Consider the following 57,671-nt stretch of genomic DNA (forward strand, 5'->3'; position numbering starts at 1 on the left):
TCGCGACATTGCCGATCTCCGCCGAGGCGACATCGTCGGTCTTCAGCGCGTCGCCGATGTTGGCGTTTGACGGCGGCAGGCCGCAATAGAATGCGTGCGACAGCGGCGCGCCGCGCGGGGCGCCGGCCATATGCGCGAACAGCCAGGCCGCGCCGATCGGCACGCCGGGATCGCCGGGCACGGGCGGTATCCACATATGCAGCCGTGTCTTGCGCTGCTGCGCTTGTTCGAACCACGCCTCGTTGAAGTGCTCGAGCAGCCGCATGTTGCCGAGCGCATTCAGCGCCACGCCGCCGGTCAGCACCAGGCGATCGGTGCCGGTCGTGCGCAGGAGATGATCGATGACATGGACCATCGCATCCTCGAAAACCAGCTGCGTCGCGGCGGCCTTGTCGAGCCGATCCCTGGTATCGGGGCGGTGGTTGATGTCCTCGACGCGCAGCACGGCGTCGGGATTCCAGAGCTGGTCGGGCCGCAGCGGCGGCCCGATGATGTCGATCAGCGGCTGGTGATAGGGATTGTCGGCGGGATCGGCATACCAATTGGCCATCGCGCGATTGAGCTGTACGGTGCCGTTGGGGCCGAGCTGCAACACGTCCTTCAGGCGCGCATAATACGGATTGGTGGCGCGGTTCATGTCGCCCCAGGCGGCAGCGCCCATGTAGCGGCCTTCGCTGGAGAGCCAGGTCCAGCCGCCCTGACTGGACGAGATCACGGTGTAGAAGGCGCCGAGCGAATCGAACAGGCTCTCATTGCAGGAGAGCTGCTTCATCTCGCCATTCTCGGCGACATAGAGCGAGACCGAGCCGACATCGCCGGTGCCGTCGAGCACCGCGATCGCGACCGGCCCGCTCACATCGGCGAATGGCGAGGCCGTGTAGGAGTACCAGGCGTGGTTGTCGTGATGCGGCATGCAGATCAGCGGCAGCCCTTCAGGCAGTCCGTAGATCCGCGTCAGCTTGCGCGACAGCCGGCGCACCTGGTCCATCTGGCGCAAATTGATCGCGGGCGCGATCGGCGCGCGCAACAGTTTGAGACTATCAGGGGCCTCCTCGAACGAAGTGCGGATCAGCATCGCCAGCAGCGCCGGGTAATCCCAGGTCGTGACGAAGGCATCGATATCGCCGATGTCGCGGCCCATCCGCTGCAGCACGCGGCGCATGTCGTCGAGCGCGTGCTGCGGGAATTCGTTGGTGTGCTTGTTGCCGGAGAAGCGCTCTTCCTCGTTGTTGACGATCAGGCGCGGCCCGTCCTTCTGCGTCACCTCGACCAGCGCGACGCCGGTGTTGTGCGTGCCGGGGCAGGCGAGGCCTGCGATATAGACGGTCTCGCCGCGCTGCAGCCGATCGCGCACCTTCGCGATGGTGGCCTTGGCGACGTCGCCGTTCAGCTTGTGCAGGCCGCGACGCGCCAGCGCGGCCTCGCTCAGGCGGCGCGTAAGTTGATAGCCCCACGCCGCCAATCGCGGGTGACGCGGACCGATACGGATTTCCGGCTTGAGCAACAGAGCGCCTCTATTCGTGATCCAGTCCCCGGGATCATCAATCACAAATAACGTCAGGCAACAATGCCGTTTCGTGGAACGGAAAAATCCAGGCGCTTGCCAGCACGTCGGTGACTTGCGAGACTTAGTCCCAAAATCAGCGACAAAAATCGGGAGGAAACAATGCCGGCTCGTCACGGATATATTGGCGCGGTGGTGGCCTTCGCAAGTGCCGCACTGATCGCGAGCGCGGCCCACGCGCAGAAGAAGTATGATCCCGGCGCAACCGATACCGAGATCAAGATCGGCAACATCATGCCGTACAGCGGACCGGCGTCGTCCTATGGCGTGATCGGCAAGACGGAGGCCGCGTTCTTCCGGATGATCAACGATCAGGGCGGCATCAACGGCCGCAAGATCAACTTCATCTCCTACGACGACGCCTATTCGCCGCCGAAGGCGATCGAGCAGGCGCGCAAGCTGGTCGAGAGCGACGAGGTGCTGCTGATCTTCCAGCCGCTCGGCACGCCGTCGAATTCGGCGATCATGAAATACATGAACGCCAAGAAGGTGCCGCAATTGTTCGTCGCCTCCGGCGGCACCAAGTTCGGTGATCCCAAGAACTTTCCCTGGACGATGGGCTTTCAGCCCAACTACCAGAGCGAGGGGCGAATCTATGCCAAATACATTCTCGACAAGTTTCCGGGCAGCAAGATCGCGGTGTTCTGGCAGAACGACGACGCCGGCAAGGATCAGGTCAAGGGCCTGAAGGATGGCCTCGGCGACAAGGTCAACATGATCATCGCCGAGAAGTCCTACGAGGTCAGCGATCCCTCGATCGATTCCCAGATCGTCGCGCTGCACGATTCCGGCGCCGACATCTTCTTCTCCTGGGCCGCACCGAAGGGCTCGGCGCAGGCGATCCGCAAGGTCGGCGAGCTCGGCTGGAAGCCGAAATTCTTCCTCGCCAACACGGCGACCTCGGTCGCCTCGGTGCTGAAGCCGGCGGGGCTGGAGAATGCCAAAGGCATCATCTCGACTGCCTATCTGAAGGACCCGACCGACCCGACCTGGGACAAGGATCCCGCCGTCAACAATTGGCGCGCCTTCATGGACAAGTACTATCCCGACGGCGACAAGGGCAACGCCAACAATCTCTATGGCTATGTCCAGGCCGAGGCCATGGTACAGGTCTTGAAGCAGTGCGGCGACACGCTGACCCGCGAGAACGTGATGAAGCAAGCCGCCAATCTGAGAAATTTTCACTCCGACCTGATGCTGCCCGGCGTCATGGTCAACACCTCGCCGGACGACTATTTTCCGATCGAGCAGATGCAGCTGATGCGGTTCAACGGCGAAGCGTGGGAGCTGTTCGGCGACGTGATCACGGGCGAGGTGGGGCACGACGCGACGCGGTAACGGGGCAGGCGGTCAGGCGATCCGGACTTAGCCGTCGTCATTCCGGGGGCTTGCGCCAAGGGGCGCGCCCAATGACGGAGGGTTATGTTGCTTCGCTCATCCGGGCTACGCGCCGCTCGGCCAAAATCTTCTCCGGCTTCTGCGCGCGGAGCGCCATGCCGCCGGCGACGCCGATGCCGATCACATACATCCAGCCCTCGTGAAAATCCGACAGATGCGAGTTGAACAGCGAGCTCGTGACGTTCTGCACGACGATGGCGAGCCCGATCCAGCTCACGAGATCGCGGCCGGCGAACAGACGGATGTGGGCATACCACATGGCGTAGAGCAGGAAGATGCCGAGAAGTCCCCACTGGATCGCGACATTGAGCGTCTGGTTGTGCGGGTTGTTGACCACCTCGGCGGCGAGGCCGGTCTGTCCGATCGCATCCTGCGCGAACAGATGCCTGATCGTTCCGGTGCCGTGCCCGACGAGCGGCGCCTCGTGGATGAATTTCACCGACTTCCGCCAATAGGTCAGCCGCTGCGCGGTCGATGCGATGCCGGAGATATCCCGGGCGCGATATTCGACGCCGATATCGGCGATGCGATGGCGCAGATAGGGCGAGGTGGTCCAGACCACGAGGCTCGCCACTGCGACGCCGGCGAACAGCAGCCGCGTGGCGCCGCGACCGAGATGCAGTGCCGCGAACAGGATCAGCAGCACCGGCATATAGACCAGTGCGGTGCGTGCGGAGACGACATAGAGCATGTTGGCCGTGAACAGCAGGATCAGCGCAACGCAACCCGCTGCGACCGGCCAGCGTCGTTGGCGCAACGCCGCCAGCGCAGGCAGCGCCAGCGCGAAGGCGCACAGTGCGAACTCCTGGCTCTGGTCGAGATAGTTCTTCACCGGCACGCCGTCGGACGCGGTGTGGGCGAGCTTGAACTGCGGCCACGCCAGCACGATCCAGGACAGCACCATCAGCAGCGTACAGGAGATCAGGAACGCAGCGAACACCCAGAGCCCGCGCTGCGAGCGCTGGAAGTAGCCGAGCAGGAACGGCAGCAGCAGCAGCTTGCCGATCGGCTTAATGCCCTGCAGCCGTTCGGCCCAGTCTACCTCCGACCAGGTCATGCCGAGCAGCGCGAGGGCGACCAGCGCCAGAGGCAATGCGCAGGCCGGGTTCGCGAGATCGAGCACGAACTGTTCCCAGTCGACGGTCGGGATCACCGCGACCAGCCAAAGCAGCATGAAGACCGCGAGCGCCGTGGTCGACCACGGCAGCGACGCCGCGGCCAGCACGATCAGGACGTCGGTCGTTCGGGCATAGGCGGTCGAGCCGGGCCCGTAACGATCGCGCCACGGCGCTGCGGGCCTGATCGCGATATCGATGGCGCCGGGTTTGGCGATCATGAGCTGCATCACATGCCGTGGGCGGCGAGCCCGTCGAGGACCGGCGCAGCGGCCGAGGCGTGGTGGGCCGCCAGCGCGTTATCGACCGCGATGCGGTGGGCGAGGAGATCGCGTGCCTGGGTCTCGTGGCCGAAGCGCTCGGCGAGTTCGGACCGGCGTTCACGGATCTTGGCCCGCCATTCGCCCTGTCGTGCCAGCACGCGTGTGACCGAGGCGCAGATCGCGTCGATCGAGAACGGATCGAAATAGTCGGCGAGATCGCCGGCGACCTCGCGAAAGACGGCGATGTCGGAGCACAGCACCGGGGTGTTGACCGCGAATGCCTCGATGATCGGGACGCCAAAACCCTCGGCCAGGCTCGGCATGATCAGGCCGTCGGCCTGCGCGATCAGCGCGGTCTTCTCATGCTCGTCGACATAGCCGGAGAATTTGACGTTCTTCGGCAGGTTCCGCGTCTTGCTCATGCCGCCGGCATAGCCGATGACGATCAGATCGGCCTGCGGCAACTTGCGGAACGCGCGGATCACCGCGGCAAGGTTCTTGCGAGGCTCGTTCGACACGATGACGACAAAGCTTGGCCGCGCCCGACGCGCCGTCGGCATCGGCAGAGCCGGCACGGACGGCTCGTCAGCCACGTCGAAGCGGGTGCGCGGATAGACCACGCGCGCCGGAATGTCGACGAATTGCGGGAGAAGGGCGCGAAACCGGTTCAGGCTGTAGTTCGAGACGAAGGCCAGTTCGTCGGCCTGATGCACGCTAGTGAACAGGCGCGACAGGAACAACCGGGTGGCGACGTCATCGAGCTTGAGATCGGTGATCGGCAACAGGTCGTGGATCACGCAGATGACCTTGGCGCCGGGACGGCGCCGGATCGCAACCCGCGTCGGGGTGTCGACGAGGATGATGTCGTAGTCGCTGGCGTCGACCCGCGGCGGCGGCAGCCGGGTCAGCGCCGACGTATCCTGATAGGTGTAGAAGGCCGGCTCGAGCATGAATTCGCCGAACAGCCCGAGGTGACGCAGATCGGTCGGAACGTATTCGAGGCCCGCGGTGCTGTTCTCGATCAGCTCGACGCGGGTCGGCAGCAGATGAAGCGCACGCAGGAACGCGACGATGAATTCCCATGAGGTCGCGGCATTGTACTTGTGCTTGAACCAGTCGACGGTGCGGCGCAGGCCGCCGCGCATCAGCGGCGAATCCATGTTGGTTTCGTCGAGGAAGCGGTAGAGCGCGAGCAGCTCGATCAGCCGCGAATCCTCCGGCAATAGCCGGGTGCGCTGCTGGCGGCGGCGCAGCTTGCGGTAGCGGCGCGTGGTCTCCACCAATAACGTCAGCTGATGGCCGTCGGCCGACAGCGAGCGGATCAGTTCGCGCGTGAAGTGGAAGATGCCGCGCTTGTGGTTGGGCTCGCCGAGCGCCTCGCTGACGACCAGGATCTTCTTCATGCGCTGAGTTCTCTGAGCTCGAGATGGTGCGGGGCGGGCGGGTCCAGCGAGAGCGTGCTTGCGATCCGGCCGCGGTCGAGATTGATGATGCTGGTGCAGGTCCGGCGCAGCAGCGCGTGGTCGTGGGAGGCGATGATCACGATCGCCGCCGTCTCGACCATCTTGCGCAGCCGCTGCTCGGCCTTGGCGGAGAAATTCTCGTCGACCACGCTGAGCCATTCGTCGAGCAGCAGGATGTCGGCGGGAAACGCGGTGGCGGTCGCAAACAGCACGCGCATCAGCATGCCCGAGGAGAACATGCGCAGCGGCAGCTGCCGCATGCGTTCCTCGAGCTCGGTGAAGGCCCAGATCTCGTCGAGGATATCAGGCGTCGGCTTGCGTCCGCTGATCCGCAGCAGCAGGCTGATATTGTCGGCGGCGACGAAATCGAGATTGGCACCGGCACTGAGGCCAAGCAGCGGCACGATATTGCCTGATATCTCGCAGCGGCCGCTGCTCGGCGGGAACACGCCGGCGATCAGCCGCAGCAGGGTCGACTTGCCGGAGCCGTTGGGACCTGCGAGCCCGATGCGCGCGCCGGGCCTGGCGTCGATCGAGATGTTGTCGACGGCGCGGATGGTCCGCATCTCGCTGGTCTCGCGGAACAGGCGGCCGAGCAGGCGGCGCTTCAGCGAGAAGTCGTAGGCGCCGTACAGGGGGTAGTCGAGGCAGACGTCGCGGAGATGAATGCTGGCCATGTCAGATCCAGAACGCGGCCTTGCGCAGCTGCGCGACGGTGACGATCGATGCGACGACCAGCGCGGCGAGGCAGGCGAGCACATAGACCAGGCTGCTCATCGCGACATGGCCGGTCGACAACGGTTCGCGCCAGACCGCGAACAGATGGGTCAGCGGATTGAGCCGCATCACGGTGGAGCCGCGGTCGATCATCTCAGGCGTCCAGATGATCGGCGACGCCAGGAACGCCAGGGTCAGCGAGGATTCGATGATCGGCTTGATGTCGCGGTAGCGCGTCGCCAGCGCGCCGAGCACCAGGCTGAGCGCGAGCGTGCAGACGACGAACAGTGCGAGCCCGGGAATGGCGACGAGCGCACCGGAAAAATCCCGCGGCGTCAGCACCAGCCAGAGCAGCAGCGGGACGACCGCATTGTGGAGCGCGAACAGCGCCTGACGGAAGGTGCATTGCAGGAGGAAGATCAGCGGCGGCAGCGCGCGGTCCTTGATCAGGCTCGCCGAGCCCTGCAGCGCCGTGGTGGCGTCGAGCACGACGCTGTTGAGGAAGGTCCAGGCGGTGAGGCTCGCCGCCAGCATCGGCAGCCGCGCCATCGCGCTCGCATTGGAGAGATGGCCGATCACCGAGCCGAGCACCGCGACCATGATCGCCATCTGCAGCGACATCCAGAACGGTCCAAGCAGCGAGCGGACGTAGCGATGGCGCATGTCCGACCAGGCCAGCGCCGCCGCGATTTGCATCGCGACGGCGAGGCCGGCCGTGTGGGGACGCAGGCCTGGGGCTGGAAAGCCTGCATCCTCCGCGGCAGCATGTTCGGCAACGACCTTGCGGTACACCGTCTCGATTCCTTCCCTGAAGGCTGTGGTTGAGTATTTCGTCATGGCGCGATGGCGCGCGGCCTGGCCCATGCGGCGGCGCCGCTCGGGATCGTTGACCAGGGTCTCGATGGCGGAGGCGAGCGCTTCCGGATCGCCCGGCGGCACCGTGATCGCCTCGAGCCCGTCGCGCGCGACTTGCGGCACGCCGGTGTCGAGCGCGGTATTGATGACCGGGCGGCCGGCAGCCATCGCCTCGAGCTGCACCAGCCCGAAGGTCTCCGCTGACGTCACTGACGGCATCACGAAGACGTCGGCGATCCGCATCAGCTTGACGCGCTCGCTCTCGGCGACCGAGCCGAGCAGGCGGACGCGGTCCTGCAACCCATAATCGCGGATCAGCTGTTCGAGATGCTCGCGCTCGCGGCCTTCGCCGACGATCCAGACCTCGAAATTCCTGCTATGCGCAGCACGCACCAGCACGTCAAAACCCTTGTACGGCACCAGCCGGCCGCAGGCCAGCACGAGGCGGCCGCGGCTGTTGATTTCGGCCGGCTGCGCGGGCAACCGGTCATACTTCGCGACGTCGACGCCGAACGGAACGACGTGGCATTTGTCGGCAAATTCCTGCAGCAGCGGCGTGGTCTCGATCAGCGCCGGATTGGAAACGATGATCGCAGTGGTCCGCCGCAACGTCCGCCGCATCAGGGGCTCGACCAGGAAGCGCAGCGCGGCGTGCGAGACGATGTCGGCGTGCCAGTGCACCACCAGCGGACGATTGCCGCCCAGGCCGAGCGCGAACACGAGGTCGGCGAGCGGGAAGGGCGCATGCAGCGCCAACAGATCGTGCTCGCTGATGCGGCGCCACAGCCGCCACGGATAGCTCGGCGCGGCCGGCAGCGACAGCACGTCGCCGAACGAGTGCACGCGCTCGACCGTGACGTCGTTGACCACGATCCGGCGCGCGCCGCCGGACGGCGAGCACACCAGGATGGCGGCGGCGAACGACTCCTTCAGCCCCGCACAGATGTCGCGGATCACCGACAGCGTGCCGCCGAACAGGTCGGGATAGTAGACCTTGAAGATGTGCAGCACCGACGGACGGCGCGCCGGCTCGCTCTGAACAATCATGGGCGCCGCGCTCCGCATCACGCCGCAAACAGGGCGATGACGAACGGCGTCGCCAGTGCTGCGAAGAACACCACCGAGCGCAGCAGCGCCGGCAGCACCGGTTCGATCGGGCCGCAGGGGCCCTGCGGCGTGAAACGAAGTGGGGTCGCGACGAACCGATCGGATTCGCAACGCGGATCGGATACGCGGGCCGAACGAAGATACATTTGCGTCGGATTCCCTGCTCATGATTTCTGGATACGTGGGAAAATTTCACACGTCAATTGAGTGCGGAATAAAAAGTGGGATTATGTCCCACGTATGGCGGTCGTCGAATTTTTTGCGGAAGAGGGTGGAGGCAATGGCACGGCCGCGCGCCGCCCTGATGGGCGGGCGCGGCGCAGACGCCGGTCGGGCGCAGTGAGGCGTGTCAGGCCGGCTCGGCGGCCTGGCGTTCGGCGGATTGCAGCAGCAATTGCCTGATCGCGCCGATGTCGAACTGGATTCGCTCGGGCAGCAGCACTGCCGGTGCCAGCGGCGCATCCTGCTCGATCACGACGCGCTTGCCGCCGTTCGATGTCAGCGCGATCGAGATCGACCGGGCGCGCGGCTCGGCGGCGAGGCCGGCATGGGCACGGCAGGCATATTCGCCGGCGCGCAGCGCGCCGAAGCCGAATACCAACAGGCGGCCGTAGATGTAGAGCGCGACCAGGTCGGTCTCGGCGAATCGGCGCGGCGAGTCGGGCTCGACGCCCGGCAGACAGGGATAGCTGCCAGCCATCACCGTCGAGACGAAATCCTCGAACGGAACTTGTGCGGTCTTGCAGGCTTCCGCGATTTCGACGTCGAATCGGATGGATGTCATGTGATGTTCCATGGCCGGAGCGCCCCGTCGCGTGCGACCGCGGGAGCCGGGTCCCGCGCGCGCAAGCGCATTCTGTTTCCGGCAGTGACAATGTTTCCTATAAGTGGGAAAATTTCACACGTCAATCCGCGTTGCTGCAAAGGTGGGATTGTATCCCACGCCAGCCTTGGCTAAAATTTGGCCATGAATGCCAAAGTTCCGAAGTCGAAGCCGGCATCGCCCCCGCCGATCGCCGCGGCGAAGCTGCACGCGCCGCTGGCGCGGATGCTGCGCCCGCTGGTGCGGCTTTGCATTCGCGGCGGCATGACCTTTCCGGCGCTGACCGGGTTGTTGCGCGAGCTCTATGTCAACGTCGCCGAGCACGATTTCGCGCTCGAAGGCAAGGAGCAGACCGACAGCCGCGTCAGCCTGCTGACCGGCATTCACCGCAAGGAGGTGGCGCGGCTGCGCGGCGCAGGCGCGCCGGTCACCGAGGTGCCGGCGACGCTGTCGCGCACCAGCGCGATCATCGCGCGCTGGCTCGCCGATCCCGACTTCACCGACGCCAAGGGCGATCCGCTGCCGCTGCCGCGCACATCGGGCGGCGCAGCGCCGTCGTTCGAGGCGCTTGTCGAGACCATCACCAAGGACGTGCGGCCGCGCGCGGTGCTCGACGAATGGCTCGACCGCCAGCTCGTCACCATCAATGACGACGACGAGATCGTGCTGGTCGAGGAAGCCTTCGTGCCGCATGGCGACGACGATCGCAAATGGCACTATCTCGGCCGCAATCTGCACGACCACGTCGCCGCCGCCGAGCAGAACGTGTCGTCGGCGGCGCCGCGCTTCCTCGAACGTGCCGTGCATTATGACGGGCTATCGGCAAAGCTCGCCAAGCGGCTCGAAGGCCGCTCGCGCGAGCTTGCGATGGAGGCGTTGAAGGTCGCCAACCGCGAGGCCAACCGGGCGCTCGCCAAGGACAAGGGCGGCGACTACCGCTGGAATTTCGGCATCTACATCTACCGCGAGGGCCCCGACGGCCCCGCCGATGACGACACCGACGAGGGCGGCGCGTCATGAAGCGTGCTCCGGTGATCTCGCGTCGCGCGCTGCTCGTCGGATTCTGGCTCGCCGGGACCTCGCTCGCCGGCGCGCAGGTCAGGAAGCGCGGCACCGACCAGGGGATCGGCGGCACCGGGATCACCGGATCGGATCAGGGCATCGGCGGCACCGGCATCGTCGGCGTGATCCAGCGCTTCGGCTCGATCTTCGTCAATGGCGAGCGTATCGCCTATGGGACGGATGTGCCGGTGCGAATCGATGGCGAGGCGGCGAATACGAGGGCGTTGCGGATCGGGCAGGTCGCACGCGTCGTTGCGCAGCGTGGCGCCGACGGTACGCTGTCGACGAAGCGGATCGATGTCGCGAGCGAGGTGACGGGGCCGATCGAGCAGGCCAGATCCGGCGAGCTTACGGTGCTCGGCCAGAAAGTGGCATGGACCGGCAGCGAGAGCTGGCTGAAGCCCGGAGCTTCGGTTGCAGTGTTCGGGCTACGCCGCACCGACGGGGTGATCGTCGCGAGCCTGGTGCAGCAGCGTCACGACGCTGCGATGCGGGTCACCGGACCGCTCGACCGCGACAGCTCAGGAACGTTGCGGATCGGCCGGCTCAGGCTCACCGGCGTTGACGCTGCGCTCGCCGGGCAACGGGTGCAGGCCGAAGGCCACGCGATGGGCGGTGTGATGCAGGTCGCGCGTAGCCGTGCCGACGATTTCTCCGACCTCACCGGCGCCAAACGGCTGCTGATCGAAGCCTATGTCCGGAAGGACGGCAACGATCTCAGGCTCGGCTCCGGTCTCGTCGCGCGCGACAATTCACGCTACGCGCCGGCGGCCGACAGCCGCGTGGTGCTCAACGCCACGCGCGAAGGCGGCCTCGGGTTGCGGGTCGAATCGGTGCAATCGGTCGGCCGCTTCCCGGGCTCGTCGGTGCGTAGCCCCGGCAGTGGTGGCGGAGGCGGCAGCTCGGGACATCGGCCCGGCGGAGGGGCCGGACCCGGCGGCCGTGGTGGGCCCGGTGGCAGCGGTCCCGCCAACGCGCCGATGAGTCATGGACCCGGTTCTGGACCCGGTTCTGGACCTGGATCTGGGCCCGGACCTGACTCCGGCGGCGGCCCGTCGGGCCCCGGCGGCCTCGGCCCTCCCGGCGGTGGCGGGCCGTTTGGTCCCGGCGGCGGCGGTGGTCCGTTCGGACCCGGCGGTGGCTTCGGCGGTCCCGGGGGCGGCGGCTTTGGTGGTGGCGGCGGCCGTCGCTAGCGACGCGCAAACGTTCGGCGCAGGCGGAAGCTTGCGCCGATGGTTTGGAGTCGTCGTTGTGAGAGCTAGCCCGCCGTGAGGCGGACGCCAGCGCGCAAGAATTTCTGCGGATCGACCGCCTCGCCGTCGATGCGGGTTTCGTAGTGCAGATGCGGGCCGGTGGAGCGGCCGGTCGAGCCGACCGCACCGATCACCTGGCCGATCTTCACGGTTTCGCCGACCTTGACGCCGATTTCCGACAGATGGCCGTAGCGGGTGGAGAGGCCGTTGCCATGGTCGACCTCGATCATGCGGCCGTAACCGCCGGCCCAGCCGGCCGACACCACCTTGCCGTTGGCGGTGACGCGCACCGGATCGCCCATCGAGGCGCGGAAGTCGAGGCCGGTATGCATCGCGGGGCGGCCGAGGAACGGATCGCTGCGGATGCCGAAGCCGCTGGTGAATTCGACCTCGCCGATCACGGGCTTGCGGTAGGGCACCAGCGCCAGCGTCTGGTTCAGCCGCTGCATCTGCGCGCGGCTGATATTGATACGGTAGAGCTGGCGCTCGAACGGACCGGCATCGGCCGGCAGCTTGACCGGAACGAACGGGCCGCCCATGCCGGCGCGCGGGGTTGCCGCCTCGAGCTGGGCCATGTTGAGGCCGAGATCCGAGATCACGCCGCGCATCCGGCGTAATCGCGAATCGATGCTCTCCTCGGCGGAGGACAGCGCGGCGATCTGACGCCGCTCGACGCCATCGAGCGAGGTCTGCAGGTGGACCAGGACGTTGTCGACACCCTGCGCCTTGGCGAACTGGCTCGGCTGCGCCTTGGCGGCCACCGGCGCGCGCGATTCCAGCCGCGCCTCGCGGTCAGGGGGGGCCACGAAGATCACGGTGTCGCTGATCGGGGAGGGCTTAGGCGTGCCGGAGGACGGCGCGGTCTCGGCGCGGCCCTGCGGCTTGATCGAGCCGGTGACGGCGGCATCGGGCATCGCGCCGAGCGCGGTGGCGCGGGATTCCAGCGCCGACTGGCGCTTCATGATCTGGTCGAGCTTCTGGTCGAACTGCTCCTGGTCGAGCAGCTGCCGGCTGGTGGTGCGATCGACCTTGGAGCGCAGATCGGCGATGCGGTCCTCATAGGCGTATTGCATCTCGGCCTGGCGGGCGATCAACCGGGTCAGGACGTCGTCGCGGAACGCGAAATAGGTCGCGGTCGCGGCAGACCACATGCCGAGCATGACCACGGTGCCGACCGCGATCCAGAACACGACCGGCCCGAACCGGACCTGCTTGCCAGCATGCATGATGGTGTAGCCGGCGCCTGAAGCTGCCACCGCGGCAGTTGCCGAAGGTGCTGCGGTATGAGCGGCCGGACGCCGCGACGAGGTCCGGCCATGGTCCTGGGGATGATGGTGCGACTGGTATTCCTGGTGGTGACCGGACCGGCTTGACATCGGTACTCCCGCGGCCGGTCGGACCAAGCTCCGTACGGCTTAATTGCGGGCCGATTTGAGCCGGCCATGGTTAATTTTCAGGAAACGGAACTGGTCCGATTAGAGCGACCGGGCGGCCTCCAATACCTTTTCGGCGTGACCGTCGACCTTCACGTGCCGCCAGATCCGGGCCACCTTGCCGGCGGAGTTGAGCAGAACCGTCGTGCGAATAATCCCCATGAAGGTCCTGCCATACAATGATTTTTCGCCCCAGGCGCCATATGCTTGCAGGATCTGATGCTGCTCGTCCGAGATCAGCGGAACCGTAAGCTGATGCTTGTCCCGGAAGGAGTCCTGGGCCTTAACCGTATCGGCGGAAATGCCCAATACCTCGGTACCGGCGGCGGCGAACTCGCCTTTCAGCCGGGTGAAGTCGATCGCCTCCTTGGTGCAGCCGGGAGTGTTGGCGCGGGGATAGAAGAACAGTACCAGCTTCTTACCCGCGAAATCCCTGAGCGAGATGCTGCCGCCGCCATCGCGCGGCAGGTTGAATGCCGGCGCGCCGGCGCCCTCGCTGAGAGCCGAGGATGCGGCGGCGGAAGATTTGGCGGCGGTGGCCGGCTTCGGCTTTAACGGTTTCGATGCGGCCTTGTGCGAGGCTTTGCTCGAAGCAGCCGCGGCGGACTTCGTCTTGCTTGCTGTTTTGGCCTTTGTTTCGGTCCTGGTTTTTGCAGCCGCCGTGCGTGTTTTCGCCGCGGATTTCCTCGCGCTGGCGCTAGCGCCGCGCGCAACCTTTGTTGCGACCCGCTTTCCGGTTGTGTTGGAGGATTTCTTGCGCGTTTTCTTGGACATACGCCTTCCTTTCGTCGCTTTCGGAAGTTCAATCATTGGGCTATTGCGGCTCTCGCTTGCGGCGCACGGATTCGCATCCTGCGCTGGGCAAGTTTGATGGCCACGGGGTATGGTGACAAGGAATTCGACGCGTTACCCGTCCGCTCGTTGAATTGGCGTTTGATTGGCTGCTTTCGTCCTGTTTTTGCGTCCATCTTGGGTCCATCAGCGAGTAACATTAATAGTCGAGGATTGGCAGCGATGCCGGCACTGGAGCGCTCGAAACCGTTTGACGGGCGCCCCGATGGCGGCGATCAACTTCACCGCCAGCACCGAGAGGCAATGGCAAGGAACACGTCGCCGCAGGGGCCACATCCACGCGCCCAGGCCGATCTCTCGCAATGGGAAGATCAGCCCGCGTGGGACGAGCAGGATGAGGCGGCGGGTCACCGCGCGCGGCAATTGCTGTCGCGTTCCAACAACAATCTGCATCGCTTCGCCGATTTCTGCTCGGGGATGCAGCGCTGGCTGAACGGCGAACGCTGGATCCGGCGCATCGCGCTCGTGCTTGCCGTGCTCGTCGTGATCTTCGCGGCCTGCTTCGGCGCATTGTGGTGGCGGCTCGGCGCGGGTCCGATCAATCTCGACATGGCAACGCCGTGGCTTGCCGCCGCGATCGAGGAGAATATCGGCCACGGCAATACGGTGGAGGTCGGCGGCACGCAGATCGAGCGTGCCGGGCGCATCAGGATCGCAGTGCGCATCCGCGACATCGTGGTCCGCGACCGCGACCACGCAATCGTCGCCAGCGCACCGAAGGCCGAGGTGCGGCTGTCCGGAACGGCGCTGCTGATGGGGCAATTGCGGGCGGAAAGCCTCAACCTCGTCGATGCCGTGCTGTCGGTGCGCATCACGCCCGACGGCAATGTGATGGTGTCGGCTGGCGATACCGCAAAGCCGCTCGCGACCGGCGTCGCCTCGAAGAAGGATGCGGGCCTGGCACCCACATTCCCGCGCCCGGTGCCCGCATCGCCAGGGTCCGGCTCCGCTGGATCCGGCGCCCCACCAGCTGTGCCGCCGGCCGCGTCCGACCCGTCGACGGCCGTGCAGATGCCCGAATCGGCGCAGAGTGGCCTGCTCGCCGGTCTCGACTGGCTCGACAGCCTCAGCATGACCGGCCTCGACGGCCAGAACCTCAACGAGATCGGCCTGAAGAACGGCAATCTCGTCGTCGACGACCAGCAGCGCGGCAACAAATGGAGCTTTGAGAACATCAGCTTGAGCCTGCGGCGCCCGAGCGGCGGCGGCGTGGCACTGAGTTTTGGCGAGGACGGCGCCAAGCCGTGGGCGGTGCGCATGCTGGTCGGTCCGCAGCAGAATGGCGTGCGCTCGGTCGACATCAAGGCCGACAAGGTCTCGACCCGCAACATCCTGCTGGCGATGCGGACCAAGGATCTGACCTATACCGCCGACCTGCCGCTGTCGGGCGAGCTGAAGGGCCAGCTGGGTCGCGACGGCCTGCCGACCTATTTCAGTGGCAAGGTCACCGTCGGTGCCGGCACCATCGTCGACACCGATACGCCCGACTATCCGATGGCGATCGATTCGGCCGAGATGGGCGTCGAATGGGACGCAGGACGGCGGGTGCTGCTGGCGCCGATCAAGATCGTCTCCGGCGCCAACCGGATCACGCTGCTCGGGCACCTCGAGCCACCGAACGACAACGTTACCGACTGGCAGGCCGGGCTCTCCGGCGGCACCATCGTGCTGGCCGGCATCGACAAGACCGAACCGCCGCTGATCTTCAACCGCATCAATATCGGCTTCCGCTTCGATACCGAGCGGAAGCGGGTGCTGCTGACCCAGGCCGACATCTCCAATGGCGAGATCGGTGTCGCCGGCACCGGCAGCATCGACTATTCCGGCGAGCCGCGGCTGCAGCTCGGCTTCGCCGGCACGCCGATGTCCGCCTCCGCTTTGAAGCGGGTGTGGCCGGCCATCATCGTGCCCGAGGTACGCGAATGGGTGATCGAGCGGATCGATCGCGGCATGCTCCAGCGCATCGATGTCGGCGTCAACTCGCCGGTGCACAATCTGTCGCGCAAGGGGCCGCCGATTCCGGACGACGGTCTGTCGGTCAACATCGTCGCCTCCGGCGTTACGGTGCGCCCGGTCGACCAGATGCCCGCGGTCCATGACGCCGACCTGAAGGCCCGGGTGACCGGCCGCACCGCGACCGTGACCATCGGGCAGGGCGTCGCGGACACGCCGGCCGGCCGCAAGATCAATTTCTCGGACTTCACCTTCGAGGTCCCGGACATGGCGCCGAAACCGTCGCCGGCGAAGGTCAAGTTCCGGGTCGATTGTCCGGTGCCGGCCGCCGCCGAAATCCTCGCCTCCGACCGGCTCAGCGATCTGTCCGGTCCGCCGATCGATCCCAATGCCTCGAAGGGCAACGTCACGGCGACGATCAATCTCGGCATGCCCGTGAAGGGCGAATTGACCAAGGCCGACACGATGTATTCGGTCACCGCCGACGTCTCCGGCGTCGCGGTCGACAAGCTCGTGATGAACCAGAAGCTCGAGGCCAACACGCTGAAGGTGATCGCCAGCAATGCCGGCTTCCAGGTCAAGGGCGACGTCAAGATCAACGGCCAGCCGGCCTCGCTCGACTATCGCAAGCCGGCTGACGGCGATGCCGACGTCAAGCTGCAGGCGACGCTGGATGACGCGGGCCGGGCCCGGCTCGGGCTCGATCTCGGACCCGCGGTCTCGGGCCCGATCCCGCTCAAGCTCAGCGGCAAGATCGGCAGCGGCGACAATCCCACCACCAAGATGGGCATCGAGGCAGACCTCACTCAGCTCAAGCTCGACAACATCCTGCCGGGCTGGGTGAAGACACAAGGCAAGGCGAGCAAGGCGACCTTCAACGTGGTGCCGAAGGGGCAGTCGACGCGGTTCGAGGACATCGTGGTCGACGGCGGCGGCGTTTCGATCAAGGGCTCGCTCGAGGTCGACCAGAACGGCGACCTCCTCAACGCGAACTTCCCGACCTACGCGCCCTCGGAAGGCGACAAGACCTCGCTCAGGGCCGATCGCGGTCCTGACGGCGTGATGAAAGTGACGATGCGCGGCGACGTGTTCGATGGCCGCGGCTTCCTGAAGTCGGCGATCTCGGGCCGTGATGCCGATCCCAAGAGCAAGAGCAAGACGATCGATTTCGACGCCGACCTGAAGCTCGGCGCGGTCGCGGGCTTCAACGGCGAGGCAGTGCGCGGCGTCGACGCCAAGATCTCGCGCCGCAACGGTGTCTTCAAGACATTCACGCTGAACGGCAAAGTCGGGCGCGACACGCCCGTCACGGCGGATTTGCGACGTCAGCAGGGACGTGAGGGGATCTATCTGCAAACCTCCGACGCCGGTGCGTTCCTGCGCTTCACCGACACCTATTCAAAGGTGATCGGCGGCCAGCTAACGCTCGCGATGGAGCCGCCGACGCCCGACCAGAGCCCCAAGGAAGGCTTCATCAACATCAGCGATTTCTCGGTGAAGGGCGAGACCCAGCTCGACCGCGCTGTCGCCGGCGGTCCGATCAACACGCAGAACGGCATCGCGTTCTCGGCGCTGGGCGCCCAATTCATCCGCCAGAGCGGCCAGCTCACGGTCCGCAAGGGCGTCGTCAAGGGACCCAGCATCGGCGCCACCATCGAAGGCAACATCGATTACGTCGGCAACTCCGTGCGGATGAGCGGCACCTTCATTCCGATGTACGGGCTCAACAACGTGTTCGGCCAGATCCCGTTCTTCGGCATCTTCCTTGGTGCCGGCAGCGACGAAGGCCTGATCGGTGTCACCTATGAGATCGTCGGCACGCCGAACGCGCCGGTGCTGCGCGTCAATCCGATCTCGGCGCTGGCGCCCGGGCTGAGCCGCAAGATTTTTGACTTCAAGCCGTACAACGCGACCGAGCTGCCGCCGACCAACAATTAGGCGGCGATGATCCACCATGTCGGCGATGGCTGGGGTGAGGCATGCCGGACGAAGCCAACCAGATCGTCGATCATTACGAGCGTCACGCGCTTGCGTGGGACGCCGATCGACGTTCGGCCGGGTGGAACGACAAATCCTGGCACGACCGTTTCATCGCCGCTTTGCCGCATGCGGCGCAGGTGTTGGATCTCGGTTGCGGCGCAGGCGCTCCAGTCGCGCAATACATGGCCGAATGCGGGCTCCGCGTCGCGGGCGTGGATTCGTCGCCGACTTTCATTTCGCTGTGCCGACAAAGGCTGCCCGGCCACGATTTCCTGGTCGGCGACATGCGGTCACTCAATCTCTCCCGCCAATTCAACGGCGTGCTCGCCTGGGACAGCTTTTTCCATCTTGCGCCGGATGACCAGCGGGCGATGTTCGAGGTGTTCGCGCGGCATGCAGGCCCATCGGCCGTGCTGATGTTCAACAGCGGGCCGAGCGCCGGCGAGATCGTCGGCCAGTATCGCGGTGATCCGCTCTATCATGCGAGCCTCGGCGCGGCCGAATACACCGCGTTGCTCGACGGCATCGGGTTCGACGTCATCGCGCATGTGGTCGAGGACCGGACGGGCGGCGGCCGCACCGTCTGGCTCGCGCGCAGGCGATAGCTCGAGTCAGCCGCAGACTTGCCGTCAGTCACATCACGCCACGAGACAGCCATAGATATGCCGTGCCATCCCTGAGCCGTTCAAGCGCGCGGTCAGCGGCGACGTAGTCGATGTCACTGGGCGTCAGGCCGATATCCATCAGCTGTCTCTCGCTGAGTTCGTGCAAACTTATTCGCAACCTCTCGCGTTGGCGCCGTCTTCGAAACGCACGCCAATATCCCCGGAGCACACTCCACACGCTCCGCTTCGAAGCGACGGGGGGTCCAGCCGCTTCCCTTACCGAGAAGGCGTCCCTCAGGGCTGCGATGGAGACATTGGGGCACGCCTCGGCCAAAGCTTCGTCCGTGGCATCTCTCAGCAAATCGAGAGCGCGGCGAAGCCCTGCGGCATCACGCATGGTCTCGGATGCGACGTTCATCTGTCGGGGTGGCATCGGATGCTCCTGCTGTTGCGTCGGCAGGGAGCATGGCCAAACAAAAGGCCCCGTCCGATGCCGGCGGGGCCTGGTGAAAGATCACGTCGTCGAATTCCTAGCGCACGACTCCTTCCACGGCCCAGCGAGAGCGGGTCATGTTTTTACGGTTCGCGGTGCGCACGACGTTAATCATGGCGTCGTAGGTACCACAGGGGTCGCGCAAAATCAAGACGGGCCGCGCGAGCCGATCATGCCGCCGAAGCTGACGATAAAGCCGGTGAGCAGCCAATAGTTCGGATACCAATGCAGCAGCCGCGGCAGGATGACGCCGACGATCGAAATGCCGTAGCTGAACAGCGCCGACGGCCGGCGGCCGATGATGCCGTCGAGCGTCGAGACGCCGGGCATACAATGGCGCAAGACATCGGCGCCCGAATGGATCGGGCGCCGTCGATTTGAGGTCCTCTGTTCGCAGTGGTCCGACCTCAGCGGTCGAAACCGGGCAGGGCAGTGGTGTGCTCCGCGCGGGCGCCCTTCAGCTTGTCGGCGTCGAGGCCGAGCGCGTGCAGGATCGTCGGCGCGACCTGCTTGTTCTCGACCTTCTGATCAACGGCGCCCCCTTCGAAGGCCGGGTTGGCCATGATCAGGAGGACGTGGGTGTCGTCGTCGGTGAAGCCGCCATGCTCGGAGACCTTCGCTGAGCTGCCGCTATAGATCGTGCCGTGGAGCGGCTGGACGATGATGTCGGGCGTGCGGCCCTGGGCCGGGTCGCCGAATTTGTCCCTCAACTCGTCGCCGGCATAGATCTTCTCGATCCGGGCCTGGTTCAGCAGAACCTTGTCGTTCTCGAGGATGCCGACGGCTTTCCTGGCCTGGGTCTGATCGGCCAGCCAGATCAGCGAGACATCGTCGGCCGTTTCCTGCGCCACCTTGACGCCGCCGGCGGTCAGCAGGTCGACCGGGTCGACGACGTCGGCATGGCCCGGTAGCAGCCTTGGATTGCTGCTGCCCTTCAGCATATGAAGCTGGTTCACGTCGATCGGCGACTGGCCGTGCTTCGCGCCGACGACGATCAAGGTCTTCTTGATGAGATGCTGGTTGTCCAGCTGGTCGATCATCTGGTCAAGCGAACTGTCGACGAAGTCGAGCGACAATTCGAGTTGCGCGCTCGGTGTGCCCTTCGCATCGGTGTAGCCGTCGGCCGTGACCTTTTGCCCGACGCTGACGGCCTGGAAGTTCATGCCGAAGATCGCCGGCACGCCAACCCTCGTCGTCCCCGTGTGGTCAAGACCCTTGATCCAGTTCAGCACCGCGGTGACTTTCAGATTGTCATAATAGCGCGTGTAGACCGGATTCACTGTCCAGTCGTCGCTCGGCTGAGGGGTCGGGATCAACTGGGGTGCGGTGGCAAGCACGCTCGTGGAATTGATCTCGGGCGCATAGAGTTCGTCGAGACCCTTGCCGGAGGGGCCGCTGATGATCTCATAGGCCGGGTGCTTGTCCGACCAGGCGGTGCGCTTGCCGGCCTCGTGGATGACTTCCATGATCGTCGTGGTGTCGTTCTTCAGGTATGCGTGCGGATAAACCGGCTCGCAAGCGGTGCCGACCTTGCGCAGCGGCAAGTTCGCCGGATTGATGTGGTCGGAATTCGCCGGGCCGCCGCCATCGAGCTTGGTCAGGTCGTAATCGAGCGCCTCGAAATATGTGGCTTCGGTGCCCGGCTTGCCCTGGCAGTTGCTTCCGGGCGGATACAGCGTCCGATCATAGGTGTCGTCGTAGAAGACGCCGTGCGTCTTCGGCGACGCGCCGGTCATGAACGCAAGCAGCCCCGGAAAGGAATCCGAGGGGTGGGAGGTGTGCGCATTGGTGTAGTGCACACCGTGCTTCAGCAGCCTTGCGAAGGTCGATGTCGGGTGACCTTTGATGTAATTCTGCAGGTCGATCTCGTGCATGCCGTCGACGCTGATCAGAAGCACATGCTCGATGGCGCGATGGTCGTCATCGTCGGCACGCGCGCCCGAGCTGAGTGCGCTCGAGCCGAGCAACACTGCGATCGCGAGCTTTCCAATTCTTTTCATTGCTGACACCTCCCTTGAGAAACAGGGGTTCTTCAATACCGCCGTGAGCAAGACGGCGATGTGAAGCCGGAATGATCGTGTCGTGACCATCCCGAGTTCCCCGGACGTCGGCGGCGGAAGGCACGCGTTGCTTCCCCTTTTCGGCTTCGCTTCTTGCGCTGACCGGTTGTATTTCGATATGTCTACAATCGTCGCTTCTCATTCGCACGGCTGTAATAGTCCGCCCGCAGATTGCGTGTTCCGACCGCCGACATAGCGGGCGGTGATACGGCCCCGCCTTGAAAAAAACCTACATTGGGAGACTAGCAATGATCGCCAGAGGATCGCGCCCGCTTGCGCCGCTTCCGTTGTCTCGGCCCGTTCTTGCGCTCACGCTACTCGCCTCCACTGCGCTGGCCAGCAGTGTTGCGCGCGCAGATGGCGACGACGTTCATTTCCGGCCGGCTCATCTGTTGTTAAGCCGCGCGGTGTTCGTCAACAACGCTGTCACGATCACGCCCGGCGTCACCCAGCTGCCGCCGAACTGCGTGTCACCCAATTGCGTGACCGCCATCGCGGACGGCAGCTATCCCACGGTGTTCAACAATGACGGGGTCGACGGCTCGTTCGGCGTGACCGCGAAGATCCTGCTCGACGAACTGCGTCTTGACGGCAGGCAGGTGCAGTCGCTCGAGGTGCCGAACAGCGCCCAGCGCGGCGTGTCGCAGGGCAAGGACCAGATGGTTACGAGCTTCTCGTCAAAATCCGAGCTCGCACTCAATCTGTCGCTCGATCACCGCACGGTGACCTTCATGGGCTACCTCGCTCCGATCGGCGCCATCGACGTCTCGAACTCCAACACGCCTGACGTTGTCGATCCGACCAATCCGGTGCCCAACACCAATTTCCGCCTGGTCGCTGAAGTCGACGAGAACGGCCACTTCCACTTCACCAAGATGAATGCGTACAGCGGCAACAACGGCCGCGCCGCGATCTTCAACGACCGGCACGGCGCCGGCGTGTTCTACACCTCCGGCAACGCCGGCAATGGCGGCAACCCGCAGCCCGCAGGCGTTATCACCGGCGCCGGCATGCAGATCGCGACCGAGTCCGACGCGGCGCTCAGCCGGCAGCCGGATCCGGGCGGGCCGTTCCCGCTCGGCAGCTTCAATATCACCGAGCTCGGCCAGAAGGCCGACAAGATCGGCAAGGACACCAATTTCCGCGGTCTGACCGTGTTCAACAACGTGATCTACACGACCAAGGGCAGCGGCGGTAATGGCATCAACACGGTGTATTTCATCGACACCACCGGCAATGCCGCCAACGGCAATCCGAAGGCGTGCCCGAACGGCGTCGGCGTGCCGGCGCCATCGGCGTCGCTGCCGACGACCCAGCTCTTCTACGATGGCTCGAAGCTGGCGACGCAGGGTGTCACGCCCTACAACATGTGCGTACTGAGCGGTTTTCCCACCACGCTGAAGAGCACGACCTCGTTCCCGTTCGGCATCTGGTTCGCCGACGCGAACACGCTCTACGTCGCCGACGAGGGCAACGGCACCGCGACGTTTGATCCGAACTCGAACACCTATTCCGCCGCCAAGGCGCAGACGTCAGCGGGACTGCAGAAGTGGGTGTTCAACAGCACGGCCGGCGTTTGGAAGCAGGTCTACACTCTGCAGGCGGGACTTGACCTGGGTGTGCCCTACACCGTGCAGGGCTATCCGACCGGCAACAATGCCGCGACCGGCCTGCCGTGGTCGCCTGCGACCGACGGCTTGCGCAACATCACGGGCCGCGTCCATCGTGACGGCACGGTATCGATCTGGGCGATCACCTCGACGGTGAGCGGCAACGGCGACCAAGGTGCCGATCCGAATAAGCTCGTGATGATCTCCGACACACTTTCCGCCGTGACGGTGCCGGCCGGTGAGCGCTTTGTCACGCTGCGCACCGCGAGCTCCGGCGAGGCGCTGCGTGGCGTATCGTTCACGCCGGGCACTGGCGATGGCCGCGAGGAGGCCCATGACCGCGGCTCCTGCGGCCGTGATCACCGCGGCGAGGATTGCCGCGACGCCGATTGAACGACAGGCAATGCGGCCTTCGGCCTTTTCCCCCGGGCGTCTGTCGTCCCAGGCGCCCGGCCTGACGCGGATAATCTTCGCGTTTAATCGGCGCAACCCGACCGATCTGCTGCCGACCAAAATCACCGCCGCAGCGCGGGCACCACCAAAAACGGGATCAAGCCGAGCACGACGTTGACCAGCGCGAATGCGATCAACGGATTGTAGCTGTGGGTCCAGTCGTGCAGCAGACCCCCGCTCCAGGAGCCGAGCGCCGAGCCGAGTCCGCTGCCGATCGAGATCGTGCCGAAGATGGTGCCGACGCGCTCGCCGCGAAAGATCTTTAGTGCGGTCGCTGATATCAGCGGGCCGCGCGAGCCGATCATGCTGCCGAAAGAGACGATGAAACCGGTGAGCAGCCAGTAGTTCGGATACCATTGCAACAGCCACAGCAGGATGATGCCGACGATCGAGATGCCGTAGCTGAACAGCACCGATGGCCGGCGTCCGATGATGCCGTCCAGCGTCGACACGCCGAGCATGCCGACGAACAGCGCGACGCCGGAAAATCCCCAGGCGGTCGCCGCCTGCAACGGCGGGAAGCCGACATCGATCAGATAGGCGACGATCTGCGCGGTGAGCGCATACATCGCAACCGCGGTGAAGAAGAAGGTGGAGAACAGGGCCCAGAAGGCGTGGTGACGGATCGCACTGAACAGCGTCCAGCCCTGATCGTCGACGTGGCTCCCGGCCTTCCTCACGACATGCGGCGACCCGCCCGCAAGCAGCCGCCACGGCAGGAAGAACAGCGGCAGTACCAGGCAAAGCGCCGCGCTGCCGAACAGCTGATACGTCTCGCGCCAGCCGATCCGGTCGATCAGCACTTGCGACAGCGGCAGCAGGACGAGCACGCCGGCGCCCATCGCCGAATAGACCACCGCCATGGCGGTCGGCAGCCGCGGTCCGAACCAGCGGCCGAGCAGGATCGAGTTCGGCACGTTGCCGATCAGCGCGGTGCCGAGACCGACGCAGACGCCGACGCTGAGCTGGAATTGCCAGAGATGCTGTGCATGGGCCGCGACCAGAAACGCGCCGCCGAGCAACAATACGCCGAGCGAATAGACGATGCGCGGTCCCGAGCGGTCGAACAGGCGTCCGACCAGCGGCGCGGTCAGGCCGCCGGTGAGCCAGGCCAGCGAATAGACCGAAACCACGTCGGCGCGATCCCAGCCGAAATTTTCCGAGATCGGTTTCAGGAAAACGGTGAAACTGTCACTGAAGCCGCGGCCGAGCAGCGCCAGCACGAAGCACAGCGCCAGCACGTTCAACGCGACGCCGACCGGCTTGGTCGGCTTTGCAAGCTTCTCGTCGCGTGGCGTGTCCTGTTCCATCGCGGGCAGGGAGCGCGCTTTCGTGACTCCCCACAACCGATAAATGCGAATGCGCCTATGCAGGCTTGAGCAAAACGTGCCGCTTCTTGCCGAGCGACAGTTTCACCACGCCTTCCGGCGTGAGGCTGGCGTTCGTCAACAACATCTTCTCGTCGGTGACGGCGGCGTCGTTGACGCGCAGGCCGCCGCCCTTGATCTGCCGGCGCGCTTCGCCGTTCGAGGCGACGAGCTCGGCCTTGACGAAGGCAGCGAGCACGCCGAGGCCGGCGTCAAATTCGCCGCGCGGAATTTCCACTGTCGGCAAGGTCTCGGCCAGCGCGCCTTCCTCGAAAGTGCGGCGCGCGGTTTCGGCAGCCTCGTTGGCCGCGTCACGGCCGTGGAGCAGGGCGGTGGCCTCGGTCGCCAGCACCTTCTTGGCCTCGTTGATCTCGCTGCCACCGAGCGCCGCAAGCTTGTTGATCTCGCTCGTTGGCAGGATGGTGAAGAGCTTGAGGAACTTGACGACGTCGGCGTCCTCGACATTGCGCCAGTATTGCCAGAAGTCGTACGGCGAGAACTGGTCGGCATTGAGCCACACCGCGCCCTTGGCGGTCTTGCCCATCTTGTCGCCGGAGGCGGTGGTCAGCAGCGGCGTGGTCAGCGCGAACAGTTGCGGCGTGCCCATGCGGCGGCCGAGATCGACGCCGTTGACGATGTTGCCCCATTGGTCGGATCCGCCCATCTGCAAGCGGCAGCCGGTGCGGCGCGACAGCTCGACGAAATCGTAGGCCTGGCAGACCATGTAGTTGAACTCGATGAAGCTCATCTCCTGCTCGCGCTCGAGCCGGAGCCGCACCGAATCCATCGTCAGCATGCGGTTGACCGAGAAATGCCGGCCGATGTCGCGCAGCATCTCGATCCAGTTCAGCTTCGTCAGCCACTCCGCATTGTCGAGCATGATCGCGTCGGCATGGCCGTCGCCATAGCGCAGCACTTTCGCAAACACGCCGCGGATCGAGGCCTTGTTGGCTTCGATCTCCGCGACGGTGCGGATCGCGCGGGTCTCGTCCTTGCCGGAGGGATCGCCGACCATGGTGGTGCCACCGCCCATCAAGGTGATCGGCTTGTTGCCGCTCTGCTGCAGCCAGTACAGCATCATCATCGAGAGGAAGTTGCCGATGTGCAGCGACGGCGCGGTGCAGTCATAGCCGACATAGGCGGTCGCTTCGCCCTTCGCGGCAAGCGCGTCCAGCCCCTCGAAATCCGAGCATTGATGGATGAAGCCGCGTTCCTGTAAAGTGTTCAGGAAATCCGATTTAAATGCCGTCATTTGTCTGCGACCGAGATCATTCTTGTTTTACGGTTTTTGCATCAATTTGCGGAACCTTGGCAGTGAGGCTGCCGCAGCCTGACGCGCTGTGGCATTATAGGATGTACTTGTTTGAGACAAGCCGGCGGTTCCGGCCGGAGCGCGACCACCCATGATGTTGACGGCACTTGGACTCATGAGTGGCACCTCGCTCGACGGGGTCGACGTCGCCTTGATCGAGACCGACGGCCGCCAGATCAAGTCCTTCGGGCCGCTCGGCTATCGGCGCTACAGCGACGGCGAACGCAGCCTGCTGCGGCAGGCGCTGAGCGAAGCCGTGCATCTGCCGCAGCGCGACGCCCGGCCGGGCATTTTGCGGCAGGCCGAGCAGGCCGTCACCATCGCCCATGCCGAGGCGGTCGCGGCCTTCACGGCGCAGCACCGGATCACAGCCCAGGATGTCGACATCGTCGGGTTCCACGGTCAGACCGTGCTGCACCGGCCCGAGCGCCGGCTGACCGTGCAGATCGGCGATGCCGCAGCGCTCGCCAGGGCGATCCATATCCCCGTGATGCACGACTTCCGCGCCGCCGATGTCGAAGCCGGCGGGCAAGGCGCGCCGTTCGTGCCGGTCTATCACCGCGCGCTGGCGCAATCGCTCAACCGCGAAGGCCCGATCGTCGTGGTCAATATCGGCGGCGTCTCCAACATCACCTATATCGACGGGTTAGACACGCTGATCGCCTGCGATACCGGGCCAGGCAACGCGCTGCTCGACGACTTCATGTACCGCGAGATGCACCAGCCGTTCGACAACGCCGGCCGTTTTGCGGCGCAGGGCCGGCCGGACGAGGCCTGGATCGCGCAGGCCTTGCGGCTGCCGTTCTTCGCGCTGCCGCCGCCGAAATCGCTCGACCGCAACGATTTCGCCAGCCTCAAGCTCGGCGCCGTGCAGCCTGCCGATGGTGCTGCGACGCTGACCGCCTTCACTGCGGCGGCGATCGCCCGCGTGGTGCCGCTGCTGCCGAAGGTGCCGAAGAGCTGGATCGTCTCCGGCGGCGGCGCCTCCAACCTGACGATGCTGCGGATGCTGCGCGAGCGGCTGGCGCCGGCAAGCGTCGAGGCCGCCGAGGCGCTCGGCTGGGCCGCCGACGGGATCGAGGCGCAGGCCTTCGGCTTCCTTGCCGCGCGCGGCCTGAAAGGCTTGCCGCTGAGCTATCCCGCCACCACCGGCGTGCCGATCCCGATGACCGGGGGCATCATCGCGCGGCCGTGATTTAGATGCAAATGCATCTACCTTGACAGTTCCATGCGATTGCATTTAGTTAGATGCAGATGCATTGAACGCGAGGGTTCGTCATGGCCGGCCTAAAACTGATCAGCCACAAGCTCTGTCCCTATGTGCAGCGCGCGGTGATCGCGCTCGCCGAGAAGGGCGTTGCGTTCGAGCGGATCGACATCGATCTCGCCAACAAGCCGGACTGGTTTCTCAAACTCTCGCCGCTCGGCAAGGTGCCCGTGCTGGTCGTGACCCGTGATGACGGACGTGAAGTCGCGCTGTTCGAGAGCAACGTGATCTGCGAGTACATCGAGGAGACGCAAGACGGCTCCAAGCTGCATCCGCAGGACGCGCTCGTCCGCGCCCAGCATCGCGGCTGGATGGAATTCGGCTCGGCGATATTAGGCGATCTGTGGGGGGTCGAGACGTCAACCGATGCCGCGACCTTCGAAAGCAAGCGGCAGGCGGTCGCCGCAAAATTCGCCCGCGTCGAGGCGGCGCTCGGGGCAGGGCCGTTCTTCGCCGGGGAGAAGTTCAGCCTGGTGGATGCGGTGTTCGCGCCGGTGTTCCGCTATTTCGACCTGTTCGACCAGCTGACCGATCTTCGCGTGTTCACCGATACGCCAAAAGTTCGCGCATGGCGCGGCGCGCTGGCGCAGCGGGAAAGCGTCCGCGGCGCGGTGTCGTCGGATTATCCGGCGTTGTTGCACGCGTTCCTGGTCAGACACCAGGCGCATATGCTGAAGCTCGCGGCGTAACCGATCATGTCGCATTCGCTCGCCTGGATCGCGCTCGTCGTCGCCGGCCTGCTCGATGGCGGCTGGGCTATCTCGATGAAATATGCCGAAGGCTATACGCGGTTCGGCTGGAGCCTGGTTTCGCTCGTGCTGCTCGTCGCCTTTGTCCTCCTGCTCGGACGCGCGCTGCAGGTGCTCGGCGTCGGCGTCGCCCATACGGTGTGAACCGGGATCGGCGCGGCCGGCACGCTGACCTTGGGCGTGCTGCTGTTCAACGAAGCCTTGAACTCGATGAAGGTCACGGGGATCGCGCTGGTGCTGATCGGGATCGCCGCGCTGAAGTTCGCGCCGGAATAGGCGGAACGCGGCGTCACCGCACGTTGGCAAGCCGCATGTCGAGATAGCCGGTGACCGTTTCCATCAGCGGCTCGAGCTTGCCGTCGAAGAAGTGGTTGGCTCCGGGGATGACCTGCTGGTCGATCACGATGCCCTTCTGGGTCTTCAGCTTCTCGACCAGCGTGTTGACGTCCTTGGGCGGCACCACGGCATCCTTGTCGCCATGCACGATCAGGCCCGAGGACGGGCAGGGCGCGAGGAACGAGAAGTCATAGAGATTGGCGGGCGGCGCGATCGAGATGAAGCCCTCGACCTCGGGGCGGCGCATCAGAAGCTGCATGCCGATCCAGGCGCCGAACGAGAAGCCCGCGACCCAGCACGCGCGCGCCTCCGGATTGATCGCTTGCGCCCAGTCGAGCGCGCTGGCAGCGTCCGACAACTCGCCGGTGCCGTGGTCGAACGAGCCCTGGCTGCGGCCGACGCCGCGGAAATTGAAGCGCAGCACCGAGAAGCCGCGATGCGCGAAGGCGTAGTAGCACTGGTAGACGATCTGGTGATTCATCGTGCCGTGGAACTGCGGATGCGGGTGCAGGATCATCGCGATCGGCGCGTTCTTCTGCTTGGCCGGATGGTAACGGCCCTCGAGGCGGCCAGCAGGGCCGGTGAAAATGACTTCAGGCATTGTGATCTCTTGCTTGATCCCTCGATTGATCCGTTGGCATCAATCGATCATGGGCTGACTTCATCGCGCTCGGCAGATAAAGCGCCTCACTCGAAAGGGTGATTGGCGTCGCTGGCGCCGGCACAGACGACGCATTCGTGAACTTTTGAGGCCCGCTTCTAGCATGAGGCAAGGGGCAAAAAGCAAGCATCTTGAGCATTGGAACGCAGCCTTCGCGCGCGAGAGGCGTGATTGCGCGGGACGTTGCGATCGCCACCTGCCATAAGGCGTGTAGGGCCGGCCCCAAACCGCAATGCGAATCACGGGTTTCGCTCAAGAGGTAATATCGTAGGCATGTTCGAGCGCGTCTATCTCGACTGGAATGCCACCACGCCGCTTCGTCCCGAGGCGAAGGCGGCGATGGCTGCCGCGTGGGAGCTCAGCGGCAACCCGTCGTCGGTGCATAGAGAGGGTCGCAAGGCGCGGCGGCTGGTCGAGGACGCCCGCGCCGCCGTCGCCAAGGCGGTCGGCGGCCGGGCGCAGGACACCGTATTCGCATCCGGCGGTACCGAGGCCAATGCGCTGGCGCTGACGCCCGGCTTGCGGCGCGGCGCCGGCGCGCCGGCGATGCGGCTCCTCGTCTCGGCGATCGAGCATGCCTCCGTGCTGGCCGGCGGACGTTTTGCCGCTGATGCGACCAGGACGATCCGGGTCACACGTGGTGGGATCGTCGATCTCGATGATTTGCGCGCGCATCTCGCCGACGGCCCGCCGACGCTGGTGTCGGTGATGTTGGCCAACAACGAGACCGGGGCGATCCAGCCGGTGGCTGATGTTGCCGAGATCGTCCATGCCGCGGGCGGACTGCTGCATGTCGATGCCATCCAGGCCTTCGGCAAGATCCCGTTCGATCTGGCCTCGACGCAGGCCGATCTCGTGACGCTGTCGGCGCACAAGATCGGCGGCCCCAAGGGGGTCGGCGCGCTGGTGCTGGCCGAGGGCGTCGAGGGGCTCGAGCCATTGCTGCGCGGCGGCGGTCAGGAGCTCGGGCGGCGGGCCGGCACCGAAGACGTCGGGGGCATTGCTGGGTTCGGCGCGGCCACCAAGGCGGCGATGACCGGGTTGAAGGCCGATGCCGCGCGGGTACGGGAGCTCCGGGACCGCCTGGAGCATGGATTGCGCCAGACGCCAGAGCTTTTGGTGTTCTCCGACGAGGTCAAACGTCTGCCGAATACCGTGCTGTTCACGGCGCCCGGGATGAAGGCCGAGACCGCGGTGATCGCGTTCGATTTGGCAGGGGTGGCGGTGTCCTCGGGTTCCGCCTGCTCGTCGGGCAAGGTCCAGCCATCGCATGTTTTGGAGGCAATGGGGTACCGCTCCGAGCTGGCGCAGGGAGCGGTGCGGCTTAGTCTTGGCTGGTCTACCACGGCAACAGACGTCGATTTGGCCCTGAAGGCTTGGCGAAAGCTCGCCGATACCCTAGTTAAAGGAGTGCGACGAAACACAGCTTGAACAGTTCTAAGTGAGTGATTTCGTCCCCGAAGCATCGTAAAGAGACTTTCGGAACTTTGAGATCCACCGCGGTCCTTGAAACCGCGAGCGGAGGATATGGATGCCTGCAGTACAAGAGACGGTCGAGCGCGTCCGGCGCATCGACGTCGACCAGTATCGGTATGGGTTCGAGACGTTGATCGAATCCGACAAAGCTCCCAAGGGGCTGTCGGAAGACACCGTCCGCTTCATCTCCGCAAAGAAGGACGAGCCGGCCTGGATGCTGGAGTGGCGCCTGGAGGCGTTCCGCCGCTGGCTGACCATGACCGAGCCGACCTGGGCGCGCGTCGACTATCCGAAGATCGACTATCAGGACCTCTATTACTACGCGGCGCCGAAGGCGAAGAAGAAGCTGTCGTCGATCGACGAGATTGATCCGGAAATCCTCAAGACCTACGAGAAGCTTGGCATTCCCCTGCGCGAGGTCGCGATCCTGGAAGGCGTCGAGCCGGCCCCCGGCGGCGCGCCGTCGCCGAGCCGCAAGATCGCGGTCGATGCTGTGTTCGACTCGGTTTCGGTGGCGACCACCTTCCAGAAGGAATTGAAGGCTGCCGGCGTGATCTTCATGCCGATCTCGGAGGCGATCCGCGAGCATCCTGAGCTGGTGCGGAAATATCTCGGCACGGTGGTGCCGACCTCGGACAATTATTTCGCGACGCTGAACTCGGCTGTGTTCTCCGACGGCTCGTTCGTCTACGTGCCACCGGGCGTGCGCTGCCCGATGGAGCTGTCGACCTATTTCCGCATCAACGAGCGCAACACCGGCCAGTTCGAGCGCACGTTGATCATCGCCGACAAGGGCTCCTATGTGTCCTACCTCGAGGGCTGCACCGCGCCGCAGCGCGACGAGAACCAGCTGCATGCCGCAGTGGTCGAGCTGGTCACGCTCGACGACGCCGAGATCAAGTATTCGACGGTGCAGAACTGGTACCCCGGCAATTCCGAGGGCAAGGGCGGCATCTACAATTTCGTCACCAAGCGTGGCGACTGCCGCGGCAGGAATTCCAAAATCTCCTGGACCCAGGTCGAGACCGGTTCGGCGATCACCTGGAAATATCCGAGCTGCATCCTGCGTGGCGATAATTCGAGCGGCGAGTTCTATTCGATCGCGATCTCGAACGGCTTCCAGCAGGTCGATAGCGGCACTAAGATGATCCATCTCGGCAAGAACACGTCGAGCCGCATCATCTCCAAGGGCATCGCCGCCGGCAAGTCGCAGAACACCTATCGCGGCCTGGTCAGCGCCCATCGCAAGGCGACCGGCGCGCGCAACTACACCGCCTGCGACTCGCTTTTGATCGGCGACAAATGCGGCGCGCACACCGTGCCCTATGTAGAGGCCAAGAACTCGTCGGCGACGTTCGAGCACGAGGCGACGACGTCGAAGATCTCCGAGGATGTGCTGTTCTACTGCATCCAGCGCGGGCTCAGCCAAGAGGAAGCTGTCGGCCTGGTCGTCAACGGCTTCGTCAAGGACGTGCTGCAGCAACTGCCGATGGAGTTCGCGGTGGAAGCGCAGAAGTTGATCTCGATCAGCCTCGAAGGTTCGGTCGGCTAATCCATCCCGTTACAGGACGCGGCTGACGCGCCTCGGGATGATCTCAGGATGAAAATGATGTCTCTGCTTGAAGTGAAAGATCTGCAGGTTCGTGTCGAGGAGCGTGAGATCCTCCACGGGCTGTCGCTGACGGTGAACCCGGGCGAGGTGCATGCGATCATGGGGCCGAACGGCTCCGGCAAGTCGACGCTCTCCCACGTCATCGCCGGCAAGCCCGGCTATGAAGTGACCGGCGGCCAGATCCTGTTCAAGGGCGAAGACCTGCTGGAGATGGCGCCTAACGATCGCGCCGCCAAGGGCGTGTTCCTGGCGTTCCAGTATCCGGTCGAGATTCCCGGCGTCACCACCTGGAACTTCCTGCACGCGGCGCTCAACGCGCAGCGCAAGGCGCGCGGCGAGGACGAGATATCGTCGCCGGCCTTCCTCAAGAAGGTCCGCGAGGTCGCCAAATCGCTCAACATCCCGCAGGACATGCTCAAGCGCGGCGTCAATGTCGGTTTCTCCGGCGGCGAGAAGAAGCGCAACGAGATCCTGCAGATGGCGCTGTTCGAGCCGGCGGTCTGCATCCTCGACGAAATGGATTCCGGCCTCGACATCGACGCGCTCAGGATCGCGGCCGACGGCGTCAACGCGCTGCGCTCGCCGGAGCGCGCGATGGTCGTGATCACCCACTATCAGCGGCTGCTCAATTACATCGTGCCCGACGTCGTGCACGTGATGTCGAAGGGCAGGGTCGTGAAGAGCGGCGGCAAGGAACTGGCGCTGGAACTGGAAGAGTCCGGCTATGCGCAGTTCGAGGACGCCGCCTGAGGTTTGCGAGTTTTGAAATGAACGTTGTTGCAAAGACCGAGACCGGACGTGCGCTGGGCGAAGCTTTCGCCGTCGCGCGCGACCGTCTGCCGGGCAAGGGCAAGATCGCCGACGAGCGGCGCCAGGCTTTCGATGCCTATGAGCGCGCAGGGTTGCCGCATCGCCGGATCGAGGACTGGAAATACACCGATCTCCGCGCGCTGATGCGCGAGGTCCTGCCGCTCGCACCGGCGCCGGATGCCGCCGCGCTCAAGCGTGCTGCTGCCGCCGTCAAGGCGCATGCAATCGCGGGCGTGCGCCTTCTGGTGCTGGTCGACGGCATGCTCGCGCCCGATCTCTCCGATCTCGACAACCTCGACAAGGGGCTGACGATCCGCCCGCTGCGCGAGGTGCTGGATGCCGGCGATGGCGCGCTGTCTGTGCAGGCCTTCGCCTCCGACACCACCAATCCGATGATCGCGCTGAACGGTGCGATGGCGACCGACGGTGTCGTCATCGAGGTCGGCAACGGCACGGTACTGAGCAGACCGCTGCACGTCGTTCATGTTGCCGCAAGCGCAACACCTGTTGCGATGTTTACCCGCTCGCTGCTACGGCTCGGCCGCGACACCGGCGCGACGCTGGTAGAGAGCTATCTCGCCGCCGAGGGGGCCAAGGCCTACCAGGCGCATGACGGGCTGGTGGTGGCGATCGGCGACAATGCGCGGCTCGACCACGTCAGGCTGGTCGAGGACGCGATCGACGCCTTCAACATCTCGTCCGCAACCATCACGCTCGGCGCGCATGCGCATTTCAACACCTTCGGGATGACCACGGGCGGCCATGTCAGCCGCTACCAGCTCACGGTGGCGTGCGCCGGCGAGCATTCCAAGGTCGAGACCAACGGCGTCAATCTGATCAACGGCAAGCAGCACGCCGACACCACGTTGTTCATGGATCACGCGGTACCGAACTGCGCCAGCCGTGAGCTGTTCCGTGCGGTGGTCGACGATCGCGCTCATTCCGTGTTCCAGGGCCGCATCATCGTCCGTCCCGACGCGCAGAAGACCGACGCCAAGATGATGACACGAGCGCTGCTGCTGTCTGACGATGCCGAAGCCGACAACAAGCCGGAGCTCGAGATTTTCGCGGACGACGTCACGTGCGGCCATGGCGCGACCACCGGCGCGCTCGACGAGAGCCTGCTGTTCTATATGCGCGCTCGCGGTCTGCCGGAGAAGGAGGCGCAGGCGCTTCTGATCCAGGCCTTCGTCGGCGAGGCGATCGAAACCATTGCCAGCGACGATCTGCGCGAGGTCGCGATCGCGACCGCGCGGCGCTGGCTGGAGGCAAGGGCATGAGCACGCACCCGGCTGTCTCCAACGGTGCCTACGACGTCGCGCGCGTGCGGCAGGATTTCCCGGCGCTGGCCATGCAGGTCTATGGCAAGCCGCTGGTCTATCTCGACAACGCTGCGTCGGCGCAAAAGCCCAATGCGGTGCTCGACCGCATGACGGAAGCCTACAAGAGCGAATACGCCAACGTGCATCGCGGCCTGCATTACCTCGCCAACGCCGCGACCGAAGCTTACGAAGGCGCGCGCGGCAAAGTGGCGAAATTCATCAACGCCCGCCGCAATGAAGAGATCGTCTTCACCCGCAACGTCACCGAGGCGATCAACCTGGTGGCGTCGTCATGGGGTGCGCCCAACATTGGGGAGGGCGACGAGATCGTCCTCTCGATCATGGAGCACCACTCCAACATCGTGCCGTGGCATTTCCTGCGCGAACGCCAAGGCGCGGTGATCAAATGGGCACCCGTCGACGACGAGGGCAACTTCCTGATCGAGGAGTTCGAAAAACTCCTGACGCCCAGAACCAAGATCGTCGCGATCACCCAGATGTCGAACGCGCTGGGCACCCTGGTGCCGGTCAGGGAGGTGATCCGGATCGCGCACGCCCGCGGCATTCCCGTGCTGGTCGACGGCGCGCAGGGCGCGGTGCACTTGCCGATCGACGTGCAGGACCTCGATTGCGATTTCTATGCCTTCACCGGCCACAAGGTGTACGGGCCGACAGGGATCGGTGCGCTCTATGCCAAGCACGAGCATCTCGTCGCGATGCGGCCGTTCAACGGCGGCGGCGAGATGATCCGCGAGGTTGCCAAGGACTGGGTCACCTACGGCGATCCGCCGCACAAGTTCGAAGCCGGCACTCCGCCGATCGTCGAGGCGATCGGGCTCGGTGCTGCGATCGACTACGTCAATTCGATCGGCAAGGAGCGAATCGCGGCGCATGAGCACGATTTGCTCAGCTATGCGCAGGAGCGGCTACGCGAGATCAACTCGCTGCGGCTGATCGGCACCGCTCGCAACAAGGGCCCGGTGATCTCCTTCGAGATGAAGGGCGCGCATCCCCACGACGTCGCCACCGTGATCGACCGCCAGGGCATCGCGGTGCGCGCTGGCACCCATTGCGTGATGCCGCTTTTAGAGCGGTTCAACGTCACGGCCACCTGCCGTGCCTCGTTCGGGATGTATAATACCAAGGAAGAAGTCGACCATCTGGCGCAGGCGCTGATCAAGGCGCGGGAATTGTTCGCATGACCGATACAGCCGAAATGAAGGCAGCCACCGTCGAGACCACCTCGGCGCTGCCGCCTGAGGAAACCGAGCGCCTGAGCGGCGAGATCGTCGCGGCGCTGAAGACGGTGTTCGATCCGGAGATTCCGGCCGACATCTACGAGCTCGGCCTGATCTACAAGGTCGACCTCAAGGACGACCGCGCCGTCGACATCCTGATGACCCTGACCACGCCGAACTGCCCGGCCGCGGGCGAGCTGCCGACCATGGTGGAGAACGCGGTCGCCAGCGTTCCCGGCGTCGGCGTCGTCAGCGTCAATCTGGTCTGGGATCCGGCCTGGTCGCCGGACCGGATGTCGGACGAGGCACGCCTCGTCCTCAATATGTGGTGATGTGTTAGGGAACGGGATCTAGGCTTCGGGAAAGATCGGCAATTGATTTGCTGCTGGGACGGACCACATGACTGACATGACACACGCTTCACCAATGCCCGCCAAGCCGAAGCGACCGCGCCCGCAGGTCATGAAACTGACCGATGCCGCGGCCGAGCGCATCTCCGAGCTGACCCAGCGCGCCGACTCCGAAATCGTCGGCCTGCGCGTCGGCATCAAGAACGGCGGCTGCGCCGGCCAGTCCTATACCGTCGAATATGCCCACGAGATCCGCCCGACCGACGAAGTGGTCGAGGACAAGGGCGTCAAGATCCTGGTCGATCCCAAGGCCGTGCTGTTCTTGCTCGGCACCGAGATGGACTACAAGGCCGACAAGATGCAGGCCCAGTTCGTGTTCAACAACCCGAACCAGATCTCCGCCTGCGGCTGCGGCGAGTCAGTGCAGCTCAAGCCGGCGACGGTCTAATTGCTGTCGTCCCGGCGGAGTCCGGGACCATAACCACCACTGTTGATTATTGACCGGGTCGTCACCCATCTTGCCTCATCGATAGGTCTCGGCGTATGGGTCCCGGCCTTCGCCGGGACGACGGTGGACAGATGGACCGCGAATTCCTGACCGACCTGTTCGCCGATTTTGGCCCGGTAACCCTGCGCCGGATGTTTTCCGGCTACGGCATCTCAGCCGACGGCACCAATTTCGCGCTCGCGCTGCGCGCCGGGCTCTACTTCCGCGCCGACGACCAGACCATTCCGCAATTCGAGGCGGAGGGTTCGAAGCCGTTCCAGTATCAGACAAGCTCGAAGACGGTGACGGTCAATTCGTACTGGCAACTGCCGGCGCGGCTGTTCGACGACACCGAGGAGCTTGCAGTGTGGGCGCGCTCGGCGCTTGGCGCCGCCCAGCGCGCGGCGTTGCGCAAGCGGCCGCGGAAGGCGAAGGCGCCGGTGAAGGCGGTGAGCAAGGCCAAGAAGCCTGCCGCGAAGAAGAACCGTAGGGTGGGCAAAGCGAAGCGTGCCCACCATGTCCGATCGCGCTAGAATGGTGGGCACGGCGCCACGCGCCTTTGCCCACCCTACAGATCTGCCGTGAGCTCACGCCACACGGGTCTGCGTCTCGGCGTTGTATTCGGGATCGGCTTCGCAGATCACGCGGTTGCGGCCGGCGCGTTTGGCGGCGTAGAGGCAGGCGTCGGCGCGTTCGATCAGCGAATCCGTGTCGTCGCCTTGCTTCAGCATGGAGACGCCGACCGAGATCGTGACGCGGCCGAGGATTTCGCCGGTCGACTTCTTCTTCAATTCCTTGGCCATCACCGCGCGGCGGATATGGTCGGCGACCGTCAGCGCCTGGCGCAGTGCGGTGTTGGGCAGCACCACCGCGAATTCCTCGCCGCCATAGCGCGCCGTGATGTCCTGGCCCTTGATGGTCTGCTTCAGCGACTGCGCCACCAGCCGCAGCACCTGGTCGCCGGTGAGGTGGCCGTAGGAATCGTTGAACGACTTGAAATGGTCGATGTCGAACATCAACAGCGATAGCGGTTCGCCGGAGGCGAGCGCGGTCTGCACCGCCATGTCGATCGAGCGGTCGAAATATTTGCGGTTGCCGAGGCCGGTGAGCGGATCGGTCAGGCTCTCGGCGCGGATCGCCTCGAGGCTGTGCTGGAGATCGCTGATCTCGGATTTCGACAGCGCCAGCCGGTTCTCCAGCGCCTGGTTGGTCTCGCGCATTTCGCGGGTCGATTTCGCCAGGCTCTCGACGATGGCCTTGATCTGATCGCGGCTCGTCGCGGTCGCCAGCTTGTCGCTGGCGCCGACCAGGCTCGCGTCATAATTCGCTGACACGCCGAGTGCGTCGGTGATCAGCCGCATCACGGCGTCGATCTCTCCGATGACGCGGGCGCCGACCTTGTCGATCCGGTCGGATGTCTTGATGTGCGAAAGATAGGTCTCGTAGATCTGCTCGAGATCGGCTTCGGTGAGCTTGCCGCTGCGCGCCAGCGTCTCGTTGATGATCTTGTTGAGCGGCGCGTTGTATCCGGTCGCGTAGACGTACCAGATTTCATAGTTGCGGGGGACGGCGGTCTGGCGAAGCGAGCGGATCTGGCCAAGCGCGACTTCCGCGAAGGCCAATGTACGTTCGTGTTCGTCCAGCAGTTTGACCACTGTTACGTCCCCAATGCGCAGCAAGTACCGGTTGATGCCCGGCAGTAATGACTAAATTATCGGCGCAAGGGTACGGGACGAGAATGAAGGCAAGGTAAACAGTAAAAGTACGGGAAGCCGGTCGCGGGGGTGCCGGCGTGCAGCACGACACAGGCTTTCGCCTGGCGTACATTGTTCGGACAATTCGGCGTTCACTCACATCAAACGCGCCAGAAAGCGCGCTTCGATGGCCGGCGGAAAGAGCCGATCTTAGCGGCACCGGACGTCGCCTGAAACTCGTCAGGCCAAAGCTTGCCCAGAGCCCAAAGGGTTGCCCGGAGCTCTAAGCCTTACGCGCGTGCGCGCACCGGTCGCAGCAGGAAGGCGGGCAGATGCGAATGATCGGCCGGCTCGTGATCGACCTCGCGCTGCTGCCGCCGTGGCTCCGCACGTCCGATCGACGGCACGTGCGAGGCGGGGGCCTGCGGGGCACTGTTGCGGGCGTGGCGCGGTTCGCGCTGCGGTTCGCGTTCCTGGCGCGGCTCCCGCTCTTGCCGCGGCTCCTTCTCGTGACGCGGCTCGCGTTCGCCGTGACGCGGCTCGCGTTCACGCCGCGGCTTGCGACCGCCGCGGGCGCCTTCGCGCGATCCGTCGCGGCTACGCGAACGGCGCGGCGCCTCGCCATCATCGGAGGCTTCGCTGTGTGCGGCATAATCGCCTTCGGCGCGCGGGATCTGTTGGCCGATCAGCTTCTCGATCGCGACCATCGACTTGTTGTCGAGCGACGTGACGATGGAGATCGCGGTGCCGGTGCGCCCGGCGCGGCCGGTGCGGCCGATCCGGTGCACATAGTCGTCGGGATGATGCGGGACGTCGAAATTGAAGACGTGGCTGACGGCGGGGATATCGAGGCCGCGGGCCGCGACGTCGGAGGCCACCAGCAGCGGAATCTCGCCCTTGCGGAACTGATCGAGCGCGGCGGTGCGGGCCGACTGATCCATGTCGCCATGAAGCGCGCCGACGCTGAAGCCGTGCTTCTGCAGCGATTTGTGCAGCACGGCGACTTCGCGCTTGCGGTTGCAGAAGATGATCGCGTTGTTGAGATCCTTGGCGTCGCGCAACAGGCGGCGCAGGATCTCGCGCTTGTCATGGGCCTCGCGACCGGACGGGACCTGCAGTTGCGTCACGGTGACGGCTGTCGTCGCGGGCTTGGAGACCTCGATCCGCGCAGGATTATGCAAGAAGGCCTCGGTGATGCGGCTGATTTCCGGCGGCATCGTCGCCGTGAAGAACAGGGTCTGCCGCGTGAAGGGGACGAGTTTGCAGATGCGTTCGATATCGGGGATGAAACCCATGTCGAGCATGCGATCGGCTTCGTCGATCACCAGCAGCTCGACGCCGGTCAGCAGCAACCCGCCGCGTTCGGTATGGTCGAGCAGGCGGCCGGGCGTTGCGATCAGGACGTCGACGCCCCGCATCAGCTTGGAGTCCTGGTCGCCGAACGAGACGCCGCCGATCAGCAGCGCAACGTTGAGCTTCTGACCTGCGCCATATTTGTCGAATTGTTCCTTGACCTGGGCGGCGAGCTCACGGGTCGGCTCGAGGATCAGGGTGCGCGGCATCCGTGCCCGGGCGCGGCCCTTTTCTAGGATGGTGAGCATCGGGAGAACGAAGGCGGCGGTCTTGCCGGTGCCGGTCTGGGCGATGCCGAGGACGTCGCGGCGGGCGAGAACGTGCGGGATCGCCTGTTCCTGGATCGGGGTGGGGGAGGTGTAACCTGTGGCCGCAACTGCGGCGAGAACCTTGTCGGACAGGCCTAGATTGGAAAAGGACATTGAGCCTCTGGTCGATACCGCCGTTCGGAATCGAAAGTAAAAGGCTGTCGCGTTCGGCCCCGAAACGGCTCGCTTCTCAAAAAAGCTCGGGGGCTGCCAAAGGACGCTGACGGGCGGCAAACCTGACGAATCGCGTTTCGATCCGAGGCCGCGTTGCCTCGCAACATAGGGTCGCAACCGGCAAAGTCAATCGCTGACCCCGCCGGTTAGCCGAAAAAGCTTAATGTTTTCGCACAAATAAGGGCCTTTTCGTCATTTTCCGGTCAAATGACTCAACACTCAGCGTCGCTGCTGCGGGCCCTGAACTCGCCTGGCGTCGAGCCTTCGGACGCGGTGAAGATCCGGTAGAAGGTCGCCAAGCTGCCGAACCCGCAGGCGAAGGCGATCTCGGCAATCGGCCGCGGCGGTGTCGCGGCGAGCAGCCGGCGGCTCTCGGCCAGGCGCTGGTCGGTGACGGTGTGCGAGAAGCTCTTGCCGGTCGTCTCAAACAGCACATGCAAATAGCGGACGGATACACCGAGCAGCTCGGCGATCATCGTCGGTGACAGCGCCGGCTCCGGCAAATGGCGCGTGACCAAGCGCCGCGCCAGGCTGAGCCGGCCGATGCGAAGCGCCTGCTGGGCGCGCCGGCTGCCTGGCCTGATTGCGCCGCGCTCGAGCAGCGCGAACTCCGCCACCGCCTTGACCAGCGGCGGAACGCTCGCCGCACTGCCTGTCTGCATCGCTTCCTTGAGGTCGGCGGTGCAGGCCTCGAGCAACGGTGCCCAGCCGCGACGGCTCGGCGCGGCCGGCATGCCCCCGGGTGCAAGCGCAGGCGTCTGATCCCGGCTGACGTGCAGATCGAAGCTCGCAGGCGCCGTAGCCGAGGCGACGCTGCCGGATCCCTGACGATGGTCGAGATCGACTTCACCGCGCATGGCGCACCACCTTCCTGCAACTGGGAGGGATGGGCCGAGCCTCCGAGTCGGGCCATGCGCTGCGCCCTGTGTCCTGCCTGCCGCCGATCCTCGCCATGAGTCTGCCCCTGCATGTCGTTGTCGCCAGTGCAGTTTTGGCCGAGCCGTGGCCGGGCGTCTTCTCGTTGCGCGCACGCTGATCGTTTCGGCTGAACCTCCGCCGGTACGCGTGGCGGCGTGTCCAGTCGGCCCGTGACCCCATCCCAATCATTCGCGGTACCCTGAAAAGCCTTGTGAGAGCAATGCGTGTATTTCACATAATATTGTAAAATGTGAAACAGGAAAATTGCGGCCGGACGTCCGGGCATGGCTCCGCCCCGGGCCGTGTAGGTCGGTTTTCAAAAGAAATTTTTGGGTGAGGATGACGCTCGGACGCCGCCGGCTATTTCCGCTTCGGCATCACGGCGCAGCCGTACAGCACCATCGCGCACATCTGGCGATAGCGGCCGGAGAAGTCGTCACGGGCGATCGGCGGCAGCGCCTGATTGACGGCGCGTCCGCCGTCGGCGAGCGCCTGTGCGATCTGCGCCGGCGTGAAGGCGCCGTTCAGCCTCAAAAACCGACCGGCCTGAAGGTCGATGACCAGCTTCTCCAGATCGGCCTGGAACGACACCGCCGACTTGATCATCAGGTCGCGGCAGCGCTTGAAGGCTTCGGCGTTGAGTTCGACGGTGTGCGGCGAGCGCGTCAGCCGTCGCCGCGTCTCGCCGTAGCGGACGTCGAGGATCTTCGCGAAGATGTCGAGCGCGCTGCCGCCATTCGCCCGCACGGACCGGCCGGCCTGCAAAGCAAGCTCGACGTCGTCGACATGGCGAAAGCTGATCACCGCGCGGAAGGCGTCTTCCTTGTTGCTGAAATAATAATACAGCGCGCGCTGCGTGAAGCCGCAGGCCCGTGCCAGCACCACCATCGATAGCCCACTATAGCCGTAGTCGAGAAAGGCCCGGTCGACCTGCATCAGCAGGTCGGGTCCGGGCTTGATCATCTTCTTCGACATCGGGATTCCAAGGGCGCGGCGCGGCAGCACGCCTGCCGCCACGAACCCGGCTTACGGGCGTGGCCGCGCTTTAGCAACCCGCAAGTGCGCAGCCTGCCGATTCCCGGCATTGCATTCCTGGCATTGGATGATCTCGATGCACTCAGGCCGGCCGTGCCCGATAATCGCCCGGCGTCATCGACTCAGACGCATTGAACAGCCGATAGAACGTCGCGAGGCTCTCGAAGCCGCAGGCAAAGGCGACATCGGCGACCGACCGCTCCGGCCGTTCGCGCAGCAGGCGGCGGCTGCGCTCGAGCCGCAGCGCGGCGACGGTCTGCGAGAAGCTCATTTCCGTGGTCTCGAACAGCACGTGGAGATGGCGGACCGAAATGCCGAGCATGTCTGCGATCAGGGTCGGCGACAGCGTTGTCTTCGCGAGATGCCGTACCAGCAGGCGGCGCGCCAGCGACAGACGTCCGGTCCGCAGCGCCTGCTGCGCGAGCCGGCCTGCCGGCACCATCACGCCGCGCTCGATCAGGGCGATATGCGCGAGGGCCTGCACCAACGGGCCCGTCACCGCCGTCGCGGTCGCATCGCTGCTCTCGACGAGGTCGCGGAAGCAGGATTCCAGCAGTGGCCGCAGCATGGACCGGTCCTGCACCGGCCTCGGGACAAGCTGCTCCAATCCGGCGCGCGCATGGGGGAGATCGGTGGCTGGCACCTTGAGGATGCGCAGGTTGAATCCATCGCGGCCGAGCGGCGCAGTGCGATAGGGCAGGTCGGCATAGCTGGTGGCGAACATGCCATTGTGAACCGAGAAGTCCTCGAGCCGCACGCCCCCGAACCAGCCGCCGCCGCCAAGCTGCTGGTAGATGCACAGGCTGTCGCTGCGCGCGTCTGCGATGTCGCCGGCACGGCGCTCGACCCGGTACGGCGAGGCGCGCAGTTCGATCAGTCCGGCATTGCCGAGCTTGCGCAGCGAGAACTCGCCGAAGAAATCGCCACGCTGCGCCGGCTCGAGCTCCGCGGTCACGCCGAACAATCCCTTGGCGCGCACCTCACGCCAGTGGTCGAAACGCTCTCGGGGAGCGACCTGCTCGGTGGACCATGTGTACACGGAAAGCCCTTGCGACGCGCGGGACCAGATCCGCCTGTCCGGACAAACCTATCATGCAGATCGGAAAAGGAAACGTTACCTCCGGCCCTCTGCGCCCGCAGATGTCGATCCTGCACAGGATTCAAGGGTAGCGGGCGGCCGTTCCTGCACGGCGTGGCCGCCCGCTCGATGCTCAGACGATGTGCCAGCTCGAATCGACGTCGGTGGCGACGATATGGGCGGCCTGCATGTTGCCACTGTCCCACACGGACACCGCGCCGTTGTCGTTGTGCCAGAGGATATCGCTGCGGCCGTTGCCGTCATAGTCGCCGACGCCGGCGATGTGCCAACTGGCGTCGACCTGGCCCGCGCCGCGTTCATGACGACGTGACGTGATGATTGCGTCGATCAGGCATGATCGTTGAACCGCCTCGATCTATTCGTACACTGCATTGAGAATGCCGCCGTTCGGCGGCCGACTGATCTTGAAATGCAGGCGGATAGTTGGATGACGAGACGGTTTTCCGGACTGACGGCGCTGATGGGCATCATCCTGGCGCTGCTTGCATGGGTCGTGCCCGCCCATGCCGAAAAGCGCGTCGCGCTCGTGATCGGCAACAATGACTACAGGAACGTGCCGAAGCTGCAGAAAGCGGTCAACGACGCCCGCACCATGGGCGACACGCTGAAGCAGCTCGGCTTCGATGTCATGGTGGCCGAGAACCTGAACCGCCAGGCCTTCTCCGAGGCGCTGCTCGCCTTCGACCGCGCGGTCCAGCCGGGCGACACCGCGTTCTTCTTCTATGCCGGCCACGGCTTTGAGATCGCCGGCCAGAATTTCCTGCTGCCGACCGATGTGCCGGCGGCGACCGAGGGCCAGGAGGAGCTGGTGCGCGACGCCTCCGTGCTGGCCGACCGCATCGTCGAGCGGCTGCAGAACAAGAAGGTGCGGACCTCGATCCTGGTGTTCGACGCCTGCCGCAACAATCCGTTCGAGCGCGCCGGCACCCGTGCGGTCGCCGGCGGAGGCGGGCTCGCGCCGATGACGCAGCTGCCCGAGGGCGTGTTCTCGGTGTTTTCGGCTGGACCGCGCCAGACCGCGCTCGACCGGCTCTCGAATGACGACGCCAATCCCAATTCGGTGTTCACGCGGACCTTTGCCAGGGAGCTGCTGCAGCCCGGTGAAAACCTCGTGCAGGTCGCGCAGCGCACGCGGCGGCTGGTCAGCGAGATGGCCGAGACCGTGAAGCACAAGCAGATCCCGGTCTATTTCGATCAGATGGTCGACGACGTCTTCCTGAATGGCGCGGCAAAGGGGCAGGCAGATGCCGCAAAACCGTCGGCGCCGCCGCAACAGGTGGCGGCGCTGCCGCCGGTCGCGGTGCCGCGGCTGCCGAAGGAGGATTCTGTCAACGCGCCGATCGCGAGCTTCTCGCGTCACAATGGCGGCTGGACGGTGGTGTTCTCGATCGTCGATCCGACGCTCGGCATCTCCTGGCGCGTCGGCGACAGCGGGGATTTCCGCGAGACCGGATTCATCGACACGCTCGATCCGCGCACCCGCAAGCGGATGCCCAATCCGTCGATCGAGCTGCCCGCCGACGCGCCCGCCAGCACGATCGAGATTCGTTATGTCGATGCGCAGGGCGAGATGCAGGGCCCGTTTCCGATCAAGTTCGATCCCGAGGCCGCATTGATCCGCGACCAACGCAAGATCCTCGACATGACCGCCACGAGCTGGCTATCGTTCCGCGAATTCAACGGCCTCTTGGTCTATTACACGCATCTGATGTCGTATCGATGCGCGATCCGCGAGGTCCGCATCGGCATCGACAGCGCGGTGCCGGACAAGGTGCTGAAGATGCCGGCCTGCGATCCGCGTGATCCCAGCGCGATACCGTCCGAGGCGCAGCCCTATCTGAAGCTCGCGCCGCAGACCAAATCGGTGTCGGTCGAATTGACCTATCGCGACGGCAGCGTATCCGAGATCAAGACGTTCCGGCGCTAGCATCCTTTCGGTCTGATCCGCGTTACAATCCCGACCCAGGCTTGAGAGAACGGCGAGGACGGAGTCATGGACGGCAACAATCCGCAACGGCCGCGTACGATGAAGGTCCGCTGCTGCGTGGTCGGCGGCGGGCCGGCCGGCATGATGCTGGGCTATCTGCTCGGGCGCGCCGGGGTCGATGTCGTGGTGCTGGAGAAGCATGCCGACTTCTTCCGCGACTTTCGCGGCGACACCGTGCATCCCTCGACCTTGCAGGTGATGGACGAGCTCGGGCTGATCGACGGCTTCCTGAAGCTGCCGCACCAGCAGATCCAGAAGCTCGACGGCATCTTCGACGGTACCCATGTGCGGCTCGCCGATACCAGCCGTCTCGACGTGAAATATCCCTACATCGCGCTGATGCCGCAGTGGGACTTCCTCAATTTCCTGCGCGAGAGCGGCAAGCGCTTTGGACAGCTCAAGGTGCTGATGAACACCGAGGCCACCGATCTGATCCGGCGCGGCGACACCGTCGCGGGCGTCGTTGCGAAAACGCCCGAGGGGGAATTGGAGATCGAGGCGGATCTCACGATTGCCTGCGACGGCCGCCATTCCACGATCCGCGAGCGGACCGGGCTTGCCGTGGAGGAGATCGGCGCGCCGATGGATGTGCTGTGGTTTCGAGTCGGGCGGCACCCGGACGAGACCGAGAACCTGTTCGCGCGCGTCGACCACGGCAAGATGCTGGTGACGTTCGACCGCGGCGACTACTGGCAATGCGCCTATGTGATCGCCAAGGGACAGTTCGAGGCAGTGAAGGCGAGGGGGCTGCCGGCGTTGCTCGACGACGTGTTGCGGCTGGCGCCGATCCTCAAGAGCGGCATTGGCGACGTGAAGAGCTTCGACGATCTCAAGCTGCTCACGGTCGCGATCAACCGGCTGACTCGCTGGACCCGGCCTGGGCTGCTTCTGATCGGCGATGCGGCGCATGCGATGTCGCCGATTGGTGGCGTCGGCGTCAACCTCGCGGTCCAGGATGCGGTCGCAACGGCCAACATCCTGGCGGCGAAGCTCGTCCATGGCTGCCCGTCGGAGGACGAACTCGATGCTGTCAGACGCCGTCGCGAGTTTCCCGTGCGGGTGACCCAGCGCCTGCAGGTGGTCGCCCAGAACAACATCATCAGCGTAGCGCTGAAGCCGGGTGATCGGCCGACGCCGTTGCCGCTCCGCCTGATCACCGCGGTGCCGTGGTTGCAGGGACTGACTGCGCGCGTTCTCGCCGTCGGGGTGCGGCCCGAGCACGTCCATTCGCCAGCCTGCAGTTGAGTTGCGCTGCTATGAATTCATCAAGGATAACAGCCGCTTAAGTTAACCATGAAAAGTTGCGTGGTTGCAACAGACGGACAAGATTCGAAATCGGCGGACACCGATTCGACGCCACCGGTTGCGCCGGTTTTCTTTTGGTAAGGGTCTCTCTGGGAAAGCTGGCACCCATCGGACAATCCTGAGGGTGCCATCATGTTGCGTACCAAATTCATTGCTGCGTTGACCGCCACCACCGTGCTTGGCCTCGGCGCCGCATCCGCCGCCGACCTCGCGGCCCGTCCCTACACCAAGGCGCCGGCTTACGTCGAGGCGATCTACAACTGGGCCGGCTTCTACATCGGCGGCCATGTCGGCGGCGCCTGGACCAACGAGCAGTGGGCCAACACCGCGAACACCACGGCGTTCGGTGACCTCGCGCCGGGCCAGGGCTTCCGTCAGCGCGGCACGGGTTTCCTGGGCGGCGGTCAGATCGGTTACAACTGGCAGGCCAACAATTTCGTGTTCGGCGTCGAGGGCACGCTGTCCGGGCTCGATGCTTCCGGCCGCGTCAACAACACGGTGTTCGGTGCCGCGGATGATCAGTTCAGCTGGCGGGCCAATCTGCTGGCAACGATCGTCGGTCGCGCCGGTCTCGCCATCAACAACAACCTGCTCTACGTCAAGGGCGGCTACGCCGGCGTGAACAACCGCCTGTCGGTGGTCGACACCCTTCCGCCCGCAACCGGCTCCGGCAGCACGACCCAGTGGGCCAGCGGCTGGACCGTCGGCGCCGGCTGGGAATACGGCATCACCCGCAACTGGACCGTCGGTGTCGAGTACAACTACGCCGCCTTCGAGAAGCAGAGCTATCAACTCGCGGGTACCGCGACCGGCACCTACACGTTCGACGCCAAGCCGCGCGACCTGCAATGGGCGGTGGTGCGCCTGAACTACAAGTTCGACGCGCCGGTGATCGCGCGCTACTGAGCTCGTCTCAAATAGACTGAGTTTGAGAAAGCCCTGGCATCGCGCCGGGGCTTTTTGCGTTCCAGAGCGTCTAGACCATCACCGAATAGCCGCCGTCGACCGGAATGGCGGTGCCGGTGACGAAGTCGGACGCGGGAGAAGCTAGGAACACGGCAATCCCGGCGAAATCGCCGATCGCGCCCCAGCGTGCGGCCGGCGTACGCGCCAGCACGCGCTCATGCAGGCCGGCGACCTGCTGGCGCGCGCCTTGCGTCAGCTCGGTGTCGATCCAGCCGGGCAGGATGGCGTTGACCTGGATATTGTCGGGAGCCCAGGCGTTGGCGCAGGCGCGGCTGTACTGCACGATGCCGCCCTTGCTTGCGGCATAGGCCGCGGCAAAGCTCGCGCCGAAGATCGACATCATCGAGCCGATGTTGATGATCTTGCCGTGACCCGAGGCCTTCAGCGCCGGATAGGCCGCCTTCGAGCACAGGAAGGCGCTCGTGAGGTTGGTGTCGATCACCTTGCTCCATTCCTCGAGCGCGAGTTCGTGCGGCGGCTTGCGGATGCTCATGCCGGCATTATTGACGAGGATGTCGATCCGTCCGAGCTCGGCGGTCACGCGTTCGACCATGGCAGCGACCGCCGCCTTGTCGGTGACGTCGGTCGTCACCGCGATGGCCTTGACGCCGCGCCGGCTGAGATCCTCGACCGCCGCCTTCGATTTCGCCTCGTTGCGGCCGACGACGGCAATCGCAGCGCCGGCATCAGCCATGCCCTGCGCCATGCCGAGCCCGATGCCGCCATTGCCGCCAGTGACGATGGCGACCTTGCCCGAGAGATCAAACAGTCCGTTTTTCATTGTTGTTGTCCGCTGTGGTTTGAGCGGCCAAGACAGTGCCCGATCGATGCGGCCTTGACCAGCAGGCGGACCGGTTCCGCACGGAGGACGCCGGCCTTCGGGAAAGGGAGCGGCCAACAAAAAAGCCCCGGACGATGCCGGGGCTTTTGGTCTGCAATTCAGCAGAAATCAGTACTTGTCCGATCAGTACTTGGCGACAACCGGGCCGCTCCAGTTGAAGCGGTAGACCAGCGAGGTGCTGATGGTCTGCACCAGCGGCTTGAAGGTGATGTCGCGGCCGTTCGACAGGTTGGTACCGTCAGCCAACTCGGAGATGTTCTTGTTGTCGTAGTAGGCAGCGCGGTACTCGGTCTTCATGAACCAGCCGGGAGCCGAGATGCCGAAGAAGCTCAGGTTGTTCTCGACGCCGCCGCCAACGAACCAGCCACCGCGGTCGAAACCGTTGGTGTGCAGGCCGGACGGGAGAGCGGTGACGGTGCTGAGCAGGGTGGTGCCCTTCCAGTGCGCGTCCGAGTAACCGGCGTTCACGTAGGACAGGACGTTCGGAGCGACCAGATAGCCGAGGCGCGCACCGGCGGCCCAGGAGTAGTCGTTCTTGATGTTGCCCGCGATGAACGGACCCTGATCCTGGATGGTGCCCTTGAGGCTGCCGAACTGGCCGTCGGCGAACACGCCGAACACCCAGCTCTGGCTGGCCTGCCAGTCGTAGCCGGCGCCGACGGTGCCGTACCAGCCATCGCCGCCCTGGCGCTGGTTGAGGCCAAGGATGCTCGCGCCGCCAGCGGTCGGCTGAATGGTGGTGTCAGCGTCCCAGACGCCGCCGCCGCCGCCGCCAAACACGTAGAAGCCAGTCCAGCTCGGCGCCACCGGGAGCGGGGCGGGAGCCTTGGTGTACGGGCGGGCGGCGAGGTCGGCCGCCTGGGCCGATGCCGTCATCGCAGCAACCGCGGTCAGAGCGAGCAAGATCTTCTTCATATCCAAATCCTCGACTTTAGCGTTCGATCGGGTCGCTTGACGAAGGGCGCTCCAGCACCGATTCCCCAGCCTTGATGTCGGGACTATACGTGGTTCCGCCGGAAATGCTGTTGCGGGTGAGACACAACCGGCCGAAAACGAAACCTGCGGGGTTCGCGGAAACGGCGAACGAAAGCGGCCGCCCCCGAGCGAGGGCGGCCGAAAAAATGATCGAAATCAGCAGGTTGTCGCTCTAGACGTCGAGCAGATCGTCGCTGGCGAATTCGGCCTTGTCGGAAATAAAAGCAAACCGTGCTTCCGCCTTGGTGCCCATCAGCCGCTCGACGGAATCGGCAGTGCCCTCGCGGTCGTCAGCGAGCAGCACCACGCGCAGCATCGTGCGCTTGGCCGGATCCATGGTGGTTTCCTTGAGCTGGGCCGGGTTCATTTCGCCGAGGCCTTTGAAGCGATTCACCTCGACATTGGCGTTGGCGTTGAACTCGCTCTTCAGCAGCGCGTCCTTGTGCGCGTCGTCGCGGGCATAAACCGACTTGGAGCCGTGGGTCAGCTTGTAGAGCGGCGGCACCGCGAGATAGAGATGCCCTTCATCGATCAGCCGCGGCATCTGCCGGTAGAAGAACGTGATCAGCAGCGATGCGATATGCGCGCCGTCGACGTCGGCGTCGGTCATGATGACGATGCGCTGATAGCGCAGGTCCTCTTCGCGATAATGCGCAAGCGTACCGCAACCGATCGCCTGCACGAGATCGGAGAGCTGGGCGTTGGCGGTCAGCTTGTCCTTGCCGGCGGAGGCGACGTTGAGAATCTTGCCGCGCAGCGGCAGCACGGCCTGGTTTTGGCGATCGCGCGCATGTTTGGCGCTGCCACCTGCCGAGTCGCCTTCGACGATGAAGAGCTCCGAGTTTGCCGTCCCGGTGTCGATGCAATCGGCGAGCTTGCCGGGGAGGCGCAGCTTCTTGCCCGCGGTCTTGCGAGCGGTCTCCTTCTCCTGCCGTCGCCGCAGCCGCTCCTCGGCGCGGTCGATGACGAAATCCAGCAGGCGATTGGCCTGGTTCGGATTGCCCGACAGCCAGTGGTCGAACGGATCCTTGATCGCCTGTTCGACGATGCGCTGCGCTTCCGCGGTGGCGAGACGGTCCTTGGTCTGGCCCTGGAATTCAGGCTCGCGCACGAACACCGAGAGCATCACCGCCGCGCCCACCATCACGTCTTCCGAGGTGATGGAAGCCGCGCGCTTGCCCTGGCCGGCACGCTCCGCATGATCCTTCAAGCCGCGCAGCAGCGCACTGCGCATGCCCGATTCATGGGTGCCGCCGTCGGGTGTCGGCACCGTGTTGGTGTAGGACGACAGGAAGCCGTCGGCGTCGGCGGTCCACGCCACCGCCCACTCGCAGGCGCCGTGCGCGCCGCTGCGGCCGGACTTGCCGGAGAAGATGTCCTGATGCACCAGCGTGTCGGCGTGGATCGCCGCGGCGAGATAATCCTTCAGGCCGCCGGGGAAGTGGAATGTCGCCTCCGCCGGCACATCTTCGACGCCCTTCAACAGCTCCTGGTCGCAGTGCCAGCGGATTTCGACGCCGCCGAACAGATAGGCCTTCGAGCGCGTCATCTTGAACAGGCGCTGCGGCTTGAAGGTCGCCTTGGCGCCAAAAATCTCGGTGTCCGGCTTGAAGCGGATGCGGGTGCCGCGGCGGTTGTTGACCTTGCCGAGCTCTTCGAGCTTGCCCTTGGGAAGGCCGCGTTCGAAGGTCATGCGGTACAGCTGCTGGCTGCGCGCGACCTCGACCTCGAGCCGCGAGGAGAGGGCGTTGACCACGGAGACGCCGACGCCGTGCAGGCCGCCCGAGGTCTCGTAGACCTTGGAGTCGAACTTGCCGCCGGAATGCAGCATGCACATGATGACTTCGAGCGCCGACTTTCTCGGGAATTTCTTGTGCGCGTCGACTGGAATGCCGCGGCCATTGTCGGTCACGGTCAGGAAGCCATCGGCAGCAAGTTCGACTTCGATGAAGGTCGCATGACCGGCCAGCGCCTCGTCCATCGAATTGTCGATCACTTCGGCGAACAGGTGGTGCAGCGCCTTCTCGTCGGTGCCGCCGATATACATACCAGGCCGCTTGCGGACCGGTTCCAGCCCCTCAAGGACCTCGATGTCATCGGCGGTATAGCTGTCTTCGGCACCGCCGGTGGCGCGGGCGGCGACCTTCAGCGGCGCGCGTCCCTTAGGCTCCGGAGCACCGAACAGGTCGTCGGCCGATTTGGCTTTTGCGTTTGTTTTCAGTGGTTTGGACATGGTTCTTTATGTCACGCGCCAGTCTTGGCGCGGCGAATCGGTTATCCCTGACTATGCCACGGATAGGCTGCAAATGGGGACGGCGGAGGGCAGCAGGCCCGGGCCGTCCCCTACAGATAGGGGTGTCGGATTACGCCTGCGAGGTGCGGAATACAACGATCGCGAACAGGGCCATGGCGACCACCACGATCAGCGATCCGATGATGGGGGCGGCGACGAATGACTCTCCGTTCACGAGCACCATCGCTACCCCGGCCGGAAACAGGATGCCGCCGATGATATGCAACCAGCCCTGGATCCTCGCCAACCGCATCGCGCCCGCGGCCGGCACCAAACGGTAGTAGAGGCCGAACAGGAACAGCAGCACACCGCCGACCAGGTTGAGATGCGCATGCGCCGGCCCCATCGTGAAGTCGTGCCCGATTCCCATGGCGATGCCCGCGAGCATTCCGAACAGCAGCACGACAACGCTCACGCACATCATCACTGATCCGATCATTCAATTCTTCCTTCTTCGTGTCAGGGATGCCGGCCGGCCCGCGCTGAAGGGGAAATCACGATCGATCCCCGGCTTTGTGACTTGAAGTCACGCAATGGGCTGGCTTACCTGTTCTTAGGTGAGGAACCGGCAGAAAGGTTCATTCAAGGTCAAACGGGGAAGGCAAGCGACGAGATGGAAGATTTTGCGCACGCGCTGGCCGAATTCGTGCGCCATCATCAGGCTTGGGCCGCTCCGATCGTCCTGTTGCTCGCGTTTGGTGAATCGCTTGCCTTCATCTCGCTGCTGATCCCGGCCTGGGGCGCGCTGGTCGCGATCGGCGCGCTGATCGGCGTCAGCGGTATCAACTTCTGGCCGATCTGGATCGCCGGCGGCATCGGCGCGGCGCTCGGCGATTGGGTCTCCTACTGGTTCGGCTACCGCTACAAGGAACAGGTGGCCCAGATGTGGCCGCTGTCGCGCTATCCCGAAATCCTGCCGCGCGGCGAGGCCTTCGTGAAGAGCTGGGGCGTGCCCAGCATCTTCATCGGCCGCTTCTTCGGTCCGCTGCGCGCCTCGGTGCCGCTTGCCGCCGGGATTTTCGAGATGTCGTACTGGCGATTCCAGATCGCCAATTTCGTCTCCGCGCTGGTGTGGTCGGCGGCGCTGCTGCTGTTCGGCGACGTGATCGCCAAGGTCATGGAATGGATGTGGCGGGTGGTGTAGGCCGCGGTTTCCCGGCACCACACGCGATGGGAGAATGTAAAAGTTTTTCTATCCAGGCGAGGGGGTGCTAATCTCCCGATGCTAGCTCAACTACCGACGTTACAGATCGTCGCCGGGCTAGCATCACAATGGTCGCGCGAATCCTCTTCTTACCCATCCTGCTGTTGGCTCTGGCGAGCCAGGCCGCGGCCGAACCCGCGGACACGTTCGTCGCCGGAGCCGTAGACCGGCAACAGGTCTGGGTCGACCCGGGCTGGCGGCGCACGGTGATCCGTTATGCCGTCACCTTCGACGAGCAGGGCCTGAGCACGACGGTCTATGATTTCGAGGCCGAGGCGCTCAACGAAAAGGGGGCCGAGGCCCTCGCCCAACGGGCCGTTGGCTACAACAGCTATTTCTACGACGTTTTGTCCAGCGAGCTCGCCACCTTGAAGGCCGACGGCCGCGTCATCGCGGTCGACGAGCGCGCCGTCCGCGATCAGCCGGCCTCAACCGATTCGTCATCTCCCTATTTCGACGAGCGGCGCCAGCGGATCATCGCCTATCCGGATGTCGCGCCCGGCGACAAGGTGAGAGGACGGCTGATCTACAAGGCGAAGCGAGCCGAATTTCCCGGCGAGTTTGCGCGTTACTGGAGCCAGCCGGCAGATCAACCTCCCGAGGTGATCGAACTGACGCTCGATGCGCCTGCCTCGAAGCCGCTGCGCGTCGCAGCGCGCAATGTCGAGCACAGCGAGGAGCGATCCGGCGATCGGATCATCCATCATGTCCGCTTCAGGCAGGACACGCCGCGGCCGCGCCTGCTCGACATGGGATCGTTCGACGATGCCAGCCGCTTCGAGGTCAGCACCTTCGCGGACTACGCCGCATTGGCGGCCGTGCTGAACGCCCGCAACGCGCCGATGGCGCAGCCTGACGAGAGTGTGCGGAAGCTTTCGGCCGAGATTGTCGGCGATGCCGCCGACACGCGCGGCAAGGTCGAGCGGATCCACAACTGGGTCGCGCGCAACATCCGCTATGTCGGGATCGGTTTGGAGGACGGCGGCCTAACCTCGCAACCCGCATCCGCCGTGCTCGCGGCGCGCTACGGCGATTGCAAAGCGCATGCGACGATCCTCAAGGCGCTGCTCGCGGCGCAGGGGATCGAGGCCAATCTCGTCGCCGTCAACGCCGGCATGCAGTACACGCTGACGGAAGTCGCGACGCAGAATTTCGACCACGCGATCGTCTATGTTCCGGCGATCGACCGCTACCTCGACCCGACGGCCTCGCTGACTGCCTTCGACGCGTTGCCGCCGAACCTCGGCGGCAAGCCGGCGCTCAACATCGACAAGGGGACGGTGGCCCGCATTCCGGTGGCGGGACCGCAGCGCTTCGCGCTGGCGGCAGACACCGACTACACGCTGCTCGACGATGGCACACGGCGGGCGCGCTCGGTCTTGTCCGGCAGCGGATTGGGAGCGGTCATCGGACGGTCCGTGGCACAGGGCCTCGAGACGGTCGACAGGCAGAACAGCGCCAAGCGGATGGTCGAGCAGGCCGGGCTGGCCGGCAGTGGCGACTACAGCTTCCCGAATCCGCGGGACCTGTCCGACGCTTTCGCCATCACCGCGACGTTCGAGATCAGCAAGCCCGTCAACCTGCATTATCCCGAGCGCATCCGAACGCTGCCGCTAACGGATCCGCGGCCGTCGCTGCCGATGCTCGCCGCGGGTAGCGCGACCGAGCGGGCGTTTCCCTGTCGCGCGCTGGAGTACCGGGAGACCAGCTCGCTCACGGTGCCGGAAGGAACCCATTTCTTCGAAAAGCCGGCGCCAGTCACCTACAGCAACAGCTTTGCCGGCAGCACCGCATACGGCCCCGCAACCGGCCGGATCGAGGTCAATGCGACGGCCACGCTCGATGGCCAGACCATCCGCACCAACGCCGTCGTGCGCTTCAGCGTCGACGCTGCGATCTGTCCCGCCGCGTTTGCAGCGGCGATCAAGACCGGCTTCGACAAGTTCACGGAGTTCAGATATCGGCAGGTTGGACTGACGCCCCGGTCGGTGCCGCTCGTCACCGATGTCAGCGCCGACTATACCGACGGCGTGAAAGCGTACCAGTCGCAGAACTATCCGCGCGCGATGGCACTGCTCCGGCCCTACGCAGAGAGCGGCAACGCCTCGGCGCAATCCTATGTGGCGTACATGTACGAAAGCGGTTACGGCGTCGAGCGCAACTCTGCCGAGGCCATCCGCTGGTTCCAGTTGGCGGCGGCGCAGGGCGATTCCTACAGCCAGGGGAAGCTGGGATATGCCTATGAGTATGGGCTTGGCACGGCACGCGACGAGAAGGCCGCAGCCGAGTGGTACGCCAAGGCGGCCGAGCGGGGTAACGTGTTCGGCCAGTCGCGTTTGGGACGGCTCTATCGGGACGGTGTGGGCCTCGCCCAGGATTATCAGCAGGCCGCCAACTGGTTCTCGAAGGCTGCCGACCAGGGCTCGACCTGGGCGCAGATGAATCTCGCGCTGCTCTATCTCAAGGGCCAGGGACTGCCGATGGACCAGTCCAGGGGCATTGCGTTGTTGCGGATTGCAGCGGACCAGAACGACGGCGATGCCCAGTATAATCTGGGGTACGCCTATGAGAGCGGCACCGGCGTGCCAAAGGACACCCAGGAAGCCATCAAATGGTACGCCAGGGCATCCGATCGCGGCAGTACGCTCGCCCACGCGCGTCTGCAGGGATTGCTGGCCGGCGGCGGCTTCTGGGAGAGCCTGCTGCGCCACATCGGCTTGCTCAGCAAGCTGTGAATGCAACCGCAGCTCGGCCGGCCGTGGCGTCGGAATAACGCCGCCGGTGCAGGGTTAGCCGGGAAGACGGTGGATCGCGCAGCCGTCATCGCAGAACCGGGCGAAACGCTGTTAAAACCTCGCCCAACGACGCGAATTGCGCTGCTCGCTACCAGCATCTGATTGGGAGGACACCACCATGGAATTGTCACGACGTCACGCTCTCGCCGGCGCCGCGGGGCTCGCCGCCGCGCCGCTGCTGTCCGCCGCGGCCGCCAACGCGGCGGCACCGGCCGCCGATAAGCAGGCGCCGAGCTTCTATCGCTACAAGGTCGGCGACATCATGGTCACCGTGGTGTCCGACGGCAAGAACGTCTTCAAGCTGGAAGACGGCTTCATTCCCAATGCGAAGCGCGAGGATGTCAACGCGGCGCTGGAAAAGGCCTTCATGCCGCGCGACATGATGACGATCTGGTTCGCGCCGCTGGTGCTCAACACCGGCGGCAAGCTGGTCGTGATCGACACCGGCAATGGCGCGCTGGCGAAGGCCAACAGCAAGGGCGCCAACGGCGTCTTCGCGGACAATTTCGTCGCGGCCGGTTTCGATCCCAAGGCGGTCGACATGGTCGTGATCTCGCACTTCCACACCGACCACGTGAACGGGCTTTTGACCGCCGAGGGCACGCCGGCGTTCCCGAACGCCGAGGTGCTGGTGCCGGCGACCGAATGGAAGTTCTGGATGGACGACGGCGAGATGAGCCGGGCGCCGGCCGGCCGCATGCAGGGGCTATTCAAGAACAACCGCAACATCTTCGAAGCCGGCTTGAAGAAGAAGGTCACGCCCTATGAGTGGGGCAAGGAGATCGCGCCGGGCCTGACCTCGGTCGAGACCATCGGCCATACCCCTGGCCACACCTCCTATGTGCTGGCGTCCGGCTCGGACAAGGTCTTCATCCAGTCCGACGTCACCAACAATCCGAACCTGTTCGCCACCAATCCGGGCTGGCATGCGTTCTTCGACCAGGACGGTGACGTGGCCGAGAAGACCCGGCGGCGCATCTACGACATGGTGGTTGCCGAGAAGCTCCAGGTGCAGGGCTTCCACTATCCGTTCCCGGGCCTCGGCAACATCGTCAAGGACGGCAACGGCTATCGTGTCGTGCCGGCGCCGTGGAATCCGGTGATCTGACGGTTTTCCTTGACGTGACGCGGGCGCGGCCTTATTAGCCGCGCCCATGATCAACGCCGCGACCATCATCATCGCCCGTCGCCGCCGTACCCTCGCGGTACAGGCGGTCGTTCGCGTTTAACGATCATCGCCTCTGCCGCCGGATTTCTTCCCGCGGCGCTCTCCTTACGAAGACACGCGGTACGATCTGGCGGCTCCCTTGTCACGCAGGAGCTACCACCATGTATACGCCACCGGTATTCAAACCCGACCGCGCCGCAAGCCTCGCCTTCGCGGAAGCGCGCGGCTTCGGCCTTGCCTGCGCGTGGGACGGCGGCAAGCCGGTCGCCTCCGCGCTACCGTTCTACCTGACCTACGCGAGTGATGGCACGCCGCGGGCGCTGTTTCATGTCGCCGGTCACAATCCGCTGGTAAAGCTGGCAGGCGGCGCCTCCTGGCTGCTGGCCGTCACCGGCGCGGATGCCTATGTGTCGGCGGACTGGTACGTCTCGCCCGACCAGGTGCCGACCTGGCTCTATCAGGCCGTGCACCTGACCGGGCCGGTGCGGACGCTGTCGGATCAGGAACTTGCCGTTCAGATCGATACGCTGAGCGCCAAGTTCGAGGAGCGGCTGTTGCCGAAAAAGCCGTGGCTGCCGGCCAAGATGACAGCCGCGCGGCTGGATGCCATGAAGAAGGCGATCGTGGGCTTCGAGATGACGGTGGAAGAGGTGGAGGGCAGCTTCAAGCTGAACCAGCACAAATCCGAGACCGATTATGCGGCGGTCGCGGGCAGCCTTGCCGCGCAGGCCGACGCCGGCGCGCAGGCGATCGCGCTTTTGATGCGGCAGACGCGGCCGGATGTCTTTGCAAACCAAACGAACGAGCTCGAAAGGAGCGTGCCATGACCCTCACCGAAACCAATCAGCTGAAGACTGCGCGCGGCGCGACCAAAACCGTGTTCGTTGACGGCGCGTCCGGCACCACCGGCCTCGGCATCCAGGAGCGGCTGCGCCTGATCGGCGATGTCGAGGTCAAGCACATCGCCGAGGACAAGCGGAAGGACGCCGGTGCCAAGCGGGCGTTGATGGAGGAGGTGGATCTGGTGATTCTGTGCCTGCCGGACGATGCCGCCAAGGAAACCGTCGCCCTGATCGATACGATGGGCAACGCCGCGCCAAAGGTGCTCGATGCCTCGACCGCCTATCGCGTCGCGCCCGACTGGGCCTACGGCTTCCCCGAGCTCGCGCCCGATCAGGCCGACAAGATCAGGATGGCACCGAAAGTGTCGAACCCGGGTTGCTATCCGACCGGCGGCATCGCGCTGCTGCGGCCGCTGGTCGATGCCGGCCTGCTGCCGGCGGACTATCCGCTCGCCGTCAATGCGGTGAGCGGCTATTCGGGCGGCGGCAAGTCGATGATCGCGAGCTTCGAGGACGGCTCGGCGCCGGCGTTCGAACTCTACGGCCTCGGCTTCGAGCACAAGCACGTGCCGGAGCTGCAGCTCTATTCGCGGCTGACTCGGCGGCCGATCTTCGTCCCATCGGTCGGCAATTACCGACAGGGCATGCTGGTTTCGGTGCCGCTGCAG

The 57,671-nt window shown here is 64.9% G+C and carries 49 protein-coding genes and 1 pseudogene (2 of these 50 only partly in view); 25 read left to right on the forward strand and 25 right to left on the reverse strand.

The genetic code is table 11. The features are described 5' to 3' along the window. Positions 1–1,504 carry the 5' portion of a carbamoyltransferase C-terminal domain-containing protein gene (locus tag IC762_RS16845; RefSeq protein ID WP_195789881.1) on the reverse strand. The gene continues 650 nt to the left of window position 1, outside the view, so 1,504 of the gene's 2,154 nt are visible here — the first part of the coding sequence; it begins with the start codon at positions 1,502–1,504; its stop codon lies off the left edge, out of view. 162 nt (positions 1,505–1,666) lie between these two features. Between IC762_RS16845 and IC762_RS16850 the strand changes: the two genes are divergently transcribed. Continuing rightward, complete coding sequence (locus IC762_RS16850; protein WP_195789882.1) at positions 1,667–2,902, forward strand: ABC transporter substrate-binding protein; 1,236 nt, start codon at positions 1,667–1,669, stop codon at positions 2,900–2,902. Positions 2,903–2,984: 82 nt separating this feature from the next. Here IC762_RS16850 and IC762_RS16855 read toward each other — a convergent pair whose 3' ends face one another. The 6 genes from IC762_RS16855 to IC762_RS16880 form a co-directional block, all read right to left on the reverse strand. Then, entirely contained in the window at positions 2,985–4,298 is a 1,314-nt protein-coding gene (locus IC762_RS16855; protein WP_195789883.1) for an O-antigen ligase family protein, read from the reverse strand. Between the two features lie 8 nt (positions 4,299–4,306). Then, positions 4,307–5,743 carry a glycosyltransferase family 4 protein gene (locus IC762_RS16860; protein ID WP_195789884.1) on the reverse strand — a complete coding sequence of 479 codons (1,437 nt, stop codon included), beginning with the start codon at positions 5,741–5,743 and terminating at the stop codon, positions 4,307–4,309. Beyond that, entirely contained in the window at positions 5,740–6,480 is a 741-nt protein-coding gene (locus tag IC762_RS16865) for an ABC transporter ATP-binding protein (protein WP_195789885.1), read from the reverse strand. Before IC762_RS16865 ends, IC762_RS16860 begins: the two co-directional genes overlap by 4 nt. Position 6,481: 1 nt before the next feature. Beyond that, complete coding sequence (locus tag IC762_RS16870; RefSeq protein WP_195789886.1) at positions 6,482–8,422, reverse strand: glycosyltransferase; 1,941 nt, start codon at positions 8,420–8,422, stop codon at positions 6,482–6,484. A gap of 17 nt (positions 8,423–8,439) precedes the next feature. Beyond that, positions 8,440–8,628 carry a hypothetical protein gene (locus tag IC762_RS16875; RefSeq protein ID WP_195789887.1) on the reverse strand — a complete coding sequence of 63 codons (189 nt, stop codon included), beginning with the start codon at positions 8,626–8,628 and terminating at the stop codon, positions 8,440–8,442. Between the two features lie 203 nt (positions 8,629–8,831). Continuing rightward, positions 8,832–9,266, reverse strand: a complete 435-nt coding sequence (locus IC762_RS16880; protein WP_195789888.1) for a hypothetical protein — start codon at positions 9,264–9,266, stop codon at positions 8,832–8,834. Positions 9,267–9,449: 183 nt separating this feature from the next. On the opposite strand from IC762_RS16880, the gene IC762_RS16885 reads away from it, so the two are divergent. Next, positions 9,450–10,325: a DUF6502 family protein gene (locus tag IC762_RS16885; RefSeq protein WP_195789889.1), complete on the forward strand. Its 876-nt coding sequence runs from the start codon at positions 9,450–9,452 to the stop codon at positions 10,323–10,325. Then, positions 10,322–11,560, forward strand: coding sequence for a DUF5666 domain-containing protein (locus tag IC762_RS16890; protein ID WP_195789890.1), 1,239 nt, complete (start codon positions 10,322–10,324; stop codon positions 11,558–11,560). Before IC762_RS16885 ends, IC762_RS16890 begins: the two co-directional genes overlap by 4 nt. A 65-nt stretch (positions 11,561–11,625) precedes the next feature. On the opposite strand, the gene IC762_RS16895 is transcribed toward IC762_RS16890, so the two are convergent. Beyond that, entirely contained in the window at positions 11,626–12,996 is a 1,371-nt protein-coding gene (locus IC762_RS16895) for a M23 family metallopeptidase (protein WP_195789891.1), read from the reverse strand. 99 nt (positions 12,997–13,095) lie between these two features. Then, entirely contained in the window at positions 13,096–13,827 is a 732-nt protein-coding gene (locus IC762_RS16900) for a peroxiredoxin (RefSeq protein WP_195789892.1), read from the reverse strand. A gap of 240 nt (positions 13,828–14,067) precedes the next feature. On the opposite strand from IC762_RS16900, the gene IC762_RS16905 reads away from it, so the two are divergent. Both IC762_RS16905 and IC762_RS16910 read left to right on the forward strand, forming a co-directional pair. Next, positions 14,068–17,796, forward strand: coding sequence for a YhdP family protein (locus tag IC762_RS16905; RefSeq protein ID WP_195789893.1), 3,729 nt, complete (start codon positions 14,068–14,070; stop codon positions 17,794–17,796). Between the two features lie 41 nt (positions 17,797–17,837). Further along, the gene (locus IC762_RS16910) at positions 17,838–18,443 is read left to right on the forward strand and encodes a class I SAM-dependent methyltransferase (protein ID WP_195789894.1); all 606 of its coding nucleotides are present in this window, start codon (positions 17,838–17,840) and stop codon (positions 18,441–18,443) included. 157 nt (positions 18,444–18,600) lie between these two features. On the opposite strand, the pseudogene IC762_RS35665 reads toward IC762_RS16910, so the two are convergent. The 3 genes and pseudogenes from IC762_RS35665 to IC762_RS16925 form a co-directional block, all read right to left on the reverse strand. Further along, positions 18,601–18,876 (reverse strand): annotated as a pseudogene (locus tag IC762_RS35665) (DUF1127 domain-containing protein); the annotation flags it as partial. Positions 18,877–19,083: 207 nt separating this feature from the next. After that, the gene (locus IC762_RS16920; protein ID WP_195789896.1) at positions 19,084–19,278 is read right to left on the reverse strand and encodes a hypothetical protein; all 195 of its coding nucleotides are present in this window, start codon (positions 19,276–19,278) and stop codon (positions 19,084–19,086) included. Between the two features lie 65 nt (positions 19,279–19,343). Next, entirely contained in the window at positions 19,344–20,936 is a 1,593-nt protein-coding gene (locus IC762_RS16925; protein WP_195789897.1) for an alkaline phosphatase family protein, read from the reverse strand. Between the two features lie 467 nt (positions 20,937–21,403). Between IC762_RS16925 and IC762_RS16930 the strand changes: the two genes are divergently transcribed. Next, complete coding sequence (locus IC762_RS16930) at positions 21,404–22,999, forward strand: hypothetical protein (RefSeq protein WP_210338453.1); 1,596 nt, start codon at positions 21,404–21,406, stop codon at positions 22,997–22,999. A 122-nt stretch (positions 23,000–23,121) separates the two neighbouring features. Here IC762_RS16930 and IC762_RS16935 read toward each other — a convergent pair whose 3' ends face one another. Further along, on the reverse strand, positions 23,122–24,369 hold the full coding sequence (locus tag IC762_RS16935; RefSeq protein ID WP_195789899.1) for an MFS transporter: 1,248 nt from the start codon (positions 24,367–24,369) through the stop codon (positions 23,122–23,124). Between the two features lie 55 nt (positions 24,370–24,424). Beyond that, positions 24,425–25,678 carry a tyrosine--tRNA ligase gene (gene tyrS / locus IC762_RS16940; RefSeq protein WP_195789900.1) on the reverse strand — a complete coding sequence of 418 codons (1,254 nt, stop codon included), beginning with the start codon at positions 25,676–25,678 and terminating at the stop codon, positions 24,425–24,427. Positions 25,679–25,829: 151 nt separating this feature from the next. On the opposite strand from tyrS, the gene IC762_RS16945 reads away from it, so the two are divergent. From IC762_RS16945 to IC762_RS35260, 3 genes are all read left to right on the forward strand, one after another. Then, on the forward strand, positions 25,830–26,933 hold the full coding sequence (locus IC762_RS16945) for an anhydro-N-acetylmuramic acid kinase (RefSeq protein WP_195789901.1): 1,104 nt from the start codon (positions 25,830–25,832) through the stop codon (positions 26,931–26,933). Positions 26,934–27,016: 83 nt separating this feature from the next. Then, on the forward strand, positions 27,017–27,694 hold the full coding sequence (locus tag IC762_RS16950; RefSeq protein ID WP_195789902.1) for a glutathione S-transferase family protein: 678 nt from the start codon (positions 27,017–27,019) through the stop codon (positions 27,692–27,694). Between the two features lie 6 nt (positions 27,695–27,700). Next, entirely contained in the window at positions 27,701–27,898 is a 198-nt protein-coding gene (locus IC762_RS35260) for an SMR family transporter (RefSeq protein ID WP_246801596.1), read from the forward strand. Positions 27,899–28,043: 145 nt separating this feature from the next. Here the strand turns inward: IC762_RS35260 and IC762_RS16960 are convergent, their stop codons facing one another. Next, positions 28,044–28,691, reverse strand: a complete 648-nt coding sequence (locus IC762_RS16960; RefSeq protein ID WP_016843213.1) for an alpha/beta hydrolase — start codon at positions 28,689–28,691, stop codon at positions 28,044–28,046. Between the two features lie 333 nt (positions 28,692–29,024). On the opposite strand from IC762_RS16960, the gene IC762_RS16965 reads away from it, so the two are divergent. From IC762_RS16965 to IC762_RS17000, 8 genes are all read left to right on the forward strand, one after another. After that, on the forward strand, positions 29,025–30,182 hold the full coding sequence (locus IC762_RS16965; RefSeq protein ID WP_195789903.1) for a cysteine desulfurase family protein: 1,158 nt from the start codon (positions 29,025–29,027) through the stop codon (positions 30,180–30,182). Between the two features lie 100 nt (positions 30,183–30,282). Then, positions 30,283–31,779, forward strand: a complete 1,497-nt coding sequence (gene sufB / locus IC762_RS16970; RefSeq protein WP_195789904.1) for a Fe-S cluster assembly protein SufB — start codon at positions 30,283–30,285, stop codon at positions 31,777–31,779. A gap of 57 nt (positions 31,780–31,836) precedes the next feature. Next, complete coding sequence (sufC, locus tag IC762_RS16975; RefSeq protein ID WP_195789905.1) at positions 31,837–32,589, forward strand: Fe-S cluster assembly ATPase SufC; 753 nt, start codon at positions 31,837–31,839, stop codon at positions 32,587–32,589. A gap of 17 nt (positions 32,590–32,606) precedes the next feature. Next, entirely contained in the window at positions 32,607–33,929 is a 1,323-nt protein-coding gene (gene sufD / locus IC762_RS16980; protein WP_195789906.1) for a Fe-S cluster assembly protein SufD, read from the forward strand. Next, on the forward strand, positions 33,926–35,173 hold the full coding sequence (locus IC762_RS16985) for a cysteine desulfurase (protein WP_195789907.1): 1,248 nt from the start codon (positions 33,926–33,928) through the stop codon (positions 35,171–35,173). The genes sufD and IC762_RS16985 overlap by 4 nt, the downstream gene beginning before the upstream one ends. Further along, on the forward strand, positions 35,170–35,541 hold the full coding sequence (locus tag IC762_RS16990) for an SUF system Fe-S cluster assembly protein (RefSeq protein ID WP_195789908.1): 372 nt from the start codon (positions 35,170–35,172) through the stop codon (positions 35,539–35,541). Before IC762_RS16985 ends, IC762_RS16990 begins: the two co-directional genes overlap by 4 nt. A 67-nt stretch (positions 35,542–35,608) precedes the next feature. After that, the gene (locus IC762_RS16995) at positions 35,609–36,007 is read left to right on the forward strand and encodes a HesB/IscA family protein (protein WP_433995895.1); all 399 of its coding nucleotides are present in this window, start codon (positions 35,609–35,611) and stop codon (positions 36,005–36,007) included. Positions 36,008–36,138: 131 nt separating this feature from the next. Next, the gene (locus IC762_RS17000; RefSeq protein ID WP_195789909.1) at positions 36,139–36,579 is read left to right on the forward strand and encodes a TfoX/Sxy family protein; all 441 of its coding nucleotides are present in this window, start codon (positions 36,139–36,141) and stop codon (positions 36,577–36,579) included. Positions 36,580–36,633: 54 nt separating this feature from the next. Here the strand turns inward: IC762_RS17000 and IC762_RS17005 are convergent, their stop codons facing one another. The 6 genes from IC762_RS17005 to IC762_RS35790 form a co-directional block, all read right to left on the reverse strand. Then, on the reverse strand, positions 36,634–37,701 hold the full coding sequence (locus IC762_RS17005) for a GGDEF domain-containing protein (RefSeq protein ID WP_195789910.1): 1,068 nt from the start codon (positions 37,699–37,701) through the stop codon (positions 36,634–36,636). 329 nt (positions 37,702–38,030) lie between these two features. Continuing rightward, on the reverse strand, positions 38,031–39,515 hold the full coding sequence (locus tag IC762_RS17010) for a DEAD/DEAH box helicase (RefSeq protein ID WP_195789911.1): 1,485 nt from the start codon (positions 39,513–39,515) through the stop codon (positions 38,031–38,033). A gap of 272 nt (positions 39,516–39,787) precedes the next feature. Further along, positions 39,788–40,432 carry a helix-turn-helix transcriptional regulator gene (locus tag IC762_RS17015; RefSeq protein WP_195789912.1) on the reverse strand — a complete coding sequence of 215 codons (645 nt, stop codon included), beginning with the start codon at positions 40,430–40,432 and terminating at the stop codon, positions 39,788–39,790. Positions 40,433–40,853: 421 nt separating this feature from the next. Continuing rightward, positions 40,854–41,468, reverse strand: a complete 615-nt coding sequence (locus IC762_RS17020; RefSeq protein WP_195789913.1) for a TetR/AcrR family transcriptional regulator — start codon at positions 41,466–41,468, stop codon at positions 40,854–40,856. 142 nt (positions 41,469–41,610) lie between these two features. Further along, complete coding sequence (locus IC762_RS17025) at positions 41,611–42,567, reverse strand: helix-turn-helix domain-containing protein (protein ID WP_195789914.1); 957 nt, start codon at positions 42,565–42,567, stop codon at positions 41,611–41,613. 172 nt (positions 42,568–42,739) lie between these two features. Next, positions 42,740–42,982 (reverse strand): hypothetical protein, encoded by a 243-nt coding sequence (locus tag IC762_RS35790; protein ID WP_433995913.1) that lies wholly within the window; start codon positions 42,980–42,982, stop codon positions 42,740–42,742. A 105-nt stretch (positions 42,983–43,087) separates the two neighbouring features. On the opposite strand from IC762_RS35790, the gene IC762_RS17030 reads away from it, so the two are divergent. The 3 genes from IC762_RS17030 (at position 43,088) to IC762_RS17040 (ending at position 46,825) form a co-directional block, all read left to right on the forward strand. Next, a complete protein-coding gene (locus tag IC762_RS17030; protein ID WP_433995914.1) occupies positions 43,088–44,554 on the forward strand; it encodes a caspase family protein in 1,467 nt (488 codons plus the stop codon). Between the two features lie 66 nt (positions 44,555–44,620). Beyond that, positions 44,621–45,859, forward strand: a complete 1,239-nt coding sequence (locus IC762_RS17035) for an FAD-dependent oxidoreductase (RefSeq protein WP_195789916.1) — start codon at positions 44,621–44,623, stop codon at positions 45,857–45,859. A 195-nt stretch (positions 45,860–46,054) separates the two neighbouring features. After that, positions 46,055–46,825, forward strand: coding sequence for an outer membrane protein (locus IC762_RS17040; RefSeq protein ID WP_195790164.1), 771 nt, complete (start codon positions 46,055–46,057; stop codon positions 46,823–46,825). A gap of 70 nt (positions 46,826–46,895) precedes the next feature. On the opposite strand, the gene IC762_RS17045 is transcribed toward IC762_RS17040, so the two are convergent. The 4 genes from IC762_RS17045 to IC762_RS17060 form a co-directional block, all read right to left on the reverse strand. Continuing rightward, positions 46,896–47,666, reverse strand: a complete 771-nt coding sequence (locus IC762_RS17045) for a glucose 1-dehydrogenase (RefSeq protein ID WP_195789917.1) — start codon at positions 47,664–47,666, stop codon at positions 46,896–46,898. Between the two features lie 183 nt (positions 47,667–47,849). Then, positions 47,850–48,641, reverse strand: a complete 792-nt coding sequence (locus tag IC762_RS17050; RefSeq protein WP_195789918.1) for an outer membrane protein — start codon at positions 48,639–48,641, stop codon at positions 47,850–47,852. Between the two features lie 232 nt (positions 48,642–48,873). Continuing rightward, on the reverse strand, positions 48,874–50,934 hold the full coding sequence (gene parE / locus IC762_RS17055) for a DNA topoisomerase IV subunit B (RefSeq protein ID WP_195789919.1): 2,061 nt from the start codon (positions 50,932–50,934) through the stop codon (positions 48,874–48,876). 130 nt (positions 50,935–51,064) lie between these two features. Further along, positions 51,065–51,433 carry a hypothetical protein gene (locus tag IC762_RS17060; RefSeq protein ID WP_195789920.1) on the reverse strand — a complete coding sequence of 123 codons (369 nt, stop codon included), beginning with the start codon at positions 51,431–51,433 and terminating at the stop codon, positions 51,065–51,067. Between the two features lie 174 nt (positions 51,434–51,607). Here IC762_RS17060 and IC762_RS17065 point away from each other — a divergent pair, with 174 nt between their 5' ends. The 5 genes from IC762_RS17065 to argC form a co-directional block, all read left to right on the forward strand. Beyond that, positions 51,608–52,138, forward strand: a complete 531-nt coding sequence (locus IC762_RS17065; protein WP_195789921.1) for a DedA family protein — start codon at positions 51,608–51,610, stop codon at positions 52,136–52,138. A 128-nt stretch (positions 52,139–52,266) separates the two neighbouring features. Then, on the forward strand, positions 52,267–54,933 hold the full coding sequence (locus IC762_RS17070) for a DUF3857 domain-containing protein (protein WP_195789922.1): 2,667 nt from the start codon (positions 52,267–52,269) through the stop codon (positions 54,931–54,933). Positions 54,934–55,111: 178 nt separating this feature from the next. Further along, the gene (locus IC762_RS17075) at positions 55,112–56,101 is read left to right on the forward strand and encodes an MBL fold metallo-hydrolase (protein ID WP_195789923.1); all 990 of its coding nucleotides are present in this window, start codon (positions 55,112–55,114) and stop codon (positions 56,099–56,101) included. Between the two features lie 221 nt (positions 56,102–56,322). Next, positions 56,323–56,988: an FMN-binding negative transcriptional regulator gene (locus IC762_RS17080; RefSeq protein ID WP_195789924.1), complete on the forward strand. Its 666-nt coding sequence runs from the start codon at positions 56,323–56,325 to the stop codon at positions 56,986–56,988. Further along, on the forward strand, positions 56,985–57,671 hold the 5' portion of the coding sequence (gene argC, locus IC762_RS17085; RefSeq protein WP_195789925.1) for an N-acetyl-gamma-glutamyl-phosphate reductase. 282 nt of this gene lie beyond the right edge of the window; 687 of the gene's 969 nt are visible here — the first part of the coding sequence; the start codon lies at positions 56,985–56,987; its stop codon lies off the right edge, out of view. The genes IC762_RS17080 and argC overlap by 4 nt, the downstream gene beginning before the upstream one ends.

This window comes from Bradyrhizobium genosp. L, from assembly GCF_015624485.1.
Taxonomy (GTDB): Bacteria; Pseudomonadota; Alphaproteobacteria; order Rhizobiales; family Xanthobacteraceae; genus Bradyrhizobium.

Excerpts from the sequence above, each read along its gene's own strand:
- IC762_RS16850 (WP_195789882.1), top strand. The coding sequence starts at position 1,667 with ATGCCGGCTCGTCACGGATATATTGGCGCGGTGGTGGCCTTCGCAAGT.
- IC762_RS16855 (WP_195789883.1), bottom strand. The coding sequence starts at position 4,298 with ATGATCGCCAAACCCGGCGCCATCGATATCGCGATCAGGCCCGCAGCG.
- IC762_RS16860 (WP_195789884.1), bottom strand. The coding sequence starts at position 5,743 with ATGAAGAAGATCCTGGTCGTCAGCGAGGCGCTCGGCGAGCCCAACCAC.
- IC762_RS16865 (WP_195789885.1), bottom strand. The coding sequence starts at position 6,480 with ATGGCCAGCATTCATCTCCGCGACGTCTGCCTCGACTACCCCCTGTAC.
- IC762_RS16870 (WP_195789886.1), bottom strand. The coding sequence starts at position 8,422 with ATGATTGTTCAGAGCGAGCCGGCGCGCCGTCCGTCGGTGCTGCACATC.
- IC762_RS16875 (WP_195789887.1), bottom strand. The coding sequence starts at position 8,628 with ATGTATCTTCGTTCGGCCCGCGTATCCGATCCGCGTTGCGAATCCGAT.
- IC762_RS16880 (WP_195789888.1), bottom strand. The coding sequence starts at position 9,266 with ATGACATCCATCCGATTCGACGTCGAAATCGCGGAAGCCTGCAAGACC.
- IC762_RS16885 (WP_195789889.1), top strand. The coding sequence starts at position 9,450 with ATGAATGCCAAAGTTCCGAAGTCGAAGCCGGCATCGCCCCCGCCGATC.
- IC762_RS16890 (WP_195789890.1), top strand. The coding sequence starts at position 10,322 with ATGAAGCGTGCTCCGGTGATCTCGCGTCGCGCGCTGCTCGTCGGATTC.
- IC762_RS16895 (WP_195789891.1), bottom strand. The coding sequence starts at position 12,996 with ATGTCAAGCCGGTCCGGTCACCACCAGGAATACCAGTCGCACCATCAT.
- IC762_RS16900 (WP_195789892.1), bottom strand. The coding sequence starts at position 13,827 with ATGTCCAAGAAAACGCGCAAGAAATCCTCCAACACAACCGGAAAGCGG.
- IC762_RS16905 (WP_195789893.1), top strand. The coding sequence starts at position 14,068 with ATGCCGGCACTGGAGCGCTCGAAACCGTTTGACGGGCGCCCCGATGGC.
- IC762_RS16910 (WP_195789894.1), top strand. The coding sequence starts at position 17,838 with ATGCCGGACGAAGCCAACCAGATCGTCGATCATTACGAGCGTCACGCG.
- IC762_RS16925 (WP_195789897.1), bottom strand. The coding sequence starts at position 20,936 with ATGAAAAGAATTGGAAAGCTCGCGATCGCAGTGTTGCTCGGCTCGAGC.
- IC762_RS16935 (WP_195789899.1), bottom strand. The coding sequence starts at position 24,369 with ATGGAACAGGACACGCCACGCGACGAGAAGCTTGCAAAGCCGACCAAG.
- tyrS (WP_195789900.1), bottom strand. The coding sequence starts at position 25,678 with ATGACGGCATTTAAATCGGATTTCCTGAACACTTTACAGGAACGCGGC.
- IC762_RS16945 (WP_195789901.1), top strand. The coding sequence starts at position 25,830 with ATGATGTTGACGGCACTTGGACTCATGAGTGGCACCTCGCTCGACGGG.
- IC762_RS16950 (WP_195789902.1), top strand. The coding sequence starts at position 27,017 with ATGGCCGGCCTAAAACTGATCAGCCACAAGCTCTGTCCCTATGTGCAG.
- IC762_RS35260 (WP_246801596.1), top strand. The coding sequence starts at position 27,701 with ATGTCGCATTCGCTCGCCTGGATCGCGCTCGTCGTCGCCGGCCTGCTC.
- IC762_RS16960 (WP_016843213.1), bottom strand. The coding sequence starts at position 28,691 with ATGCCTGAAGTCATTTTCACCGGCCCTGCTGGCCGCCTCGAGGGCCGT.
- IC762_RS16965 (WP_195789903.1), top strand. The coding sequence starts at position 29,025 with ATGTTCGAGCGCGTCTATCTCGACTGGAATGCCACCACGCCGCTTCGT.
- sufB (WP_195789904.1), top strand. The coding sequence starts at position 30,283 with ATGCCTGCAGTACAAGAGACGGTCGAGCGCGTCCGGCGCATCGACGTC.
- sufC (WP_195789905.1), top strand. The coding sequence starts at position 31,837 with ATGTCTCTGCTTGAAGTGAAAGATCTGCAGGTTCGTGTCGAGGAGCGT.
- sufD (WP_195789906.1), top strand. The coding sequence starts at position 32,607 with ATGAACGTTGTTGCAAAGACCGAGACCGGACGTGCGCTGGGCGAAGCT.
- IC762_RS16985 (WP_195789907.1), top strand. The coding sequence starts at position 33,926 with ATGAGCACGCACCCGGCTGTCTCCAACGGTGCCTACGACGTCGCGCGC.
- IC762_RS16990 (WP_195789908.1), top strand. The coding sequence starts at position 35,170 with ATGACCGATACAGCCGAAATGAAGGCAGCCACCGTCGAGACCACCTCG.
- IC762_RS16995 (WP_433995895.1), top strand. The coding sequence starts at position 35,609 with ATGACTGACATGACACACGCTTCACCAATGCCCGCCAAGCCGAAGCGA.
- IC762_RS17000 (WP_195789909.1), top strand. The coding sequence starts at position 36,139 with ATGGACCGCGAATTCCTGACCGACCTGTTCGCCGATTTTGGCCCGGTA.
- IC762_RS17010 (WP_195789911.1), bottom strand. The coding sequence starts at position 39,515 with ATGTCCTTTTCCAATCTAGGCCTGTCCGACAAGGTTCTCGCCGCAGTT.
- IC762_RS17015 (WP_195789912.1), bottom strand. The coding sequence starts at position 40,432 with ATGCGCGGTGAAGTCGATCTCGACCATCGTCAGGGATCCGGCAGCGTC.
- IC762_RS17020 (WP_195789913.1), bottom strand. The coding sequence starts at position 41,468 with ATGTCGAAGAAGATGATCAAGCCCGGACCCGACCTGCTGATGCAGGTC.
- IC762_RS17030 (WP_433995914.1), top strand. The coding sequence starts at position 43,088 with ATGGGCATCATCCTGGCGCTGCTTGCATGGGTCGTGCCCGCCCATGCC.
- IC762_RS17035 (WP_195789916.1), top strand. The coding sequence starts at position 44,621 with ATGGACGGCAACAATCCGCAACGGCCGCGTACGATGAAGGTCCGCTGC.
- IC762_RS17045 (WP_195789917.1), bottom strand. The coding sequence starts at position 47,666 with ATGAAAAACGGACTGTTTGATCTCTCGGGCAAGGTCGCCATCGTCACT.
- IC762_RS17050 (WP_195789918.1), bottom strand. The coding sequence starts at position 48,641 with ATGAAGAAGATCTTGCTCGCTCTGACCGCGGTTGCTGCGATGACGGCA.
- parE (WP_195789919.1), bottom strand. The coding sequence starts at position 50,934 with ATGTCCAAACCACTGAAAACAAACGCAAAAGCCAAATCGGCCGACGAC.
- IC762_RS17060 (WP_195789920.1), bottom strand. The coding sequence starts at position 51,433 with ATGATCGGATCAGTGATGATGTGCGTGAGCGTTGTCGTGCTGCTGTTC.
- IC762_RS17065 (WP_195789921.1), top strand. The coding sequence starts at position 51,608 with ATGGAAGATTTTGCGCACGCGCTGGCCGAATTCGTGCGCCATCATCAG.
- IC762_RS17070 (WP_195789922.1), top strand. The coding sequence starts at position 52,267 with ATGGTCGCGCGAATCCTCTTCTTACCCATCCTGCTGTTGGCTCTGGCG.
- IC762_RS17075 (WP_195789923.1), top strand. The coding sequence starts at position 55,112 with ATGGAATTGTCACGACGTCACGCTCTCGCCGGCGCCGCGGGGCTCGCC.
- IC762_RS17080 (WP_195789924.1), top strand. The coding sequence starts at position 56,323 with ATGTATACGCCACCGGTATTCAAACCCGACCGCGCCGCAAGCCTCGCC.